This is a genomic window from Chryseobacterium balustinum (assembly GCF_900168205.1).
In the GTDB taxonomy this organism is placed as follows: Bacteria; Bacteroidota; Bacteroidia; order Flavobacteriales; family Weeksellaceae; genus Chryseobacterium; species Chryseobacterium balustinum.
On record NZ_FUZE01000021.1, the window covers coordinates 1 to 57,671 of the forward strand.

Below are 57,671 nucleotides of genomic sequence, written 5' to 3' on the forward strand. Positions count from 1 at the left end.
TTGATGCGAAAATCCATTTTTTGAAGATGGACTTTATTTCAGGGAATATTCTTTAGCCTAAAGTTATAATAAAACTTGGTTTCTGTAAAATTTTTCTTCTCGCTTATCTTGATCTGGATGAATAGATATTTTACCATTTTTCATTAATAGTTCTAAATCTATAACTAAATTTGTAACTCCCAGTAGTTCTCCTAAATCATCTAAGGTTAGATAAAAAATTGTGTTCCCATAGTATGTGTAAACTCTAGCAAAACAGGATATGACCAATTTGTCATTGGAATATTGTACATAATTGAAGTTTAGTATCTTTACAGTTAAATAAATATAATGACTTTAGATCAACATATAACATTGACTTGCGAAAATGGTTTATTAAATAGAACAGAATTCGTAAAAGTTCAAGATCAAATAGATGAAAAGAATTTCATGAACATGGAAGATTTCGATAAATTATTGCATATCGGTTTTCCAATTGGAAGAGAATTGAAAAAACTGAAAGGAACTGAAGATATTTCTGAAGTTCTACAACTTATTAAAGATAAAAAAGTATCTGCAAGAAATTTTGTTGCCATCATTAAAAGTAATGTTTTCAATGATGAAATTCTAAAAACGCATGCATTATATTGATTTTAATTGATCAACAGTAGTCATATATGCATTAAAAAATTTAAACATATAAACTCCCAGGATGTTGAATACCATACAGATAAACAAAATCAGAAGTAGAGGAAAATTTAAATAGCTATTATCATCATCAGAAGTAAAATACAATAAAATGAACAGCCCTGCCCACATCATGCTAATACATATACTGAATATGCCTAAACTCCAACGCTTACGCAGGGTAATTTTTTTTTAGGATAAATTCCTTCATTTGTAACACAATTTAATTAAAATATTTTTTCAAAATAAGTCCGTCTTTTAGTCAAAGGTATACAATAAGAGTTTTTAAAATACTTTGAATATTATCCCAAGCTACTTATGCTTTTACGAAGAGCTTAATAATTGTGCAAAGTCTCCGATGATAATTTCACATCTCCTCCGATCATTAAAATAATCCCTAAAAAACACCTAATTTATCAAAAAATTCCCACTGATTTTCATAGCATACTCTGTCTAATTTATTTCACATAACCTTTAAGGTAAAGTTAATCCTTGCCATCATCTTTCTCCTTTTCATTCACAAAATTTCTGTAGGTATATTTTTTTCCTTTATGCTGAGGCTTATTTTTCTCCCGAAGATAATCACCGTAATATTGAAAGCCTCCTGAAATGAAATACTCATTCAGCAATTTATCTCCGTTAGCTACAACATATAAATGACAAGATTTGAACTTCTCACTATTGTATCTTCCTGTATTGTTGGTTTCGAATAGGTAGAGCTTATTGCCTGAATTCCATGCCCTATATGAAAATTCCGGATCCGGGTAGTAAAAATCTGTCTTCCCTAATTTCCTTTCAATTAGTTTTTCAAATTCTTCAGCTTTTTTAGTTGTCTTTATTTCCAGCCTGAAGGTATTCACCTGATTGGTTGTCCTGTTCTGGTCAAAGACACATAATTGGTTGATAACATGGTGGTATCCTGATTATTAAGAGTTCCCGAAAAGGTAAATCCAGAGAATTGCGATAAGGCAGAATCCCTACTGTTGTAAACAATAACACCTGAAAGATCACTGTTTTTATCGAGTTCATATTTTTTCTCAATAGCCGATATTGCTATCGGAAATAATCGATCAAGGTCAAATCTATTGGTCTGACAAGACATCAGCAAAGGAAAAACGATTAAAATGATGCTACTTTTCATTGTATATATTTATGTGGTTTGGCAGTGGTTGTGAAAAGATTTATGGTGACTATTTGTATACTACCAGATGGTAGATTTCAATTTCATCTTTTTTATCATTTTCAATAGCATAAACATAGGCCTAATAGAAATTCAGTAAGATATTCAATATTCATTGTCCAATATTTATAACTCATATTGTAAATTTAATTATTTTGCGAATATAAAAGTACTGAACGACAGATCTTGACGTAAAAAACAACCCCGCAAATGCGAGGCTTGTTATAAACTTATATGAAGAAAACATTTTTAAATACTCAATTTACATGCCATATTTTCTAATAAAAACGGAAGGCGAAAAAACGGCCTCCCTATTAAAGCTATGCCACAAAAAAACTTGTGGATCGATATTACAAAAAGTTGAATTCTCTAATTATGATTCGAGTTATAATAAAAAGAGAGTTTCCTGATTGATGTGGAAACTCTCTTGGAATTTTAAGATATATAATAGTTTTGATGGTAATCGCTTATACTCAAATTCTATACCAAAATTTAGCATTTACTTTTAATTGCAAACATAACCCCAAGGCGTCACTGTATAACCACTGGCTCCAAGACTACAACAGACGTTAGGACTTTCGATCGGTCCGTACGTCATTCTTACATTGCAGGATCTATTATTTGTCCACTTCAGTGCGCCATCTATTTTTTTCATTTCTTCTCTTGATAACTGATTTGCTTTACTTTTGAATTTTTATAAATTTTCCATAATATTGATTATTAGTGCTTTACAAGGTGTAATTTAAACAAATGTTTTGAAATATTAAAAATGAAAAACATAAACTTTAATGAAAAAGTATAAATCCGCCTCAGCTTTTCTTCTTAGGACCCAACCACTTAAAGTCTTTCCAATGGTATAGTATATATCGAAACTTGTGAATCTAATTTTACTTGTAAGTAGACCTCCAAAATGTTACCTTGCTACCTTGTTACCAAAAAACACAGACATAAGACAATAATTAACTGAAAACATGATAAAATTTGCTTACACCATCCTATACGTCCAAGATGTGACTAGATCAATCGAATTTTACGAGAACGCATTTGGTTTTACAAGAAAATTTGTCACGCCAGCAAATGACTATGGTGAACTTTTGGTTGGCGAGACAACACTTTCCTTTGCTTCAAAAGAATTAGCCACATCAAACCTGAAAGAAGGTTTTATAGAAAGCAGCTTGACAGATAAACCATTTGGAATCGAAATTGGTTTCACCACAGACAATATAGAAGAAACAGTTTCGACAGCTGTAAATGCAGGAGCAACAATTGTTGAACATCCTACAACAAAACCGTGGGGACAAATTGTAGCCTATGTCCGTGACATTGACGGATTTCTCATTGAGATATGCACGCCAATGGGCTAACAGAATACTTCAGACGATAAGTTTCTTTACTCAACAATTTGATAAAATTTGAAAGTGAAGAATAGTAAATAATTTGTTAACTTTTTAGTTAAACGTCTTTCTAAACCCCAAAGGAGAAACATTTGTCTTAATCTTGAAAAGTTTGCTGAAAGACTGCGAATGTTCAAAGCCCAATTCATAAGCAATTTCCGAAACGGAAAGATCTGTCGTTGATGATTTTTGTTTGGCTTTTTCGATGACTGCATTCTGAATGTATTGTTGGGTGTTTAACCCTGTCAATGAACTTAACATATCACTCAGGTAGAGTTGTGATAACTTTAATTCCGTACTGATATATTTCACGGACGGCAAGCCGTTTTTCAGACTCTTTTCTTCTTCAAAATAGCTTTCTAAAAGTTTGTCCAAAGAAGTGATGATATCGTGATTGATTGCTTTCCTCGTCAAAAATTGCCTGTTGTAAAAACGATTGCTGTAATTTAATAACAATTCTATCTGTGATACCAGAACATCCTGACTGAAATGATCAATATTGTTATCCAATTCATTGGCTATGGTAGCAAATAAATTGGCTATGACTTCTTTTTCCTTTGCCGATAAAAATAAGGCTTCTGAAACATCGTAGGAGAAAAAACCATACTGATTGATTGTTTTTCCCAATGGATAATTTCGAATAAAGTCCGGATGGAAATACAAAGCAATTCCTTCATAACTTTCCAGGTCTTCCGGTGGAAAAACAATTTGTTTCGGCTTCAGAAATGCCAATCCGCCTTCTTCAAAATCGTAATAGCCCTGTCCGTATTTTATGTGACCTGTAAACGTAGGCTTAAAAGAAATTTTGTAGAAATCAAGACTTACTTTTTGTCCTTTCGGAAACATTTCAATCGAAATAGTATTGTAATCAACCAATGCGATCAATGGGTGTAATGGCGCAGGAAATCCCAATATCCGCACCAGTTACGATATACTTTTAATCTGATTGATGTTAGATTGTTGCTGCATTTCGTTTACGAATTTAATCAATTTTGTTTTGACGGACGAATCACAATAACACCAACTTCAACAGCGTCAGGTTGGCTTATTGCATAAAGGACGGCATTAGCATACGAGTTACCAACGAATTTATTCCTCATTTAAGAGAGAAGAAAAAATGGTGTTTTTATTACGACAACCTCTATGGGTGGATTCGTTGGTTTCCCTATCAGTTCTGTGTATCATGCCACCAAGTTTGGTCTGGAAGGCTGGTCGGAAAGTCTTTCACATAAATTATCATTATTTAATATTAAGGTGAAAACTATTGCACGGGGAGGAATCTTAACAGATTTTTCGGGCAGATCCCTCGATACCGGTTCGCATAAAGCTTATAAAGAACTTGAAACAAAAATGTTTGAGGGTATCGATGGAATGATGAAGAACACCTCTAGCGCTGAAAAATTGCAGAAGTTGTTTATGAAGCTTCCACAGATGGCAAAGACCAGGTAAGATATTTGGCCAGGTGAAGATGCAAAAGCGATCTATTCAAAGCAGCTCGAAATCGGGGCAGAAGAAATGAGAAAAGAAATAAGAACCCAAATATTAGGATAAAATAAAATGCAGAAATCAATCAAATTCAAAAATAGTAGCTGGGAAATTGCAGCACATCTCAATTTGCCGGAGAACTTTGATGCAAATCAAAAATACAGTACCATCATTTGTGTCCACCCCGGAAGCAGTGTCAAGGAACAAACTGCTGGTCAATATGCTGAGAAACTTACTGGAGAAGGATTTATCACCTTTGCATTCGATGCTTCTTTTCAGGGAGAAAGCGGTGTTGAACCAAGATTCCTGGAAGATCCCGCAACCAGAGTTGAAGACATAAAATGTGCAGTAGATTATCTTACAACATTAGATTTTGTAGATAATGAAAAGATCGGTATTTTAGGAATCTGTGCGGGCGGTGCATATTCAGCTAATGCCGCTTTGACAGAAAGACGAATCAAAGCCATCGCCACAGTTTCCGCATCTAATTTTTGCAGGGCTTACAGAGAAAGCCTAGATCCGATCCAGATTCTGGAAGCTGTGGGTAAGCAGCGTACAGCCGAAGCCAATGGCGCGGAACCTTTGATCGTCAACTGGACTCCAAACTCTTCAGAAGAAGCGAAGGAACAAGGAATGGATGAAATGGATCTTTTGGAATGTATCGATTATTACAGAACACCTCGTGGAAATCATCCGAGATCGTCTAATCAACTTCTTTTTACAAGTTTTGGGAATACGGTCAATTTCGATGCTTTCCATTTGGCAGATCAGCTGTTGACACAGCAACTATTGATCATTGTCGGAGATAAGGTCGGAGCCTTTGGTTCCTACAGAGATGGATTTGAACTTTATAATAAGGCAGCATCAAAAAATAAAAATATCTATGTTGTTAAAGGCGCCAGTCATTATGACCTATATGACCAGCCTAAAGCAACTTATGAAGCTTTATTACAATTAATTCCATTCTTTAAAAAGAATCTATGACCTATGTTTTAGGAAGACTGGATCGTTACGGTTGAGCCTTCCTTATATTTGTATAAATAAAAAGAATGAATACCATTGATTCAATATTGCAATTACACCGTCTGCTGTCATTGCCTGATCCGCTTCATCCGCTGGTCAGTATTATCGATCTTGAAGATATCCGGATTCAAAAAGACTCAATTTTAGAGAAATTCTCCGCTGATTTTTACAGCATATCCTTAAAAAAAGATGTCAAGGCTAAAATGAGATACGGACAAAAACCAGTATGATTTTGATAAAGGCGTCCTGAGCTTCACTGCACCTAAACAAGTTCAAATCCTTGACTTCTCCACTGGTTGAGAAACTAAAATAAGCTAAAGCGCTAGTATCAAAAAAAATCAAAATAGGTCACGATTTATATGACCTATTCCGTGACCCATCCTGAAAATTTGAAAATGGGTCACTAAAAATTCAGGAAAATCCGACCAATAGGCAGTCTAACGATTGTACATCTTGCAAAAAGTGGTAACAAAAAGTAAATTATTAAACAATTAAAGTTACCACACAATAAACAAAAGAGGGATGGCAAACCCATCCCTTCTAAACTATTCTTTACAGTGCTAATCCTAAGCAAATCTCCTCTCCTCTTCCGATCAACCTCCAAATATTACGAATTATTCAGCGAAAACACCAACTATTTTTGATTACATTCCCATTGATAGCATAGATACAAAGATCACCAACTCTTCCAAATAGGTCTGCGTTGCCATATTCCTCCTAAATACATATGAAGTTCGCTTCCGCAGATAGCGGTAGAGGTAACTTTTAAAATAATTTCTCATTTTCAATCAATGGATCGGGCAGCGTGTCACAATTTACTTTACCTGGTACAGGAAAAACTGCTGCTTTCATATTAAATATTTATTTATACTTCATGTTTAAGCAGGATTATTTCTCTCTTTTTCCAGTTCCCAAACTCTATGATTAGCTACAGCTTTAATAAATGCAGTAGTGGAATCTTTACTTTCAAAAGTAATAATTGCAGGATCATCATGCTTTTTATCATTTATATGACTTGCTTTATAGATTGCATCTGTTTCTTTTCCAAAATAGATTGCCTTACAATGTTTATAGGCTTCGTTGACAAACAATAATGTTCCTGGCTTGTTATCTTCATTCATTAAATTATCTGTAGACTGTTTTCCGCTGCAGAGGTAAATTGCATCAAAGCAAACACTTGCTGTACTCGTTAAAGAATGTTTAGGTTCAAAAATAGCACCGTCATCAGCTTTTACTGATGCTAAGCTTCCTGCAATAATCTGTACTACAGCTCCTTCTTTTTCCAGCTTAGATTGTAGCGCCTTTACGTCATCAGCTTTTACTCCGTTTTCCATAATAAAACCAATAACTCGGCTTTCAATTGTGTTTTTAACGGTATTAGCCATACTTAAGGCTTCTGAACTCTTTGTCATAGGTTCTTTTTCCTGGCTTTGCAATGTTGCAGGATCGACATCTGCAGGAATACTTCCATTGGGTTGTTTTAATTGAATTACTTTTACCCCTACTTTCTTTGCAACTTTTGAAGCCAAATCTTTATTAATGAAAGCAAGCTGCCCTACTACTCTTTCTCTAATAGCAGGAATTGTTACTTTAGAAAGTTCAAAAATTAGCGCATTCTCTATATGCTGTTTTTCAGGAGCAGACTGACTATTAAAGAACAATTTTGCCTGAGAATAATGATCTACAAAACTTTCACTTCTTGCACGGATTTTTTTACTGTCAACTCTTTCATTGTGAGAAGTAAAACCACCCTCTTTCATCATCGCCTGAAAAGGGCATCCGCCACCAATAGAATTGGGTTCATAGCTAACTTTTCCTTTTACAATTTGCTGACGCATATGTCCGTCGCGCTGATTATTATGAACTTCATTTAAAGAACGGTTAATAGGAATCTCATGGAAATTAGGTGACCCTAAACGCGATAACTGAGTGTCGGTATAAGAGAATAATCTTCCTTGTAACAAAGGATCATTGGTAAAATCAATACCGGGAACCAAATGTCCAGGGTGAAATGCAATTTGCTCTGTTTCAGCAAAAAAATTATCAGGATTTCTATTCAATGTTAAAGTGCCTACAATCTGAACAGGAACTTCCTCTTCCGGAATTAGCTTGGTTGGATCAAGCAGATCAAAATCAAATTTATATTCATCTTCTTCAGGTATGATCTGCACTCCGAAATCCCATTCAGGAAATGCGCCGTTTTCTATGGCTTCCCAAAGATCTCTTCTGTGAAAATCTGAGTCTTTACCCGAGATTTTTGTTGCTTCATCCCAAGCTACGGAATGTACACCAAGTTTTGGTTTAAAATGGAATTTTACAAAATGAACAGTCCCTTCACTATTAATGAATTTAAAAGTATGAACTCCAAATCCTTCCATCATTCTAAGACTTCTAGGAATGGCCCTATCACTCATTGCCCACATGATCATGTGCATACTTTCGGGCATTAAAGAAATAAAATCCCAAAAAGTATCATGCGCAGATGCAGCTTGTGGAATCGCATTATCCGGTTCAGGTTTTACCGCATGAATCAAATCAGGAAATTTCATAGCATCCTGAATGAAGAAGACAGGAATGTTATTACCTACAAGATCATAATTGCCTTCTTCTGTATAAAATTTAATCGCAAAACCTCGCACATCACGAGCAAGATCAGTACTTCCTGCGCTTCCGGCAACTGTAGAAAAACGTACGAAAACAGGCGTTTCTTTTCCTTCTTCTGTTAAAAATTTTGCTTTTGTATATTTTTGTAAACTTTTATTAAGTTTAAAAACACCGTGAGCTCCCGAACCTCTTGCATGAACAATACGTTCCGGTATTCTTTCATGATCAAAATGAGTGATTTTTTCACGAAGGATAAAATCTTCCAATAATGTTCCACCCCGTTCCCCGTCTTTTAAAGAATCCTGATTATTGTTAATTTTTAATCCTTGATTGGTTGTGAGTTTTTCATTTAAATTATCTGTTGTGTGGTCTTTTAGTTGATCTAATTTTTCACTTTTTTGGTTGTTCTTTTCCATAGTTATATTGTAATTATAGTGGTTAAATATGTGTAACAAGTATTATTTTAAACTTTTGTATTTTGATGATTTTAATTAAAAAAATATACCATTTATTTCAGTTTTAAGCATAATTTAAAAAATAACAAACCATGAAACACATGAGACTCTTTAAAGAAAAATATAGTGTTGTAATAAAGAAATATTAGAATATTTGTTAATTGCGGTTTCAGTGGCAAAATTTGATAATGACATTGAAATTAATACATTATTTGCAAAAGTTCCGTTTGAAATAAAATTGTTTTGGTCTAATTTTTTCTTAAACGAAAATAAAATTATTAGTATCTAAAAGTAGAGCTTAAGAATATAGCTTTTCATAAAATGACTTCGTGATGTTTTGGTTAAACCAAATATAACTTAATAATTTGCGATCTGTTATGACCTTGGTCATATTAACGTTTTAAATAAAAAATGCTTGTCAAATTCTTACTTACATTTTCTTGAATCTCTTGATTTATAGTTTACTCTTTTTTGATTTAGATAATGTTTGTAAAAGTACATTCTGTATAATTAAGCACAATGTCAAAGAAAAACTTCATTCTTCTAATTTATAGTATGTTATTTAAAATCAATGAGTCCATCTGTAAGACATTTCCATTGGATTTTAGAAAACCCCAACATTCCTCCTATTGCGATCACAATATTTCTGATGCAATTTAAAAATCCTGATTTTAGGTTAGGATATTCATTTCGTCCATAAATTCCTGCTTTTAAAATGTTTCCTTCTTTCGAAATCACAAATGTAGATGTCGCTGCATTAGAGTAAAAATGAGCAATCTTTCGGCTGTTTTCTTTTACAGGATCTTTTGACGGCCTACATTGGATCATTACTCTATCAGAAACATTCGTATCTATCATCACAATTTGAACCCAATCATAAGACCTGCCCTCTTTTCCACCCGGACCAGGAATATCAATTCTGATATAATCTCCAATTTTTGGCAAACGGTCTACTATTTTTCCTGAAGAGTTGCATAGTTTAAAATCCGCAGAACTTTCGTTACAGTAATTTCGCCAATGATTGATAGAAAAAAAACGTTGTTTCAAAGCATCATATCTAAGGTCTAATTCTTTGGAATTTCTCACTTCTATAGTGCTTTCAGTATCATGAAAACTTCCTTTAAAATGTGGAGGAATTCCGGGTATGTTTTTGGGTTTCATTGTAATTAGTTTAAAATGGATTAAGGAGTCTCGTCATGAGCCATATCTACAGGTTTAGATTCCGGTGATCCTTTTTCACGAAGCAGATCGATAAGAATAGCGATTTTCCATGTTCCGTTAATTCTTTATTTTCGGTATTAAATACAGTAAAAAACTGACCGATGAGACAAATAATCATTAGAAATAACAAAACAATTCCTTAACTATTTCTATAGAAAAAACTTACATTTTGCTTTTTATTCATCTCCATTTTCGTTAAAAACTATTGGTAAATTCCTCTTTGGAGAAGTGCTGTTCGCTTATTTTTAATTTCTAAACAAAAAATTCGCTGATGATTGGGAAATATTTATACAACCACCTCTATCTTTAAACTAGTAGAATTTAAAAACACAGTATTTTAATACTTTCTCATTAACATATAATAAACTTTTCAACTTTTCTTTCGAGATTTTCAAGTTCAAATGGTTTTGCAATATAATCGTCTGCCTGTGCTTTCTTAGCTAAAAAGTTGATATCACTGTTTGCACTGATATAAATGACAGGTATATCTTTAAACTTATCATGATTCCTTAATAATCTTAAGGCCTCTATTCCGCCAATATCAGGAATCCAGTTGTCCATTAAAATTAAATGAGGTCTGAATTTGCTAACCCGTTCGATGATATCGTGTGAGGTCTCAGAAACTTCTACGCAATATCCATTTTCGCCAAAAATGATGGTGAAAACATCTAAGATAGATTTATCATCATCAAAAATTAAGATTCTCTTGGTATCCATACGTTTTTTGTGATTGATTATTGATCAAATATAAGAGTGAAAAATAATAAGGTCTTATGACTACAGTAATAATGCTAAAAAATATCTATTACAAAATATTACTGCCAAAAGATCCTAAAAAGATTATTTTTTAGGATCTGATGAGATTGATATTGTTCACTATTTTTAATCAATTCAAAATAATGAACATCTACAATTAATTTTTTAGCTCGTTTAAATTATTAAACTTATTGTAGGATGATTTTAAATAATGAAGCTGATCGCTTACAACTCTTGAACTCTCAGGACAAAGATCTCCGCTATCTAAAGCATCCTGATATGCATCAATTGCTGCTTCTTCGCCAAAAACTACATTTTCTAAAGTTGATTCTGTTTTGTCTCCGGAAAAAGAATTTTTCACATCAATCCATCCTCTATGAATTGCTCCTGCAGCTGTTCCAGTATTATCAGGATTTCCGCCTCTTTCTGTAATTAAATTAATCAACTCTGATTTCATTACCTGTGATTGTGCAACCATCTGATCATAATCTCCTTTTAATGGAGAATAAGTATCCCAAACTTTATCTTCCACCTTTGCGAATCCCTGAATTCTATCATTGGTAATGTTTAGTAAATCATTCAATGTTGCTACTGTTCTTTCATTGTGCATAATAATATTTTTTTATGGTGAGCCTAGTTTCTTACAACCACCGTACCATTGATAACTTTTAAAACAACATTTCGTGTATGTGTGGTACATTTTGTTTCTGTAATAATTTTATCTACAATATGATCTATGTCTTTATATCTTATTATAATTAATTTTTCTGTATCTCTAAATTCCGAGGAACGTTTTTTGAATATTCAACTCGAAAACAATATCTCAAAAAATCTAGTAACCAATGAAAAAAATAATAACGGGATTAACAGTGGGAATTTCAGCAACAATTGCACTTATTTACCTCTCGGGTTATGGGTATATTTTTAAAGCTATCGGAATCAATTTGAAAAAAGGATCTTTTGCTCCATCCATTGATGATGAAAAAAAATTTCCTTCTCGGATTATACTAAACTCAAAGCCTCAAGTTTGGAAGAAAAGTATTAACTACAATAAACATCAGTTATCAAAACGACTTACCGATGAACTTAAGAAGACCCGCACATCTTCACTCCTTGTAATTAAAGATAATCAATTGGTTTATGAAAAGTATTGGAAAGAGCATAATTCCTCATCACTGATGAATTCTTTTTCGATGGCGAAAGGATTTTTAGCCATTTTAATAGGCTTTGCAATTGATGACGGTTATTTAGAATCAGAAGATCAATTAATTTCTACAGTCTTCCCTGAATATAAAAAAAGCCCTTACGGAAAGTATCTTACATTTCGACATCTCATGACCATGCAAGCCGGGTTTGATTGGGATGAAGAATACCGCCATGCTTTTGCAGAAAACTCCAAGCAATATTTTGTTGAAGATCTTGCAAAACAGGCTTTCAGTATTGAGATAAAAAATATGCCTGGACAAAAATACGAGTATCAAAGTGTTTCTGCACAGCTTTTAGGAATGGCTTTAACAAAAATAACGGGGAAACATTTATCAGATTATATTTCAGAAAAGATCTGGAAACCATTAGGAATGGAATTTCCTGCTAAATGGAGCACAGACGAGAAAGGAATGGAAAAGGCATTCTGTTGTGTACATGCCACAGCAAGAGATTTTGCAAAAATAGGACAATTGATCATGCAAAACGGAACGTGGAAAGGAAAGCAATTGCTCAATGCTGAATATTGCAAGAGGATGCTCAAACCAACTGAAGAAAATGACGCTTTCTGCTATACTATTTGGGCAGGAGAAGGTATTAATAAAGAAAAACAATGTTGGTTTTTTTATGGTTTTTTAGGCCAATTCATTATTATGGTTCCTGAAAAAAAGATGGTAATTGTAAAAACCGGATTATATAACAAGCTGGAGGTTGATCAAAAGAAAAGACCTCTACAAGTGAAAATTTTAATTGATGAACTGGTGTCAATGTAATAAATGTTTTAGAAAAACAGATAATAAAAACCTCCATCTTACTATCTGTCAGATGAACAACTTACACATTATTAGAAACGAATTAAAAATTATTTTGTCAACAAAGAGTTAATAATTAAAAAGACTCCAATAACTATAAGCCCCCAATAAACATACTTAAAAAAAGATTTATCCTTGATCTTATGGTTCAGGTATCTTCCTAAAAATATTGCCGGAAAAACAGCTGGTAATGAGATTAAAAAATATTTTAATACCTCCAAGGTAATTAGACCTTTTGTAAAATATCCTATCGCAGCTATAAAGCTTGCCGGTAAGAAATAAGCCTGAAGCGTTGCCCTAAAATGTTTAGCACTCCAGTTCCTCAAGTTACCATAGACCACAAGAGGCGGACCGTTTACTCCATAAGCACCACCAAGTATGCCTGATGTAAATCCACAGATAAATAACCATAACAGACTGTCTGTTTTCAGTGAAAGCTGTTTTTTGCTAAAGATAGCATACAATGAGTTCAATATAATAAGCAAGCCTAAACCTATTTTCACCCAAAATTCGTTACCATATAGTAAGATTAACAAACCTATCGGAATACCCAAAACAGCAAATAAAATAAGCCACTTTGCACTGTTAAAATGAATTTGCTGATGATCTTGTACAACCACAACCAAAGCCACCAAAATTGAAATTAAAACAGAAAGTGGTACCGCAATTTCTAGTGGAATAAAAAGTATAAATAAAGGAACTGCAACTAAAGATTCTCCAAAACCGAACGTTGAACGGACTAGTGTCGCAACAAAACTGACAACGAAAATGTATATATAAATAAATTCCATATTTATGTTAAATATACGTTTTTTTTAGGAGATAAAATTAGCTTAAGACTGAATAAATAGGACTTTTTCGATATAAATATTAGTGATTTTATTAATGAAAACAGAGTAAAACAATCTGTATTTTTATCTAATCTATAGATAGTAGTATATACAACTTTTCTGTTTTGATATTTTTTATTACTTTGTAAAATGAATATTGTATTTGCAAACAAAATTTCAAGTATAAGTTAAGCTAATTTTGATAAATATTGTTTTGACTATTAAATTCTTCTATTGTTTTGTAATCCAGCGTGCTATGTCGTCTTTTTTCGTTCTCGTTTCATAAGTTAAAATTAAGGTTTTATTCTTAACTTTAACTGGACGCTAAATTAGGATATCCAGATACCCTAATACTTTAAGCTCTATTTTTTTACAACATCATAAAAATCCGCAAAAAAAATAATTCTCTGCGGATTTTTATTAGAAAAATTTAAAGAATTTATTTCTTTATTACCTTCTCTGTTATTACGGCCTTCTCTGTTTTTACTTTCACATAATAAACACCCGATATAAGAGAACTCATATTAACCTGAGCGTTGTTATCTCTTAAGCTACCTCTTTGAACGGTCTGTCCTGTTGAAGAGTATATTTCAAAGCTCTGCAGTGTACTTTTGCTTTTAATGTTAAGAACATCAATTACAGGATTTGGATAGAATTTAAGGTCCGCTTCTGCTGCGGTTTCTTCTACCGATAAGCCTGTACAGGTTGCTGAAGTCGCTAGTTTGGTAAAGAAGAAATCTGTTTTATTGCTTCCTGCTGCATTGCTTATGGTTGCCACATTATCACTAGAAGAAGTAAAAAGCTGTTGGTTGATAAAACCACCAAGCATAATATTATTATCATTATCCACAGCGATAGCAGTAAAGTGATCTTCCTGTCCATAGCTTCCCTGTACTTCATAAGTACCGTTAACGATTCCTGTATCTTTATTAAATCTTACAACAAGCGGGTCAGTCCTGTCATTGGCCGGTCTTACCATTGGAAATGTTCCCCAAACTTCTTGAATACTTCCTTTAGCGAATAATACCTCACTTCCCTTCAATGCAATAGGCATTCTCGCATTGACTATAAATGCATCTGAACTGCCGTCTGAAAGAGAAACTGGATTTGTACACCAAATAACATTTCCTAAATTGTTTAATTTCATAGCAAAGCTAATTTGCCCTGTTAAAGGTGTAGTAAAAGAGTAATTGCCAAAACTTGAAAGATTAGGTGTATTATTACCTTTAAAAAATCTTCCTGAAATATAAATATCGTTAGTAACAATATCTTTTTTTAATCCAAAAATATAATCACCTGCCGAATTTGGAGTTCCATTATTAATTTCCTTTCTCCATATTTCTGTAAAGTTTGTAGAATTAAAAGAAAAAACAAATGCATTTTGACTGATTGGAACGTTATTGTACGACAATGTTCTACTACCTCCTCCTGGTAAATTTCTTGATCCGGCAATATAATAAAGGCTGCTGGATTCGTCATACATAAAATTCAAGTATCCTGCTAAAAATGTGGTAGACCCGGTGATAGGCAATAATGCAGGTGTACCAACGACATTTCCTGCAGTATCATATTTCACAAGATAATATTGATAATTATTAAAGCTGTTAAAAGAGCCCGGCACTGTAATGAGTCCTCCTAAATGGGTTCCACTCCAAAATCCTAAAATCAGATGTAAATTTCCCTGAGAGTCAATAACAGGGGGGCTCATATCCATATCCGCATTAAATGCAGTTACATCCCCCTGAAAATCACGTCTCCAAACTAAATTCCCATCAGAAGTATTATACTTTAAAAGATAACCTGTTCTTAATCCTGCCTGCGGCTGAAAAGGATCGTTGGTAATCGTTGGTGCTATATTATTATCCCCAAATCGAGGCGGTAAACTCCCGCTACCCGGAGTTGCATTATTAGGAATATTTATTGACATATAAATCCCCCCGGAATTATCCAACGTTAATTTTTGACTGAGTCCGGTGTTCGTACTCGAACCGATCGTTCTGGTCCATCGAACATTTCCCAGGCAGTCAGTAGAAAAAATTAAAAGATCTTTTCCACCATAATTAGTAACTGGTTGTCCGTTTAATAAGGGGGTATCGTCATAGATTGATGTCAAATAATAACTGTTGTTTTGATTATCAACAACAATATCCAAGATATGCTCATCATCGATCTGGTTAAAGCCAATATTGCTGCTTCCATTAATAGCACCTCCTGTCTTAGCCCATTGCCATTGATAATTTTGAGCTTGACAAAACATAGAAAGTCCTATCATTGCCAATAAGTAAATGTTCTTTTTCATAATAATTAATTTGGTTCACTAAATATAGATATTTAATAGTAGATTTTTATTCAATAATTATTCTTTTAAATATTTGTAATTCGTTTGTATAATTCTGACGTTCTTTAAACTTTCATTTATTATAAAAGACAGATAACCCCAGACTGGGGTTACCTGAAAATTAAAAATAAGAATTATTTTTTCAGCAATTTACCCTGTAAAGGATCTGCTGTAGTACTTATAGAAACAAGATACATGCCTTGTAACCATTGGCTGACATTCAACTTTGTCTCACCTTTTGAGCCTTTCAATTTTTCCTGATGGCGAAGGCGTCCTCCCTGATCATAAATGTAAAGATTTGTTGCTTCAACCTTTGCATTTCCTGTATCGTAAGAAATTCTTACTTCATCTTTTGCCGGGTTAGGAATCATTTTAAGTTCGCTTTCTGTTTGTACATAAGCCGGTGTTGACTTGCTGTAAACACCGTCATCAAAAACAATTTTAACTATCATCTTACATCCGTTAACATTTGCGGTAACCAGCATCTCATCAACTCCACCAGGGAAGCTTGAGTTTGGATAGAAAATAATAGGATTCATGTTATAACTTCCTCCACCCGGAATAGGCATACTTGAAGGAATATAATTACCATAGCCATTAGCACTTGAAAGTGTTACGGTCACTGCTTGAGATCCGAAGTTAAATATATCTCCATATATAAGATAAGAATTACCTTCTCTTTTAACCGCTTTAACAACAACCTCTAGCTTACATTCTCTTGGCGCACAGCCAGGATTATTAACAGACGGACTGATATACATATTTCCTGACTGAAGATCACACTGACCTTGTTGAAGCCAAAGATTGTGAGTTCCTGTGCTTTGTGGCCAATAAGGATCTACAAAACCAGGATTACCTCCCTGTTGCATGTTTCCAAAGTACTGCCATTCGTGATTGGTAAATATTCCGAAAGGACCTATTACATAAGCATCTCCAGGGCACATATCATAACATCCTGTAGGGAAAATCCACATGAGATCTTCAACACTGTGTGGTACACTAACTTGTACACTTGATTTACAGCCTGAAGGAGCTGTATAAATTACCTGGTACAATCCTCCTTTTGTCACTGTAATGCTAGATCCGTATGCACCATTGCTCCAGTTATAGCTTCCTGCACCAGGATTCTGTACGGTTAATTGAACTTCATAAGGTTGACAATTACTGATAGTAACATTAACCTGCGGCGGCGGTGGCGGACTGCTTACTGTTACCGTAAAGCTTGAAATACCAAAGCAAGATGGATCATTTGCTGACCACACTTTTAATGCGTAAAAATAAGTACCTACTGAAAGTGCTGTAGAAGTGTAAGTAATTGGTGTTGCAGAATTTCCTGTTTGCACAACTGTATTAGCCCCACCATTGAAACTTTGTGTCCATTCGTATTGAAGGTTGTTATCTGTTACTACACCCTGAAGGGTTACCGTATTATTTTCGCAGGCTTGTGAGCTTCCTGTAATACTCACCTGAGGCGCCTTTCTGATATTTACATTTACTGGAGTGCTCGCAGTGGAGTTATCTAAACATCCATTAGTAGCATCCGTGAGGACAACCCAATAGCTCCCCGACTGCGTAGGAGTAAAAGTATTCGCACCAGACGAAGTCGTTCCTGCAATCTGATCTCCGTTCATCCATTGATATTGTGATGCAGCAGCTGTGACTAATAGTAACGGTTGACTTGTGCTTGTTTCACAAACATCATTATTGAAGGCCTGAAGAAAGATATTTCCAAAAGTTGCAACTTTAACCTCTATAATGGTCGGCAAACTTACATATACGCAATTATTAGGTGTTGTAACTTCTAATTCAATATTGTAAAACCCTGGTTCATTCAAGGTAATCGTTGTGATAGGCGACGAAGTTACATATGCAGTCTGAGCAAATTTCCACTTATATTTATGGTTTGGTAGAAAATTAGCCGATGGAATTGTTAAGGTTATAACCTCTCCTTTACATATCGTAGTTTGAGACACACTATACTGTGTGTTTGGTAATGTTGGCATTATAATGCTTTCATTATAAACACAGTTTGGCATTGCCCCCGGTCCATCCAAGGTAATTGCAAAATTATAGCTTGTTCCCGGCTGTAATCCTGAATAGGTAACAACCTGGCCATTTTGCTGGCTTCCTCCATTCATTGTATAGCTATAAGCTATTTGTGAAGAAGTGATACCCGAAAGAAGTGAACTGTCCGTTAACGTAACATTATAAGTACCATTGCTATTACAAGATATAGTCGCATTAAAGTCTGGTTTATAATTTTTCGTGACATCCTTGTCAGCCTGTACTGTACAACCTCCAAAATTAAGCGTGAGTGCAACATTGTGGACACCTGCCTCAGTAACATTAAATACCGCTGAAGTAGAAGTGCTTCCAGGCTGCAATTGAAGCAAGGGACTTCCACTCCATTCAAAAACACTAGGGCTTCCGACAAATGTTGCTGTCGCTGTAATAGTATTGCAATCAGTCCAGATAGCCGTAATATTTAAATTTGGGCTAGGAGTAATCGTACATGGAGGAAAGGATCCGCAAGATTCACTTACATTAATATTCTGCGAACGTGATTCACATCCATCTGCAGTAACAATGACATAATAACTTCCTCCAGGTGAGGGTTGCGTTGTATTGTTAATAGTATATGTAGAAGCTGTTGCTCCAGAAATAGGACCATTGTGATACCACTGGTAACTTGCACCTATTGTTCCCGACGGAACTTGCGCTGTAAGCGTTTCTGAATAACTACTCGAAGGGCAGATTGCATAAAAATACCCAGGTGTAATTGTAATTTCAAGTTCAGGCTTGATATTGAAATTAGCTGCCGTTGTTGCCAAATAATTACAGCCGTTAGGCGCATTAAGCTCAAGTTGTAATGATTGCGAGATCACTGAACTGGTATTATTAACGAAATGGTTAGGAATAGTGATTGTTTGTGTTCCGCCTGAGGTTATAGTGTACGGTTCTGTACTTCCATTTGGAAATGTAAATAACAAATTTCCTGAATTTACATTTGAGGGAATATTAACTACAACACTTATGAGAGAGCTTCCCTCACATATATTTCCTCCAACAATGCTTATTACTGGCAAAATCTGAAGCTCAACAGGAATATCTTTTGTGAATAGCTGACCACACTTAACAACATTTAGTCGTAAGTAAGTTTGATATACACCACCGGAAATCTCATTAAAACTAGCAATAATTGCATTTGGATTGCTTGGATCAGGAAGTAAACTTCCAAAATTAGCGCTACCCAAAGTCCAATAGAAATCATCAGGAACAATACCGTTGAAATTAGCTGTAAATGTTGCACTGCTGCTTGGGCAAAATATATTTCCACCTGCGGGTGTCTGAATGGATATTGTATTTAAGTCAACTTTTTGTACAGCATAGCTGATCGGAGCAGACAAACATCCCAAACCTCCGTTGGTACGATTTTGTACACTTACCGTATAGTTGATTGAAGATGAATTAAATATCACAGTAACGGAACTTCCTGTATTGCTTCCCTGTATAACCCCATTTGTTACACTCCAAACTGGAATAAATCCTGCATTGGTTGGGCTTAAGGTATAAGTGTAAGGAACTCCTGGACACACCAACTGATCTCCAGTAATATTACCGGAAGGCGCCGGAGGCAATGGTAAAGCTTTGACTACAGTTCCTTCACCAACACATCCTCCAGGACTATGTGCAGTAATAATATAAGTTCCGGGATTCTGGAATGTATATTGGAAAGGATTACTAGTAGTTTGACTTGAAATCACACCTCCATTAAAAATAACGTCCCATACAACATTTCCGCTACCGCTACTATTAAAAGTAAGAGCGTTTCCTGTACATACTTCAGACTGTCCTCCTGTTACAGTTAATGGTTCTGTTACTACAATAGTTAACACCTCACTTTTTCCATCACACTGTAATAATGTATTTTTATAAATATTACTCAGCGTGTAGGTACCAGGTACATTAAACTTTAGATAGACCTCATTTCTCTGTGAGCTATAAGTAGTCTGTACCGGCGCAGGTCCGTTCACATCCCACTGCACCTGAGTGGTGGGCCATCTTGGCATTTCATACTTGTATTGCTTACTGGTGCAAACCGTTGTGGGCCCTGTAATGACTCCATTACGCACAACAACAGGGATTTTTAAGGTGGTCCAAACCGGACATCCGCAGTCAGATTGATACATTACATATCCAAATCCGTCAGCAGCATCTACTTGATCCCACTTTACAGTTATTTCATTACCATTTATGTTAACAATACTTCCGCCGACAACCTCCCAATGTCCATTACAACTGTTATTTGCCGTATACGTCTCTACACTTCCTTCACATACCACACTGGCACAAGAAATTTCTACAGGCGTGGCTTTTATAACTTCTACCTTCATACTATAGGTCGTACTACAATTACACTGATTTGTTACAGTGAGTCTAACCTCTTTAGTCCCGGGTGTCGTAAAAGTATGAGTAGGTTCAAACACACTTTTAGTGGGACTTCCATCGCCAAAATCCCATTCGTAGCTTACGATACCACTTCCGTTTCCTGCGGTTGATAAGTTATCAAAATACACCGGTGTATTTTGACATACCTGATGACCTCCGGCTCCCGCAATGACGAACTTGGCATCCGGACCGTCTATTTTCTCAATACAGATTGATTTAGTTTCTTGAGTATTGTTGGAATATAAAATCGTAATAATTACAGTTCCATTTCCTGCAGCACCCCAAGAAATATTTGCCTGATGAGGACTTGTATTAGTTGAGTTGACTACTCCTCCAGCAGCACTCCAGGTCACCGAGGAGATAGAAGCTGAGCTTGTATTTAATGTGTAATTCACCGTGGAATTTTCACAAACACGAACACAGGATCCCATTCCTATTGTTTCCCATGTTTCAATGTTATCCCGTTCCTTCGGATCGGAAGACTGCACATCGTTACAGCCTACCTGAAAGTCCCAGGTTACCGTTATACCACTATTTTGGGAGTATCCCAAAAAAGGAAAGATTAAAAGCAGCCACAGGAGCAACCACTTTACTCTCAACTTGTTCAGTTGATTGTCGTTGTTTTTCATATGTAAAATTTTGAGTTGATGATTCCGGTATATCCGGAAATAGTTTTATTTGGTGATGGGTTTGGCTTATTGCCAATTATTTATTTTGGAACGGCAAGAAAGTAATTTGGTTTTTAGGTTATTATAGTTTTTCCAAATCTAATAAATAATATTAATTTATTCAAACATTATTGTAGATAATTCACAACAATTTGTGTTAAATTATAAATTTAAACACAATCCAAATCTCTACATGGCTACCACATTAAAGCAGTGATTCTATCACTGCCCTATCAGAAACATTGGAGAAATCTAATAATAATTCATAAAAATGTGAAAAATTTAATAATTTCATTGCTGTCATTATATTTTTCTTATTTTAGTGATTTCTAATAAAAGTTAAATACAGCAATCAGTTTTAATTTTATTTACTTAAGCAGTATTGATTATACATTCATAATACAATCAAAATTCAAATGAAACGCAAAACTATTATCGTTGAAGAAATCAATACTGATACATTTTGCTAGTTGTGAGTTTTGAAGGCGACTAGACCCAAAAAGCATTTTAAGATTAAGTGCTCATAAGTTCTTTTGTACATAGATGAGAAAACCCGACTGAGAAGAAATCATTATTAAATGGGACGGTGAAATTTTCTCTGATGATAAAATTGAAAGTAAATTAAATATTACTTATTTAATATGGTATTTAGTAAAAATAAAAACTTAAAAGGAGACAGGATAGCTTAAAAGGAGACAGAATAAATTAGAACACAATATCACATTTTTTTCTGTTTACAAAACCATCCATTAAAGTCATTAAAATTTCTGTAAATAAAAGAACAATCTTCAACATTTCCATAGGTACTTTTAATGATTTTCTTAGTATTTTCACCTCAGACATCATGATCAAGAAAAAGTGAAATTTTCTTGTAAGCCGGTAATAAATATTGGCAACTACATACTTTCCTGTACTAAATAGGTAGCTTACATTAAAATTAAATATTTATTTCCAAAATCAGAATCATATTTTTTTGGGCAGGGTAAACCAAAAATTGCTTCCCTCACCCATTTTACTTTCAACTCCTATTTTTCCTGAATGTTTCTTTATTATTTCAGAACATATATAGAGCCCCAGACCTAGTCCTGAATAAGATTTACCCAAATGATCAGCACGATAATATCTTTCGAAAATAAATGGTATTGCAGATTCAGGAATTCCCAGTCCAAAATCTTTTACAGAAACCTTAATATCTTCTCCTTTATCTTCGACTGAAAGTAGAATATTTTTGGAGTTTTTCCCGTATTTCACCGCATTGTTTACGAAGTTGATTACAACTTGTTCAATCCTATTTAAATCTGCAAAAATTTCAAGTTTTTCATCACCGCTTAGGTGAATTTGATAACCATCTTCAAATCTGATGTGACTGCAGCTACTGCTCAACATATCATAAACATTAAAGGAAGTATATGAAAGGTCGAGATTATCTTGTCCCATTTTACTCATGTTGAGAAGTTCGTCAACCAGTATACACATTTTTTCAATACTGTTCTCAGACTGTTCTATCAACTTTTCATGCATGGAAGAATAGGGTCGATCTTTGATACGGTTAAGCAATTGGATAGATGCTCTAACAGCTGTAAGTGGGGTTTTCAGTTCATGGCTTGCTACACTCAAAAAATCATCTTTGCGTTGTTCAGCCAATTTCTTTTCAGTTATATCAGCAGTCATTCCAACCATTCTGTTTGCTATACCATTGTCATCATACCTCGGTCTTCCATGAGCTTGTATCCAGTGAATAGAACCATCTTTCCATTTTACAGGATATTCTGCTTTGTAAATTCCATTAGTATGGATGGCTTCTTGCACCAAAGCTTTAACAGATTCACGATATTCAGGAAGCATTGTTTCAAAAAGATCAGAATAATTAAATTCTTCGTGTGGAAGAAAACCGTAATTATATTTAAACTGAGCATTACTCGTCATAATTCCAGTTGATAATTCTACTTCTGTAGAACCTAACTTGCTGGCGTCCAACGCAATTTCAAGACGGTTATTTATTTCAGTGACTGATTTCCTTGCATTTACCTGATCTGTTACATCGCTTGCAACAATTAAAATAGATTTGTTCTTTCTTTTCTCATCAAAAATAGGTTGATAAACAAAATTCAAATATCTTTCTACCAATCCTCCATCATCAGTAATTAATGCTTTATCTTCTAAACCATGATAAGGTTCACCAGTCGCATATACTCTTTTAAGAATATCAATGAATGGCTGACCCACCAATTCGGGAAGCGCTTTTTCTAATGGAAGCCCTATTACTGTGTGATCTTTATTCCAGATTTTTAAAACCATATCATTAGCAATTTCTACCTCAAAATTTTCGCCTTTAAGGGAGGCCATTGCAACAGGTGATTTTTCAACCAAAGTTTTAAACCTTTCTTCACTTTTAATTAATGTATAATTAACCGTAAGCAGTTCATTTCTGGTTTGTTCAAGCTGATTATTTGAAGCAAATAACTCCTCGTGTTTTGAAACAAGATTATCATTAGTTGCCATATACTCTTCATTAAGCGCAGAAAGATCATTGATAAGTTTCTGTTCAGATCTAGATTTTTCTTCGACCAATTGCTCAGCTTCTTGTCTTTCGGTAACTTCAAAAGCAGTATGAAGAATGTATTCTGTCTTACCTTCTGCATCTATAACAGCTTTATATTCAAAATCAAAATAAGATTTTTTTAAGATCCCATCAACTTCAAGAACAGCCGGAAAATTTCTCGCAACAAATGTTTGCCCCGAATCCCATACCTTCTTAAGTATTTCCAAAAAAGGCTGGTCATGTAATTCAGGAAGTGCTAGATCAAATGTCTGACCAACGACAGACCTATCTTTTCCCCATAAATGAAGCATTGCCTGATTAACGCTTATGATCTTAATGTCATTACCTGTATATACCGCGGTAGCATTCGGTGAATAAAAAAGTATTGAAAGAAGCCTTTCAGGATTTATTTGAGACGGAGAATTCATATGATTAAACTTGGACAAATATAATTATAAAATCATTCGTTAAAACTTTAATAATTAGTTAAATTCGAATTGATAAACTAAATTTTAATGAAATTAAATGTACAATAATGATTGTTTAATATATACTTGAAGGAATGTTTTACAATATATTAGTTATAACATATTGTAAAAAAGAATTAAGGCAAACAATTAAATATAAATAAAATTTCGAAATTGACTCCTGCCTTCGTAAAATTAAAAACCTTTTCCGCATCATCAACATATACGTTCATCAATAGAAAAATAGGATCTGTAAAAAAAACATTTTCTTGATTTCTCGATGTAAGTGTTGGAATGATATTTGCTACATACGAAATCTAAATATAAGCTAATTCCTGGCTTATTTATTATAACTGAAAACTGATGATTACTAATAATAAAAAAATCATGGTATGCGATGACGACCAAGGCATATTGGATGTGATTCAAATGCTCTTGGAGACGGAAAACTTTACTGTATATACAGAAGTTCATAGCCCTAACCTTATCAGCAGTATAAAATTGCATTCACCCGATTTACTTTTGTTAGATTTGTGGATGCCATTTATGGCAGGAGATGAGCTGCTTAAAACAATTCGCCATAACGATGATATTAAAAACCTCCCTGTTATCGTCTTATCAGCAAGTGTTGATGGGTCAGATATAGCTGAAGATGCTGGAGCAAATGCTTTTATAGCTAAACCATTTGATATGAACGATCTCATTTCTAAAGTTAAAGGTTTGCTTATGAATTGATTTTACTCTTCTCTACTAATACATCAACGCGATAACATTTTAAATTCCACTGAGTATTATTGATGCTCTAGAGTTTACAATTGATCAGATTTAATATAGGATTTATAGTTATAATAGGTGAAAAAAGTTTCAATCAGTAATAATTAACTTAGGTAAATCAGAATTTATCCACCAAAATAAAAACTTTAAACTAAAAAATAAGTCATAAAATTTATTTTATCAATAAATAATTATGACTTATTCTAATTTATAGAGATAAAAAATACTCATTAAATCAGGTAGAGTTTTAAATAATCTCCCCAATCTGGCTTATTCCTGTCTTAACTGAGTTTTTGACTTCATCAAACTTACCCATTCCTATTTTTTTAACTAAAGATGCAGCAAATCCCTTCATTTGTTCAAAAGTTACGTGAGGAGGCATTGCTAAAGTATCAGGATCAGTATAGATATTTACCAATACCGGTCCCTTATGTTCAAATGTTTCACGGATAACGTCTTCTGCTTTTTCAGGATCTTTTAGTTCAATACCTTTGATATTCATTAACTCTGCGATTTTATCAAATGGCGGATTAATCATATCAGTCTGCCAATCGACATAGCCTGCGACTTCCATTTCAAGCTTCACCATGCCGAGAGAATGATTATTGAAAACAAAAATCTTGACAGGATACTGATATTGCATAATGACTGCTAACTCGCCTAAAAGCATAGACAATCCCCCGTCACCACTCATAGCTATGATTTGTCTGTCGGTTGTTGATGCAGCAGCACCTATTGCCATCGGCAAAGCATTGGCCATTGATCCGTGGTTAAATGATCCTGTTAAGTAACGATTTCCTTTAGCACGGATAAATCTGGCTGCCCATACTGCTGTCATTCCTGTATCAACTGTATAAACCGCATTTTCAGAAGAATAATGATCGATTAAGGTAGCAATATATTCAGGGTTAATCTTAGACTCAGCCCCTTTTTTTTCTGCGTAATCACTAAACTTTTTTTCATCATCATTATAGATTTTCTTCATTTTTCTAAGAAAAGAATCATCCGATTTAGACTCAACAAACGGTAATAATGCTGTCAATGTATCTTTAATATCTCCTGCATAACCGTAGTCAACGTGTGCACGTCTCCCTATCCTTTCAGGCTTTTCATCAATCTGAACAATAGTCTTATTTTCAGGTAAAAATTCCGAATAAGGAAAATCAGTTCCTAATAACACTAAAACTTCTGCTTCGTTACAGGCCTCATATCCTGATTTATTACCTAAAAGACCATTCATGCCAACTGCAAAGGGGCTGTTTTCTCTGTCAAAGAATATTTTCCCTCTGAAGGAATAGACGATAGGAGCATTTAATTTACCTGCCAATTCCTCAACCTCATTCAATGCACCTTTACAGCCATGCCCACAGAAAAATACGATTTTCTTTTCCGAATTCATCAATTGTATCAACTGTGACATTTCGGAATCTGAAGGTCTGAATATCGGTGTAGTATTAAAGCTTTTATATCCCGTTGAAACTTCTTCATATTCTGCGGATGCCACATCACCCGGTAAGCCTAAAACCGCAACACCTTTTTCATTAAGTGCAGTCTGTATGGTACGTTGAATCATAGTACCAAACTGCTTTGGTGTATTGGCCATAAAAACTTGCTTACTACAGTCTTTGAAGAGGAATTGAGGATTGGTCTCCTGAAAATATTCAGTTCCGAATTTCTCTGTTGCACAAGTGCTTGCAATAGCGATGACGGGATTGCCTGATCTGTTTGCATCATAAAGACCATTGACCAGGTGAACATGACCGGGCCCAGAACTGCCCATGCAGCAGCCAATACCATTAAGTTCTGCGTCCATCGAAGCTGCATATGCCGCGGTCTCTTCATGTCTTACATGAATCCATTCAATCGTACCATCTCTTCTGATAGCATCATTAACCGGATTTAGGCTGTCTCCTGTGATGGCAAACACTCTTTTAATACCGGCACTTTTTAACATTTCGACCAAATGGTCTGATACATTTTTAGCCATATAATTTTTTTTATAATTATTAAAACCCTTTATAAAGACAACTGCTTCTTATCCAAAGTTTGGCGTCAAAAGGAATACCAAATGAAAAAAGTAAGCTTAAAAATGGTTTTCACTTAGTTAAATTTTTATAACGTGATTTACATTTTCACGAAACAAGATGTTATAGAATATAACTACTGCAATGATCATTCGTGAGGTACTAAAATATAATTATTTAGCAATAGCAATCTATTTACATGCTTAGCTCTTTATGGCATATTGATTGCAAGTTTTAGAGAAAAGTAAGGCAATGAAAGCAATTTGGAACGGTGCCATTGGTTTTGGCTTAGTTAATATTCCTGTAAAGATTTATTCTGCGACAGAAACCAGCAAACTCGATCTCGATATGCTGGATAAATCTGACTTTTCTAATATTAAATTCAAAAGAGTTAACGAAAAAACAGGCAAGGAAGTAAAGTGGGCAAACATTGTAAAAGGTTATCTGATGGATGACAAATATGTTGTTCTTGAAGATGAAGATTACGAAGCCGCAAGCCCTGAGAAAACTAAAATTCTTTCTATTGAACATTTCGTAAAAGAAGCCGAAGTAGATTCTGTTTATTTTGAAACTCCATATTTTCTTGAGCCACAGAAAAATGGAGAAAATGCTTACAGACTTTTAATAAAAGCTTTGCAACAAACTAAAATGGTCGGTATCGGAACTTTTGTTCTTCGCGACAGTGAAGCCATCGGAATGATTCGTCCGTACAATGATGAGGTTTTAGTTTTAAATCGTTTAAGATTTGATCAGGAAATCAGAGATTATAAACAACTGAAAATTCCTGCTAAAAAAGCTCCCAAACCTGCCGAATTGAAGATGGCAAAAAATCTTATCGAGCAGCTTTCAGAACCTTTTGATCCTACATTTTACAAAAATACGTATTCCGCTGAACTGCTTAAAATTATTAAGAAAAAAGCCAAAGGCAAAACTGTAAAGCTTAAAAAATCAGAACATGCAAAACAAGGCAAAGTGATTGATTTGATGGCTCAGCTGAAAGCAAGTTTACAAAGTCCTAAATCTAAAAACGCTTCGTGATTATGGCACTTAAAGATTACAATGATAAAAGAAAGTTCGATGAAACTACCGAACCCAAAGGAAAAACAAAAAAAAGCGAAGACCAGCTTATTTTTGTGATTCAAAGACATGCTGCATCACGATTACATTACGATTTTAGGTTGGAAATGGAAGGTGTTCTGAAAAGCTGGGCAGTTCCGAAAGGCCCATCATTAAATCCCGAAGACAAACGTTTGGCGATGATGGTTGAAGATCACCCTTACGATTATAAAGATTTTGAAGGGAATATTCCTGAAGGAAATTACGGAGCCGGACAAGTCGAAATCTGGGACAGTGGAACTTATGAACCTTTAGATGAAACCAGTAAACTTTCTGATGAAAAAGAATTGTTGAAAGAATTGAAAGCCGGTTCTTTAAAATTTATTCTACACGGCAAAAAACTGAAAGGAGAATTTGCTTTAGTAAAAATGAAAAATGCAGAAAATAACGCTTGGCTTTTGATTAAACACAAAGATAAATTTGCGGAAGAAAAATATGATGCTGAAGAAAACATTGCCAAAAACTCTCAGGTTTCAAAATTTTTAGAGGAAAAAAAAAGCCTAAAAAGCAGCAAAAAGAAGTCATAACTTCTGAAACAAAGCCAAAGTTTCAACGGTTCAATTCTTTAGTTGATGAGAAAAAACTTGAGAAATTCATCAAACCCATGCTCGCAAAATCTTCTGATGAAGCGTTTGATCATGAAGACTGGATTTTTGAAATCAAATGGGATGGTTATCGTGGTGTAGCTGATTTAAGCAAAAAAAATCCATTATTCTATTCCCGGAACGGCATTTCTTTTCTGTCTAAATTTGACACCATTGCCGAAGATTTCAGTCAGCAAAAACACAAAATGATTCTTGATGGCGAAATTGTCGCTTACGATGAAAATGGAAAACCAAATTTCCAATTATTACAACAAATCGGTGACAATCCAAATCTGGCTTTAACGTATCAAGTTTTTGATCTGCTTTGGCTCAATGATCATTCTACCGAGGAACTGCCTTTAATTCAAAGAAAAGAGCTTTTAAAAGACGCTTTAATTGAAACAGACCTGATCAAATTCTGTGATCATGTTCCTGAAAAAGGAATTGCCTTTTTTAATCAGATGAAAAAAATGAAGCTGGAAGGAATGATTGCCAAGAAATCGGACAGTATTTATACCGAAAACAGCAGAAGCTCCGATTGGCTTAAAATAAAATTTACAAATACTGAAGAAGCGATAATCTGTGGTTTTACAGAACCAAAAGGTTCCAGACAAGGTTTTGGAGCTTTGATTTTGGGAAAATATATCAATGGAAAACTAATTTATTCTGGACATACCGGAACGGGATTTAATAATGAATTGCTGAATGATCTTCATCAAAGGCTGAAAAAATTAGTCATAAAAACTTTGCCATTTGAAACCATTCCTAAAACGAATATGCCGGTAACATGGACGAAACCTGAATTGGTTTGCGAAATAAAATATTCTGAAATCACAAAAGACGGAATGTTCCGTCATCCTGTTTTTGTGGCAATCCGGGAAGATAAAGATGCGAAAGAAATCAGTAATTCAGGTAAAAAACCTATTCAACAAACTACTAAATCTAAAAGTATGGCGACTAAAAAATCCATAGAAAAAACAGAAAGCGATCTTGAGAAAGACACTGAAATTACACTGAACCGTCATAAAATAAAGCTCACGAACCAAGATAAAATCTACTTTCCGAAAGATAAAATCAGCAAAGGCGATGTTGTGGAATATTATCAGTCAGTAGCAGAATATATTTTACCGCATCTGAAAAACCGTCCACTTTCTCTCAATCGTTTTCCAAGTGGCATTGATCATTCCGGATTTTACCAAAAAGACACTGGAGATTCTTTTCCTGATTGGATTAAAACAACAAAAGTTCATTCAGAATCTACCGATAAATACATCGATTACGCCGTTTGTAATGATAAAGCGACCTTAGCTTATCTGAATAATTTAGGTTGCATTGATTTCAATCCATGGAACTCTTCGCTTCCTGATCTGGAACATCCTGATTATTTGGTTTTGGATCTTGATCCTTCGAAGAAAAATAGTTTTGACGATGTCATTGAGACAGCGCAACAGGTGAAAGAAGTTTTAGATTTAATTAAAATAAAAGGGTATTGTAAAACTTCGGGAAGCACAGGAATTCACATTTACATTCCGATGGGCGGTGGTTACGATTATGATCAGGTAAAAGATTTTGCCCACATTCTGATGAAGCAGGTGAATGAAAAACTTCCAAAAATCACAACATTAGAAAGAAGTCTACAAAAAAGAGACGACAAAAAAATTTATCTCGATTATCTTCAAAACAGACAAGGACAAACTTTGGCGAGTGCTTACAGCTTGAGACCTAAAGAAGGAGCATCTGTTTCGATGCCGATTGAATGGAGCGAACTAAAAAAGGGTTTGAAACCTACCGATTTTACTATTGAAAACGCTCTGGAAAGAATAAAGAAAAAAGGAGATTTGTTTAAACCTGTTTTGGGAAAGGGAATCGATATGATGAAAGCGTTGGATTACCTATAACTCTATTTCTATATATACGATTATATATTAAAAATATTCATAAACATGATGAAACAACAATTATATAGGTAAATATGCAAAATCATCTATTTGATATAATATCTAAATTATATTTAATGTAAAACTGTTTTATATTTATCCTATGGAATTCTTAGATTTATATCCTTTTATTATTTACAAATTTCATTAATATTTAGGAAATGGTTATGTCCGTTAATATATAATTAAGCTATATTTTTTTTAAGTTTGTTTTGAGTGTTAAATTCCTTCATAGTTTTGTAATTCAAGTAAAACCATCACCTTTTTCTTGAATTTCTTCTTAAAATACGGATTTTTAAAGATAGCTGTACTTGTGCTTTTTTGTGACATTCTTTATATTTTTTTATGCTTTTTTCAAGTTGACTTTTATTTTTTAGATATTCTTCATAAAGATGACCAAGTTCAGAAACTTCATCAATATCAATGAGGCATTTAGAATCAGTATCTTTTTCTGATTCGATCAATAAGCAACGGTAATATTTAGCTCTTTCAATGAGACTATTATGAAATCTTGGCTCGATACCCTGCATATTTTATTTAAAATTTAATTTTGAAAGAACAGTAAAAGGACTATCACTTTGAAATAAGATTTTTATGCTTTTTGATTGAGCTTCGGCATTGACGGACTTTAAATAAATTTTATTCATCACAGAAGAAAGCAATATTTCATCAGGATCACCTAAAGGAAGTAATGGCAATGATATAAATTCGTTAATAGAAATTTGCGGAAAAATTCCGTTGTTATAATTACCTTCACCATTAGCATTGAATACTTTATAAATAACAGGATGCATCTGCCAAGTAATTTTTTTAGGTTTTCGCTTGTCTTCAATTACAAATCCGGCCATGTCTTTTCCTAATGTAACTTCACCCACCTGAATGACCTCTAGGTAAGGTTTAAGATTATTGATAACAATTTCAGACGCCGAAGCAGTACTTTTTGAGGTTAAAATATATACTTTTTGTAAACCAAGGGAATTGACCTGTAAAGCATTAAAATCAATCGCCTTGGGGTCATAAGCAATCTGCTGTGAAAAAGATCTTTTAACCTCGCCGCCGTTTTTATTTCCTTTATAGGTAATAAACTGAGAATTTGCAGAAATCCCCGCCGGAATCAACGCACAAAGTGCTGCAGCTGATGAAACAGAACCTCCGTAATTGTATCGAAGATCAAGAACCAAATCCTGTACTCCTGCACTTTTAAATTCTGCGAATTTCTGATTGAGAGCCTGGCTCATCCCATCCGGAAAATCATAGATATAAAGATACCCTGTTTTCTTTCCGTTTTTATCAAATATTTTAGACATCAAAGGTTGCTCAAAAGTATACCCATAATAGACTGTAATGTTTTTTTCATTAACAGCGGATCCGTTTTGCCAATTTCCTACAGTAAGCTCAATCACTGTTTTCTCGGCAATGGATGAGGTTAATTGTTCAGCATTAGAAGCGGTAATATTTTGCCCGTTGATTTTTTTGATGATCATTCCTCTTTCCAATCCGGCATTCTGAGCGGGAGAATTTTTTAAGACCAATTTTACTACCGTAACAATTTCACCATTTTCTAACTGTAAAACAGCATAATCAAAGCCGTACATATTTCTCACTGAACGAGGATAAGTAGATGCATCGCTTGTATTAACGATAAATGAAAAACGATCCTGAGGAAGCAGCAAACTTTTAAAAAATTCTTTTACAGGAAGATGATAATCGGGCTTTGCTGGCATATGATCTGCCCAATAGTAATATCGCCTCATACTGTCCTGAACCCAGACATTCACAGACTCGGTACTTCCTTCGGGAAAATTGGGCACCTCATCATCTGTGCGGTTACACGAAATGATCAAAAAAGATAGTGTAACTAAAGCCAGCAACTGAGTTTTAAAAAAGGTATTGCTCATAAAATTTAAAAATCATTTATAAATAATCAGCAACATCAATATCGCCTTTTACTACCAAAATCCCATTCTCCATTTTTTCCTGAAGAACGATCAAATTAGCACCAATATCCTGTTTTAAAGTTACTTTGATGATGCTTGAACCAGTGTAAGGATCATTAGTTCCAACTTTATACAATTCCAGATAAACAGGAGCCGTAGCGCTGAAAAATGTGTAAATTTTAACAGCTGTAAAATCTTTTTTTCCAATAGTATCAAATTCGGCAAGTACAGTTCCGTTTTCTCTCTTCAAAACACCTTTTACCCCTTCTAAAGATGCTCCCGAAAATTCACCAAGATTAGGGAAAATAAATTCGAAACCTACTCTACCCAAATTAACCTGAGGTTTTACAGCATAGGTCTGTAAATAAATTCCGGGTAGATTGAAGAAATACAAATCTTTGTAATCTAAAGCATTATCAAAATTGATATTGTATTTAGCGATCTGAGCTCCGGTTTGATTATTATAAATTCCAATTTCTTCGTTCTCTCCTTTGTCCACAACAAAACTGAGCTGAGTTTCTATTTTCTCAGTATAAGAAGTGTTTCCATTAACCAATATTGGCACTCCGTTGAGCCTCATCTGAATAACATCTGGTTTTGAGTATCCTTTAATATTTATCTGTGCTGCCCTCTGAATTTTATCATAAACTTCTAAAGAACTATTGTCTGTACAAGAAAAAAAGAGTGTAAATACAGCCAGTTCTAAAATATTTTTCATTTATTTAATTTTAAAAAAGTAAAACTGTTGATCATAAAAATTGCCTCAGCCCAAACATAAAAGCTGAGGACAATTGCTTAATTATAAAAAATTACAGAGGATATGTTTTAGTTTTCATGGTTATAAAGTTTTTATCAAAAGAAATTTATTTTTTTATAAATTTCAATCGCTCAGAGACCATTGCGTCTGATACCTCAACGATGTAATTACCTGCCGGAAATTCTGATACATTGATATTTTTAGAATATTTTGTTTTTAAAATCTGCTGACCACCCATATTATAAACACTTACTGTTGTGTTGTTTTCTTTTAAAGCCGCATCAAGTTTTATTTGTAATGAAGATGATACAGGATTTTCTATTATTTTACTTAATGCTTTTCCTGCTTTCACTTCTTTTGTACTTAAAACAGAAGCATAGATTGCCATCTCATCTATATTGATATTCTGAGAATTTGGTGCTCCTCCGGATGAAACTCTGTTTGACCAAAGCCCTATATAAATTTTCTTTCCTGCAAAAGCTGAGATGTTTACCAAAGATTCTGCAAACTGCGTAAGATCAGACGGAAGGTTATTTGAAGCACTAAATCTATATGCTGCACCAGTTCCACTTTGTGCATCAGCAGCTAACTGTTGAAAATCTGCAAGACCAGGAACGGGTTTCTGAGAGGTGCTTACAAAAATGTATAAATCTCTGCTTACACTTGCATGGCTAGACCTTTGTCTTCCGATATATCCTGCTAAAGTAATAGTTCCGCCAACATTCGTAAGGTCTATTTCCGGAGAAACTATCCAATCGTTTTCAGTTGCAAAACCTGTTGCATTTCCTGTAGGAACCAAATTGATAGAATGACGAAGAACACCTGCAGTTCCGTATGCTAATGAAGTTCCATTGTGATAAATATTTTGCCCTTGCATCCAACCGTTTCCATTTCCATTTGTATCATAGAAAGTCCATCCTTGTAAATCGTTTGGTGTTTCAAATGTATTCATCCAAACAGGAATTTGAGCAAATACCGCCTTCGATAAAAGTATTACAGATAATAAAATTATTTTTTTCATAATGCCAATTATTAATATTAAAAAAAGTAAAAGCAGGGAGTGTAAAAGCTACGTTCCCTGCTTTATAAGTATTAGTCTATTGTACCAAAATTATATTTTGTCCAGATACCGTCGTAGTTACCACAGTTTCTTGGAGACACATTCCAACCTCCGATGTTGAAAAATGGCTGGCTCATACCAAAAAGCTGAGCAGAAGCTCCTGTAAACAAGTTTCCAGAAGGAATTCCTACTGTACCAAGACCTGTAACAGAAGTTGTAAACCCATGAACTTTGATCGAGCTATAGATAGATGCAGAAGATAATTCTGAACCAGAACCTTCTACTCTTATCCCTGTAGGATATCCTGTAATAACAGCATCATTTAATGTCAATCTACCGTTTCTTCTTATATGAATTCCGTTTTCGTAAGCAGGACCTACATTTGGAACTGTAGAGAATACATTTGTACTTGGTCCTATGATGGTAAGGTTATTAATCACCGGGTGAGTAAGCAACGAAGTTGAAGTACCTGAAGCATTGTTATCTAACTCAATACCATTGGTGTCAGAAACTCCACCACTTGTTGTATGCGACGAGTTGGTATCTGCTAATGAAAGAGCACAAGTAATTGTACCTGTATATCCGTTATCAAAATCGAAATTATCATCTTCAGCAGCAAAAGAAATCAGGTTAGAAGCATTCACTGTTCCTCCGAAAAATTCAAAAGAATCATCCTGACCGAAAGAAACCTGAATATGATCTAAAGTAGTACCATTTCCAACACCAGCCAATGTCAAAGCATTAACTTCGTTACCAGAATTTGCACCTACAAAATCATACCCTGCAAACTCGATACGAACATACTTCATAATTCCTCCATCGTGAGCAGGATTTGATCCTCCAAAATAAAAATCGCTCCCCGTTAAACCTTCTACAGTAGTTGTTGTAGGAACGTTTGTAGGAGCATCTCCTAAGATTACTACTCCACCGAAATCTCCAGAAGTTGCTGTAGTATCTTCGTTTCCGTCTAATAAATTATAACTTGTAAAAATAATCGGTTGAGATTCTGTACCCGTTGCATTAATTTTACCAGATTTTGTAATGACCAAAATACCAGAACCTTCACCTATCGCATTAGGTTTAGCTTTAATAAACGTACCTGGCATAATAGTAAGCGTTGCTCCGTTTTTTACAGATACAATACCATTGATCTCTATCACTCCACTCCAAACAGTGCTAGAAGTGATGTCACCGCTAACGGCAGTTACAGGAAGAGCCGATGCAGTAAGATATTCAGCAGATGTAGCTTTCATGTTAAAAGAGTCTGAAGAATCTACTAAAGAATCATGTTGACAAGCAGTAAGAGAAAATGCTGCTACAGCGATTAAAGTTAATTTTTTCATTGTTAAAGTTTTTGTATCAAGCTTTTTGGTTACTATTTTCCGGCCTGATTTTTTTTTAAAAAAAATTTTAGAAATACCCGCCTCTGTATTTCAGCGATTTGGTTTTTATTACTCTGCGCTACAGGAGGAGCTATAACGATGAGTTCCCTTTTTTCTTTGCCAATGTTTGGGACAACAGATAGCATTGGTTTATTTTTCATGAATCTGAAACTGTGTTGCGCATTCATCAGTTATATTTTTGATTCATCACAGGATACCAAACCTGTACGTTTCACTACTGAGCTCTTTTCTTTATCTTTATAATTAAAAAGTATAGTTCACACTTACGCCGAATATTCTTCCACTGTAAGCACGAAATAAAATTTTATCAATGTTTTTATCATATTTATCGGTAGCACCAGGAAGAAGTTCCAGCATTTCTCTTTCCGTTTGTGAACTGCCACCTTTAGATACCGAATAAGAATTGAAATTATTATAAAACTCTTTCACTCTATTGAAAAGGTTTCTTGCATTAAATTTCACCTCTAAATTTCTGTTTCTTAAAAATTTGTACGAAAGCTGTGCATCTGCAACTGCATAAGGTCTTTGAATCTCTTCTCCGTTGTAACCATATCCTACAGTAATGTATTGCTCTCCTTTTGCATTATACAAAAGACTTATTCCCAATCTTTCACCATCATACATCAGTCCTAAATTATAAGCATAAGGAGTTTGCCCGTAAAGCGGTCTGTCTACCTCATAAGTATCATCAAGATCTGTGGTTTTAGTTCTGTCTTTAAAAGATATTACCTTGGTATCGTTATAGGTGAAGTTTCCGCTGATGAAGAGTTTTTCGAAAAAAGAATCTGCTGTGATAAATCCTAAATTTTTTCTTATCTCAGCTTCAAACCCTTTCAGCTCTGCATTTTTAGAATTTCCGTTGTAAAGATGTAAGTTTCCTTCATTTGAAATATACCCTTCTCTTTCGATGGGTCTGTCTATATTTTTGTAGTACAATCCGACTGAGAATATTTCACCTAAACCAGGAAACCATTCTAATTTAAAATCATAATTATTCACCACAGACGACACCATTTCTGTATTATGAATCAGTCCGTTCGCGATAGGATCAAAATAGGGCAATCCCGTTCTTTCGTTAAACTGAGGACGAATAACCATTCTATTGTAGGCAAGCCTCACATTGGTTTTACTGGTCGGGCTGTAAGTAAAATTGGCAGAAGGCATGAATTGCCAAGGTTTGTCCTCCACCGCTTCTTTGTAAACATTCTGTGGGTCATTGGGGTCTAATTGCTGTGAAATTAATTCATATTTAAAATATTCTGCCCTCAATCCCCAAACCAACCTAAATTTGCTTTTCCAGCGATTATCGAACATAATAAACCCGGCATGCTGCTCCACTTTACCTTTATATCTTTCGTCAGTGTAAAGCGGTCTTGTCTGCCATCCGATTCCACCTGGTACATAATGCGAACCATCCAACCATTCAGAAAGTGCACCCTGCAAAGCCATAAGATTGCTTCCTGTTACTTTTTCATCAACTCTTAACAGAAATTTTTGCTGAAAATTGGTATTGCTTTTAGATACCCCTGCATAACCGGCCTTTATATCATTTTTAAAATCTCCTAAATCTTTGCCCCATTTAAAAGAAGCACCATAATTATAATCTGTTTCTTTATTTTCTATATACCCTCTAGCAAAATCGCTTGAAGAGTTATTAGCTTCATGATAAGCTATAATTTCATTCCCGATGAAATTATAAAGCGTATTGTGCAATGTATAATCTTTTGTATCAGATGCTACACCCGTTCTTGCCGCAAACCAGTCTACCGCTACATTACCTATTTTATGACTTCCTTCTATTTTATTTTGTAAAAGAGTTTGATAAATCGGGTAATTGGCATTATTTGTATAAGGTCTGTCTAAAGTTTTTATCTGTTCGGGATCATTATTGGGAACAATTCCGTTATAGAAATAATTGTAAGCTAATTCTGCATTAGCCGGCAAACCACTTCCTGAAGTATATTCATTCCAGCCTGTAATTCTGGTCAAGGTATTGTCATAAATATGAGTATAAGAATTTCTGAATGAGAATCTATTTTTACCCAACTGCAATCCAAAATTCAACATTCCCGCAACCGTAGAATTATAATTATAAGAGGCTCCCTGGTTTTTAAAATTGTAAAATTCTACAGGATTTGAACCGGTTGTTTGCCAATCCGAAAGCAAGTAACTTGTGTCTAACCAGTTTCCTCTTCCTGTGTGATCGATCTCTAATTTATTTTGTTCGTTTCTTACAATTAAAGCTCCTGCAAATCCCCATTTGCTATTATTTTTAAGCTTATAATTTCTTCCCAACGCGATTTGAAAATTAGATCCCATATCTGCTTTTGTAGCATAATTGGTAAAATTATCATTCTTAAACTGTCTCGATTGTTCAAAGAACAAAGGGTTTTCCCAATTTGTAAATTTCAAACCCATAGGAAAGTCTCTCGTTCCGTCATCATATCCGAAGTAATCATATTTTCCACGTTTTCTGGTAAGAAATTCTTTAAAAGTTGTCTGGTCATTGTAGGAAGCCCCCATCGTCACCGTTGTAAAATTTTCATTGGGAATATCTTTAGTTTTAACTTCTACAAAGCCTCCTGCAAAGCTTGCATTCATATCCGGAGTGGCTGTTTTGCTCACGATCACACTTTCTACCATAGAATTGGGAATAATATCGAACGAAAAATTTTGGTTATAAGCTTCTGTACTTGGAAGGTTAATCCCATCCATCGCTGCTGTATTCCAGCGTTCTCCCATCGAGCGCACTACTACATATTTATTATCAATCGTAGTAATACCTGTTATCCTTTTCAGCGTTCCTCCCAAATCATTATCGGGGGTTTTGGAAATTTGTTCAGCCGAAATTCCGTCGCTCATCTGTGCTGCTTTTTTCTGTAAAGCCAGCAATCCTGCCTGTGTATCTGCTTTTCGAGTTCCTGTAATCACAACTTCTTTTATACTCGCGATCTTATCAGAAGCTGACCTCATAACAAATGAAACAGTGTTGGTTTCATTATTTACAATCGATAATTTTTCTACACGCAATACATTGTATTTCGGAACTTTCACGATTAAAGTATAAATGCCCGAAGGAATTTCTATCGAAAAATCACCATTACTATCGGTAACCGCATTCTTTCCAGCAATGCTTACGTCTGCACTGATCACAGGGTTACCAATTTCATCTACTATCTTCCCGGAAACTCTGCCGTCACCTAAAGCAGAGACATCAGACCCTTGATATTTTATTGAAATGAGATCTCCCCTAAGGCGATGCACAATAGGAAGACCACTTGTAATATCTTTCAAACATGCATTGACAGGAATATTGTCACATTTAATACTCTTTACTTTTAATTCTTTAATATCTGCTTTAGAATATACCAGTCTCATTCTGGTTTTTCCGGCAAATTCTTCCAAAACTTCTATCAGTGGTTTACCTCCCGGCGCAGAAAAAGATACTTTTTGAACTAATTCCTGGGCTTCTATTGTTACTGTAAGGAACAGAGCCGCAATTGTAAAACCACATTTCACACTTTTCATTTTACGTTTTCTTTTAATTAAAATTTTATCTGATTATTAGTTTTCAATGCTTACAAAAGGCTATTTTTTGAAAATATAGGTTTGCTTTTCTTTCTGAACCTCTAAGTCTAGGATAAATGCCAATGCCTCAATATTCTCATCGGTATTTCCGCCAGTGAAATCTGCCGTTATTTTCTTCTCTGCCAATTCTTTAGGGTAAATAATGCTGATGCTGTAGTTTTTCTGAAGAACTTCCGCCACATCCTTCAGCATCACATCATTAAAACTTAAGGATAATAATGAAGGTAATTTTTGGGTGGAAGTATTAGCTTTTGTAAAAGAAATGACTGCTGCTGTACGAGATACTCCAAAATTTGTCCATTTCTGATTAGGTTTCAGGAAAGTAACAGGCGCTCCTACATACGAAACGGCAACTTTTCCTTCATAAAGATCTACCGCTTTATCATTCCCCGACTGTGTAATTTTAAACACCGTTCCTAAAACTTTGGTACTAAAACCGTCTGCACGAACAATGAAAGGATGTTTTTTAGATTTTGCAACCGAAAAAATAGCGTCCCCTTTTAAAGCAACTACTCTGGTAACTGCCGGAAATGATTTTTCAACACTAAGTTCTGCACCCGGAAACAATGTAACCACCGAACCGTCTTTCAGATATACTTTTTGATTTCCTTTTTCTGCGACATAGACATCCGGCTTAAAGAAAGTATTATAAGAGAAAATGCCTCCTACTGAAAACAGAAGTATAATGACAGCTGCAATTTGGTAAAAATACTTTCTAAAGCTATTCGGATGATTTATATAGGTTGTTTGTGTTAAATAAGATTCCAAAGCTAAAAGTACTCTTGCTTTAGACTCCAGAATATGATTCGTATTCAGATCTTTCTCTACATTAATCTTCCACTGATTTAAAAGTTCTTTTTCTTTCTCCGAAATTCCTTCTTCTGAAACTTCTCTTTGCCAAAGCCTGAAAACAAATGCCTGAATATCTTTATAATTTAAATTTCTCATATAGATTTTACTATCAATTCGTAGTTACATCTATAAAACAGCAGAATTTTAAAACTTCCCCAAGACGGTTTTAACATTGAATTCACATTACACTCAATGAGTTAATCATTTTCCTATTATTTCAGTATTTATAATATTTAGTTCATATTATGAACACTATTTCTTGGAAATAATTAACATGAGATTCCTTAATGTTCACAAAAAGTTAATTTTCCTTTAGGTAATTTTGCAGCATCATTATGAACCCAACAGACAAAATATTATTACATAAAATAAAAACAGGTGACCGACCTGCTTTTATGATGCTCTATGAACGCTATTGGGACAGCTTGTACCGTTTTGTTTTTGCCCGTACAAAAGATAAAGAGGTTACCGAAGAGCTGTTGCAAAACCTTTGGATAAAAATTCTTGAAAACACAGAAAGCATCCAGACCAATCATGAGGAAAGTGCAAAAGGGTATCTTTTAAAATATCTTCACTATAGAATTCTCGATTATTTTAACAGTCATAAAAATTCCTTCTCAACATTATCTATTGATGACGCTGAAAACTCTATTGATCTTACAGATACAGACTACTTCGAAATTCTTGAAGAGCATGATATTTCAGTTCTCTTCAATATGATTGATGAGGTCGTTTCGCAACTTCCGGTCACCGAACAAAAGATTTATGACCTGAGAATCCGTAAAAATTTGTCGGTTGATGAGACCGCAGAGATTTTAGGTTTGAGCAGTAAAACAGTGAGTAACAAACTAAGCAAGGCTATTGGTAAAATTAGGGAAGAGTTAACTCCAGAATATAAATCATCTAAAAAACTTATTTCTTTGCTGGTACTTATGGAAATTTTGGTGAAGTAATTCAGTAGACTTTTTTTAATAGTGAGCATCTTGAAAATTTTAGGTGTTAATATTACTTAGTACTTTGTAAATTCCGTTAAAAGCTCTTTTTGTTACAACTTGTACACTCAAGTATATAGTTATCTAAAAAATCCAGTATTGATTTCGTTATTATTTTTTTAAATATATCCTTCCTAGTGATAATTAATTGTTAAAACATTAAATACCTTAACTACGAAATGTTATACCCACAAAAAACACTTCTCATCATTAACTTTTCCGGCATTTTGTGTACCATAATTTGATTACAATAAATGGACTTTCCATATCTTTGCCATATTTATGATAACTCAGGAAAATTTACCCGATAACAGTTTCAATCTTGATCTAATCCTTCAGGCATTGGCTTCTTCTCCGGCACCGACCTCCATCTACTCAGGGGAAAATATGGTCATTCGTTTTGCCAATGCGGGCATGCTACAGCTGTGGGGTAAAGATTCATCTGTAATAGGTAAACCCTTAATGGAAGCACTTCCGGAACTAGAAGGTCAACCTTTTTTAGAACTGTTGCAGGAGGTTTGGCGTTCAGGTAAAACTTATTCAGTATCTGAAGCTCCTGCTAAACTTATTATAGATGGAGAAGAAGTGCTCGACTATTTTGATTATGAATATAAAGCACTTACCGATCAATATCATAAAACATGGTGCATACTCAATACGGCTCTGAATGTAACATCACGCCGTGAATTTTTACAGCAAATAAGACAGAAAGAAGAAAGGGAACATGCGCTCAATGAGGAAATGGCTGCGACATTGGAAGAATTGACCTCCACCAACGAAGAGCTCAGTAATTCTATAAAGCAGCTCGCTCATAGCAGGGAGTATATCCGAACTATTATTGAGCAGGCTCCGGTTGGAATTGCTATGTTGAAAGGTCATGAGCATATTATTGAAATCGCTAATCCAGCCATTCTCAATATTTGGGGTCGCAAAGAATCTGAAGTCATTGGTTTTCCGCATGAAAAAGCCCGTCCTGAGTTACAGGGACAACCCGTAAACATCTGGCTGAAAGAAGTTTACAATAGTGGAAAGCCCAAGATCAATACTGAATTTACGGTTAAGTTGCTCGATGGTAATGGGCTAAGAGAGGCTATCGTCAATTCTATATACCAGCCTATACTTTCTGAAGATCGAACTGTTTCTGGAGTTCTTGTTATTCTTGAGGAAATCACTCAGCAGGTTTTAGAACGCCGGAAGAATGAAAATGATCAACAAATGCTCGCATTGGCCATCGATGCAGGAGAACTTGCTACTTTTTATTACCAGCCTGCAACCAACCTTTTTTCAGGAAATACCCTTCTTAAAAATTGGTTTGGACTGTCTTCTGAAGAAAATTTAGATCTGTCTCTTGCATTGGCAATCATCCTTCCAGAGGATCGAGATCGGGTAATTGATGCTATTACACATTCTTTAAGCAAAAACTCTGATGGTTATTATTTTATAGAGTATAGGATTCAAAACAATACCGATAAAAAGGTAAGACTGCTGCAAGCGAACGGACGCGTTTTTTATGATAAACAAGGCAATGCATTAAGTCTTAACGGTACTCTTAGGGATATCACTGAACAAAAAAAAGAGGAACAGCGAAAAGATGATTTTATGGGAATGGTCAGCCATGAACTTAAGACACCACTCACTTCACTAAAGGCATATCTTCAACTGTTACAACGAATGGAGGTAAATATAGAGAATTCTAAACAAAAGAATATGTTAGATAGATCTGTAAAGCAGGTGGATTATATGAATAGTCTGATTAATGGTTTTCTAAATGTTTCAAGACTTGATTCCGGGCAGATGCATATAGAAAAAGCAGAATTTGATTTCCAAATATTATTCGCTGAAATTGAACATGAGGTTCTTTCAACCAATCACACCCGTAATTTTATTTTTAAATCATCTGGCTCCCTGTCAATATTTGCAGACCGCGACAAAATATCTCAGGTACTCCATAACCTTATTGGAAATGCAATTAAGTACTCTCCTATTAATACCTCAATTATCGTAGAATATCTTACAACAGGTGACAACAGTTTAAAAATTAATGTTCACGATCAGGGAATCGGAATATCCACAGAAGATCAGCAGCGGATATTCGAACGCTATTACCGGGTGAAGGATATTAACAGCAGAAGTACATCGGGATTTGGTATCGGACTTTATCTTTGCAAAGAAATTATCGAACTTCATAACGGTACAATAAGCGTTCAGAGTTCTAAAAGCGAAAGTACCGTATTCTCATTTGTACTGCCTATCAATGGCGAAAAGCTTAACCATTAACAAGCAAAAGTCATAACACAGGTTTGTCAGAACACGTAAGTAATTGATACTATTATTTTTACTCAATATTTCAATCTTCAATTAGTTGTTTCAAATCCCTTATTCAAAATGACTTTCAGAAAATGTATTCAACTAGTATGGAGAAAAGAATTGTTGAAGGGTTAAATCGCTTCAAGCAATCCGAGAAATTTCTTGACAAAGAAACTTCGTTAGAGACTCTTTTAAATGACCCGGATGTTGAATTCAAATATCTACAGGAAGTGATTCTGAAACATGAATCAGTCAGCACCGATTAAGAATTGATTTTATCCTAAAAAATTATTTGACCACTCGAAATTTTTACATCTGGCTCAAATTTTGGTTAAGTTTAGAATCAACTTTAAATAAAATGAAATCAGACATGCAGCTCTGCTTTTCAAATTATTTAATTAAAATAGGAAGATTTGGAAACAATATACGACCACCTACACGCTATCAATGACAATCTCGACAATAACATTTATCTTCAGGCATTAAATTCTGCAAAATCAGGAATTATAATTACAGACAACAGACAACCTGATAACCCTATTATTTATTGCAATAAGGCTTTTGAGGACATTACAGGATATGCGCATAACGAAATTATCGGACACAATTGTCGCTTTCTTCAGGCAAAGGATCGCACACAGCCTGAAAGGGAACAAATAAAAGACGCTGTAAAAAATGGTAAAGAATGTTATTTGGAAATCAGGAATTACAGAAAAGATGGCAAATTATTTTGGAATGAGCTTATCATATCTCCCGTAAAGAATAATAAAGGGGATGTTACCCATTTCATCGGGGTTCAAAATGATATCAGTGACCGGAAAAAAGCAGAAAATGAATTAAGGGAAGAGAAGGCATCTGCTGAAAAAAAAATCCTAGAACGAACCAAGGAGCTTCACGATAATGAAGCATTTCTTTCAAGCATTATTCAAACCGTGAGAGAATCTCTTTTAGTGCTGAATTCCGATTACCGGGTTTTAAGTGCCAATACTCACTTTCTAAATTCATTTAAAGTAACACATGAAGATACGGTTGGGAAAATATTGTTCGAATTGGGAAATCATCAATGGGATATTGCAGCTTTAAAAGAATTGCTAATGAAAATTCTTCCTACCAATAATCCCGTTATCGATTTTGAAGTAGAACACGATTTCCCATATATCGGAAGAAAAATTATGCTTGTTAATGCATACCGAATAGAGTTTGAAGGGCAATATAAAGACAGAATATTGATCGCTATTGAAGATATTACAGAAAAAAAGGAAATTGATCGTAGAAAGGATGATTTTCTCTCTATTGCAAGTCATGAATTAAAAACACCTTTAACTACAATTAAGGGATTTGTACAGCTTCTTACTCGAATGGCTCCCGAAGAAGCCTCGGAAAAATTCTTGACAACTCTGGAAAAAGTCTCCCTTAATGTTAACAGACTTAACAACCTGATTTCTGAACTGCTGGATACTTCCAAAATACAGTCCGGAAATATAGAAATCCATAATGAAGCGTTTCAGATTGATACACTTATCCATGATACGGTAGAGAATCTTTCTCTTGCTACAGACTACACGATCAATATCACCAGCAATACGAAGGCTACCATTTTTGGTGACGAACTACAGATTTCCCAAGTAATCAATAATTTGATTTCGAATGCTATCAAATATTCGCCTGGTTCCGATAAAATTGATATCTACTGTAATAGGGTCGGAAATTTTGTAAAAGTTTCAGTAACAGATTATGGAATGGGCATCAGTCAACAGGATCATTCTAAGATATTTGAAAGATTTTTCAGGGCAAGAGATATTCAGAAAAAATTCCCCGGAATGGGAATAGGTCTTTACATATGTCGTGAGATCGTCGCCAAACACGATGGGACACTGTGGGTAGAAAGTGAAATTGGTGCAGGATCAACTTTTAACTTTACGTTACCAATTATTAAGAAGAAAAAAGAATAGAAATGCAAGGTAAAAAAATAATGATCTGTGATGATGACGACAGCATTCTGGAGGTTCTTCAAATGATGCTTGAGATTGACGGCCATACTGTTTTTTTAGAAAACAACAGTACCAATCTTATTAAACAAATAAGTAACATTAACCCTGATATTTTACTCATGGATCTGTGGATGCCGGTTCTTTCAGGAGATCAATTGCTTAAAACGATAAGAACAACTGATGAATTAAAAAACCTACCTGTTATTATTCTTTCTGCAAGCGTAGATGGTAAGGAAATAGCAAATAGTGCTGGTGCAGATATGTTCATCGCGAAGCCTTTTGATATGGACGATGTTTCCTCAGGAGTAGAAAAATTACTTTTAATTTAATGTTGAGACAATATTAATATATTCTCTTTTATTTATATGTAAGTTATTCATTAGTGTTCAATTCTAAGTTTCAGTCTAAAGTTTTTCTCAGTCGTTTTTTCTACTTTTGCTTGATCTAATTATTATGAAAAAGATTGTACATTTTACCGCATTGATTAACTATTATACAACAGAAAAAGGAGGATTGGTTACTCCTGTGTCGTCGGGTTTCCGTGCCTCTTTCAATTTTCCTTTTGAATTGAAAGTATATACGGGAGTTCAAGAATTTACCCATACAGAACTAATTTTTCCGGGCGATTCTGAAAAGGTTGATGTTACATTGATTAACGCAGATTCATTCTTGGAAAAATTATATACAGGAATGGATTTTTCAATTTTAGATAATTCCGGGATTATAGGTAACGGAATCATTACTATCCTTTTCTAAAAAGATGAATTCCAATCGGATACATACTGAATAGTGATGTTGGAACATATATTTAGAAATCAGTTCTTGTTAAAATAACTTCTAATCAAATTAAAACCCCGTAGTAAATACAGGGTTTTTAATTTATATTAAGACAAAAAATCTTGCTTCATAAATAATTATTATCTTTAAAAAAGATTAATTAAAATATCTTAAAAGAGACTATTAGGGTTCAAATTACCTGACGCTCCTTTGGCAAGAAACACTACCTTCCTATTTAAAGACTTGGCTTTTTCTAATGCCTTAAGAGCTTTCTGACGCTCTATTTCTTTATTAATACCTGGAGTACTTTCTGGGTTATTAGAATTTTTCATGATAAATAATTTTAGTGTATTTGTTCTATTAGTTCCTTGATAGAAATACAGTAGCACAAAACAGACCATTTGATAAAATTTGATTATTAATTCTACGGTTTAGGGATAATACTTCAATAATTAATCAAATTGATAATCTTGTTCAAGCTCTATTAAGCTTTACTTAAAGATGTTGAAATCAAAATAAAAATTCGGCCTAGATATCACTGATATTGCAATAAGCTTCCAGATTATGCCAATGTATTAACAATTCTATGCTTCTCAATTAATTTTAAGAATCGATTGCTTGCTACTTAGTATAATGAATATGAAAGAATTTTTATTAAAGGAGTTTATTGCCAATAAAAATACTAATTCAACTTTAGAGCTTTTAAAATTTTATGGAAAATCTCATTATTTTCATAGACTCCGGCAAAGTTTTCTGAACCAGAACCGTAAGAAAATACAGGAATCAGAGTGGCTGAATGATCATCTGTTGTAAAATCTCCCTCAATTGTATTGGTTTTCATATCTCCATGAGGAATGCTGAAACCACCCGTTTCGTGATCTGCAGTAATGACCACTAAAGTTCCGGGGTTTCGATCGGCAAACTGAATTGCTTTAGTAATCGCTCTATCGAAATCGATTCCTTCAGTAACAATCGTTCCAACATTATTACTATGACCTCCGCTGTCTATTTGAGCTCCTTCTACCATCATAAAGAATGGCTTTTTCTTGCTTTTTAAAAATTTTAAACTGTTGTCCACAGTTTCTGCCAGAAGATTTCCACGACCTTTTAAAACATGAGGAACCCCGTTTTCAGAAAGATAAAAGGCTAGATTATCAGCATTGCTCTTCCCTACTTCTTCGGCGTTATTTGCAATTTCAAAATTACTCAGACCTGAAACTTTAGATTTACCTCCGGCTGCAAAGAATGTAAGTTTCGATTGGGTTAAATCTTGTGCAATTTCTGTTTCCATGCCACGGTCTTTTTGATGAGCGTAAAATGCAGAAGGTGTTGCGCCAACAATTTCATCGGTGGTAATAATCCCTGTACTGAAGCCTTTTTTAGAAAGAATTTCTGTTATATTTGGAATTAATTTTCCGCCTGAATCTACTCCGATAAATCTGTTTTTTGTTTTTTTTCCTGTAGCAAAAGCAGTTGCTCCCGCTGCGGAATCGGTAGTGAAATTATCTGTTGCAGTAGTTTTTATTAAACCAATAGTTTTCAGCTGCGTTAAAGTTAATTGGCCTTTATTAGCTAAAACAGATGATGAAATTTGTGACAAACCGTTTCCATCACCGATTAATAAAATTACGTTTTTAACAGGAACATTTTTCTTCAAATATGAAAATTTAGGCTGATAAACTTCAGAGAAAACGGTATTTGTAAACGTTCTGGATTTTAAATTATTGATATATTCCACACATTCTTTAGGATGATCTGTGTTGATAAAGTCAACTCCGTTGTGTGCGAAAAATTCCCAAGAAGTCTTTCCATCAGGAATTGCCCAAAATCTGAAAGGTTTCCCAAACGATTTGGCTTTTTTGATAACTTCGATAACTTTCGGCAAATCATCTTCCATTAAACCACCCTTTCCGTTCCAGACAGAATATTGCTTGAAATTTAAGCTTAATAAAGCTACTTTTTTCCATTGCCCAGGCGTTAAATTATCTAACTTTTGATAATCAAACATTATAAATTCAGGATAGGAGCTGTATTCTTCAGGCTTGGGCTGATTTCCCGAAATCACAAATACCACTTTATTCTGGGTTACAATTTTTGGATATTTTTGAATAGATTTTACAATTACCGCTAAAGTAGTTTTTGCATCAGTTTTAATGTCTATTAAAATATGAAGAGATTCCTGATGAATCATATTCAACTCTAAAGCTTTGTTTAAAGGCTCTAAATAAAGACTTTCAAATGTTTTTCCTTTCTGAATATCTTTATCTTCATGAGAAACGTACAATTGATTATTAACTAAAAAAACATCAGCTTCGATAGAATTTGCACCAGAACCTAAAGCATACCAAAACGGAGCTTTTTGTTCGTAATCGTTATGAGAATGTACTTTCACAGTTTGTGCAAAAAATAGAGTAGAAATTCCCAATGTGCCTATGAAAATACCTTTTTTTATTATTGAAAACATTTTTTTAATTTAAAGTTGAATAAGTTTAAGCCACTTTAAGGTTTAAAACCTTGAAATGGTTCTGCGAGTATCATATTAATTAACTTTGATTCCACTTTTTTTCAAAGCTTCGACCAATTTGTGATAGATTGTATTGTTACGATAAACACCAGAAAAAAGCTCCTGACCTTTTCCCATTGCAAAAACAGGAACTAATGCAGCAGTATGTTGATTATCAATAAAGTTTATCTGAACTTTATTTCCTACTTCTTTTTCTTTTCCGGTTACAGCATCTTTTTCAGAAAATTTTCCGATACTCGCGCCCCCCGTTTCATGATCTGCAGTTACAACCAATAAGGTGTTTGGGTTTTTCTTAATATAATCGATGACAACACCAATTGTTTTATCAAAATCAAGAACTTCTTTGGTCATCATTTCGGCATCTTTTGCATGACCTCCCCAATCTATGAACGAACCTTCAATCATCAGGAAAAAAGGTTTATTTTCTTTAGAAAAATAATCTAAAGCAGTTTGAGTAGCTTCAGGTAAAAAATCTCCTCTTCCCTGAACTTTATTAGGTAATTCATCCTGAGCCAATAAGTATAAATTTTTCTTTCCTAAAACTGGTTTTGATAATGAAACCGTATCTATTCTATAATTTTTGTTTAATTCTGATAAAAGATTTTTTCCGTCTTTTCTTTTATTGAAAAACTTTAAACCTCCTCCTGCAGCAAAATCTACATTAGATTTTAAAAACTCTAAAGCAATATCTTCATGCAAATCTCGGTCTTTTACATGAGCATAATAAGAAGCTGGCGTTGCGTGAGTAATAGAAGTAAGGCTTACCAAACCCGTTTGATAATCGTTTTTCTGAAGTTGCTCAAAAATTGTAGGAATCGCAATAGAATCTTTATCTACGCCAATTGCTCTTTTATAGGTTTTTTTTCCGGTTGACAGAGCAGTTGCTCCAGCTGCAGAATCAGTAATTAAATCACTTGTTGACGACGTTTCTGAAAGCCCAACAACCTTAAATTTGGTAAAATTCGGTTCTGAATTTCCAAAATAAAAAGCCGAAGTCACCTGAGAAACTCCCATCCCATCTCCTATCATAAAAATGACATTAAGTGGTTTTTGTTTTTTTTGAGCAGACAACAATGCTGTAAAAAGAAGCACAAACAAAACTGTAAATCTCTTAAAATTAACGACTTTACAATAATAATTCATAATAGTTATATTTTTAATAAAATTCAAGAACACGAAATAAGGGCACAAAATTAGACATAATTTGATTTAAAAATCATAAATACAAAATCATAAACACAATGTTAACAAGGAAATAACTGGATTTAAGCTATTTAAAAAAGTTTGTTTACATAAAGTTTTTACAAATTTAATTTTCAGCAAAAATATTTACATTTTATTAATTTTAAAAAGTTATTACTTAATGTTAAATTAACAGATTTCAACGTTTCATCACCCTAATTTTGCACCAAAATAAAAAGGAATGAAACGTATTTATATGATGCCAACTGTTTTGATGAGTTGTGTCAGCTTAACATTTGCGCAAAAAAAAGAATCTGATACGCTCCAGGATGACAACAGATTGAAAGATATTGAAGAAGTCGTGATGATTGGTTACGGTTCTCAGAAAAAATCTGACGTAACCGGAGCGGTAGGATCTGTAAAAAGTGAAGATTTCAATAAAGGTTTAGTTGCAAACGTTGGTCAATTACTTCAGGGAAAAGTTGCCGGAGTAAATGTTTCTAATGTAAGTGGAGAACCGGGAGCCAATCAAAACATTATTATCAGAGGAGTTGGAAGTTTACGTTCAGGAACTACTCCATTATACGTTGTAGATGGTTTTGTAATCGATAACAGCAACACCGGAACTGCAAATAATCCAATGAATTTCATCAATCCACAAGATATTGAATCATTAGATATTTTGAAAGATGCATCAGCTGCCGCAATCTACGGTGCAAGAGGAGCTAATGGTGTTATCGTAATTACAACTAAAAAAGGGAAGAAAGGAAGAACACAGATGAATCTTTCTTCAAATCTTACGATTTCAAACCTTGCCAACAAAATGAATGTCTTCAGTGCAGACGAATTTAGGAGACAGGTAACTGCAGCCGGTGGAAAGCTTGACGACATGGGTGGAAATACCGATTGGCAAGACGAATTAACTAGAACAGGGATTTCTGAAAACGTAAATTTCTCAGCGTCTGGAGCAACAGAAAATTCTAATTACTATGCAGCTTTAGGATACGAAGATCAGGAAGGTATTCTTTACAACAGTAACCTAAAAAGATATTCGGGGCGTGTGAATGTTTCTCAGAAAGCTTTTGATGGAAGAGTAAATATTGACTTCAATTTAAACGGAATAAGAACCGAAAACAATAGACCCAACGCAACCAGTGTAGTGTCTGAAATGTTAACATGGAATCCTACATTCCCTGCATACACAAATGGTGCACCAACTACAGTATTTAACAATGGTGCTTTCAATCCTCTAATCCGTCGCGAGATTTATAAAGATTTCACAACGAACAACAGAATTTTAGCAAATGTTTCTCCCTCTGTAGAAATTATTAAAGGATTGACTTACAAATTAAATCTAGGGGTTGATTATTCTACAGCAGAAAGGATTATTCAAAATATTCCACATGCTGTACCTTTAGAAAACGGTAGTTTAAATCTTAGCAATTATTCAAATAACAATACTCTTGTAGAGAATACATTAACCTATAAATTTAAAATCAACAGTCATGATTTTAATGTTATGGCAGGACATTCGTATCAGAAATTACTGCTCACTTCAAGAGGGTCGTATTATCAGAATTTCCCAAATAACGGAATTGAGCCACAATATCAAATCCCTGCATTATTACCTGCCGATTTGCAGAAGGTAACATCCACAGTTGTTGCTAATAAAAATGAGTTACAATCTTGGTTTGGTAGAGTAAACTATGGTTATCAAGATAAATATCTTTTAACAGCAACTTTAAGAGCAGACGGATCTTCAAAATTTGGTTCGAATAACCGTTACGGAATTTTTCCTTCACTTGCTGCAGGATGGAATATCAGTAAAGAGAGTTTTCTTGAGAATGTAACCGCAATCAGCAACTTGAAACTAAGAGCCAGTTGGGGTAAAACCGGAAATCAGGAAATACCGAGTAAAATTACAAAGAGAAGCTATCAGGCAGATTCCAATGGAAGTGCACAGGCAACGTACCCATTAAATGACAGTGGAAATTATCCTGTCGGAATATATTTAGTAAGAGCCAACAACCCAGACCTTCAGTGGGAAGTTACTACACAAACCAATATTGGTTTAGATTTCGGAATTCTAAATAACAGATTAACGGGTACTATAGATTTTTTTAATAAAGTTTCTGATAATATTCTTTTAGAAATAAACCCTGTAGATCCTATTGAACCCGCTCCAAAAGTTTGGAAGAATATTCCAAATATGAAGATCAATAATACTGGTTTAGAATTGTCACTAAATTATAATAGTAATCCAAACAAAGCATTTACTTACAGCATTGGAGGAAATACTTCATTCATTAAAAATAAGGTGAAAGACTCTCCATATAAAGTAATTACTACAGGAGAAGCGCAAGGTCCTGGAACAACGAACGCTGTAATAAATGGTTACGTTAACGGAGAACCAATCGGAACGTTCTACGTAAGAGAATTTTTAGGTTTAAGTGAAAACGGTACTAATATTTTCAGAGATGTAAACGGAGACGGAATTATTACAGACAACGACAGAGTAGCATCTGGGAGTGCATTACCAGATTTCACTTACAATATTTCCCTGAAAGCTGCTTACAAAAATTTCGACTTAGGATTAAATTTCAACGGAGTTGTAGGAAATATGATCTATAATAATACTGCTTCTACATTATTTTCAAGAGGTAGATTAGGAATATCGCAAAATACAACAGATGCGGCAACACAATTCCCTAACGAAAGTTTAAACAATACCAATGTAATTTCTACAAGATACCTTGAAAAAGGTGATTTCTTTAGATTGAACAATGCTACTTTAGGATATAGTTTAGATCCTAAAATCTTAGGAATTGGCGAACACATCAGAAATATCAGATTCTCGGTAACAGCTCAAAACTTATTTGTCATCACAAAATATTCAGGTTTTGATCCTGAAATCAATACAGGCTTGTCTCAGGGTGGAATTCAGTCTTTCGGGATCGATTACGCTACTTATCCTAAAGCAAGAAGCTTTGTATTTGGTGTAAACGTAGCATTTTAATTAATTATTTAAAAAGAGAACAATGAAAAATAAATTTCTAATTTCTATTCTTAGTGTAAGCGCTTTAGCATTGGTAGGATGTACAGATCTTGAAGAATTGGTTATTGATGAATCACTTGAAGCACAAACCATAACTCCTATTGAGTCTTTTGTTGCTCCTGCTTATGGGCCACTTCCGGATGCATTTACCCATGTAAAAAACTATGGTCTTCAGCTCATCAGTTCAGATCAGGCTATTCTTCCTCCAAGAGGAAGTGGAAACGACTGGTATGATGGCGGAAAGTATATTGAGCTCCACCAACACACTACAACAACTACGAATGTTGTCGTACAACAGACTTGGGATGCCATGAGATTAATGCTTTCAAGAACGGTAACAGCATTAGAAAAACTTAGACCTCTTGCTGCAACAGATCCAAATGCAGCTAAAGCTGTTGCCGAAATGCGTGCTTTGAGAGCTTATTACAATATGTTGATGCTTGATTATTGGGGAATTGCATTCAAAAAAGACAACACAGGTGTAAATTCTGAAATCCTAAGAAGGCAGGAAGCTATTTCTTATATAGAAAGTGAATTTCTTGCTGTAGTAAATGATCTTGACAATACAAAAGGCCCGGGAAGAATGTCTCAGGCGGCAGTAAACGGATTTTTAGCACAACTTTATCTCAACGCTGCAGTTTACAGAAATCCTTACGGAGCACCCAATTTTGCAATTGGAGATATGGATAAGGTCATTCAATATACTGATAAAGTAATCAACAGCGGATTATTTAATTTATCTTCTGAATATTTTGCCATATTTGATGATAATAATCACTCAAACAAAGAATTGATTTTTGCGATTGATCAACGTCAGGATCTTGCAACCTCACACAACAGATTGGGCTATTGGTCGCTTTCAGGGAGTCAGTATCCTTTAGCAGCTTTCCCAAAAGCAAACGGAACAGACGGCCCTGCAATTACACCAGATTTTTATCAAACTTGGGTACAAGCTTACGGAAGTACAGATCCAGCACAAGCTGATGCGAGATTTTATAAAGAAAACTTTACTGTTCCTGCAGATAAACAGAATTTAACTGGAGTTACTCCAGCAAATGATGCTGATCATTATTTCCTCGTAAATGGTGCAACTTATGAGATCAACAGAGGAATTCAGAGAGGAATCCAGTGGGGATTGAGAAATGCGTCAAACGGACAGCCTTTCAAGATGGAAAACGGACAGTATAAAATCTACCCGATTATCGAACAGAGAAATGGTTTTGTAAACTATGTAAATCACACCTTAGAGATCGATCTTGAAAATCCAAACAACAAAGATTACACAGACGGATACAGAGTTTCAAAATACCAATTCAGCAGAACTTCAGATTCCGGAAGAAACAGAGGGAATGCAGATATTGTACTTTTACGTTTAGCAGATATTTATCTGATGAGAGCTGAAGCTCAATTGAGAAAAGGAAATGCCGGAGCAGCTTTACTTGACGTAAACTTAGTAAGAGCTTCAAGAACAGCAAGACCTTCTGTAACTCCACCAGCTTTAGCATCAATCAATTTAGATACATTGTACAGAGAAAGAGGTTTTGAGTTTTACTGGGAATATTCCAGAAGAACAGATATGATCAGGTTTGGTCATTATGAAGATCCATATACCTCAAAAACAAATGCTGATGTAAGAAAAAGATTGTTCCCGATACCACAATCGGCAATCGACGGAGCATCTGCAGAGCCTGGATATTTGGTTCAGAACGAAGGTTACTAATTTTTTATTCTATATACTTTCAAGAAAACTGCCGGCAAATTTTGTCGGCAGTTTTTGATTTTAGAAGTTTTATTTTCTAATTTTTCATCAAGCTAAATTATTTCGATGTGTAAGGCAATAAAATAACATGTCTTATTTTTTTTAAGCTAGACGCCTAAGATTTTAATTAAGACCTCTTATCTTTTAAACTTAAATTAACTATCTCTAAAACTTTTTAAGTTCAATCAAATTATTTCAAAAAAAACACCAACATTTCTGTAGGTGTTTTAAGAGTACGAAAAAAAATTAATTTATTTTATTGTTTTTGAATTTTATATAATCTTCCGCCATCGGTAACTGCGTAAAGCGCAGCATCAGTTCCCTGCGTAATATCTCTGAAACGCTGTGATAACCCTGTAAGTAAACGCTCTTCACCCACTACTTTGTTGTCTTTAATAACGAGTCTTACAATATGTTCGCCACTTAAAGCACCAATAAACAAACAGTTTTGCCATTCCGGAATACTATTCCCTCTATAGAATGTCATTCCGCTTGGCGAAATTACAGGATCCCAATAATAAATAGGTTGTTCCATACCACTTTGCTGCTGAATTCCGCCGCCGATTGGTGCACCGCCATATTCAATTCCGTAAGTAATTGTCGGCCAACCGTAATTTTTTGCGGGTTGAACTCTATTGATTTCATCTCCGCCACGAGGTCCGTGTTCACTCTGCCACAATTCGCCTGTTGTAGGATGTATTGCAATTCCTTGTGGATTTCTGTGACCGATACTGTATAATTCAGGTAGAGCCCCCGCTTGGCTGAAAGTAGGATTTCCGGGAGCTGGAGCTCCATCTTTTGTAATTCTCAAAATTTTCCCAATCGCTGCAGTAACAGATTGCGCCAAAGGTCTTGTGGATAAATCTGAACGCTCTCCTACACTTACCATTAAATTTCCTGTAGAATCAAATAAAATTCTTCCTCCATAATGTAGATTTCCGGCAGATGCAGAAGGGTTTGCTCTGTAAATAACCGTTGCGTTTTCAATTGTAGTTTCTGACGTTGAAAGTTTTCCTTTTGCCACAGAAGTTTGAGTTCCACCTGCAACATTTTCAGAAAAAACCCAATAAATCATCCTGTTTGTGGAAAACTGAGGATCAACACAAATACCTAGTAAACCACCTTGTCCGTTTGAATTTACAGCAGGAATTCCGGTAATAGGATTTCCAACTGATCCTGTATTCGTCACAATTCTCATCGTTCCGCCTTTTTGAGTGATTAATAATCTTCCATCGGGTAAACTTGTAATTCCCCAAGGTGCGCTCAATGCAGATGTTAAAACAGCACTTGTAAAAGGAGTTTGTGTTTTTACGCCATTTACTCGGGTTTGTCCGGCAAAAGCGGGTGGATAATTGGTATTGGCTTGTCCGGTTTCAACAGGTGGATAAATGGCTTCATTTCCAGGCTCTTCAGTAATTGTTTCATCGATATTGTCTGAGCAATTGGTTAAAAACATAGCAGAAGCCATCAAAAGGTAATGTGCTTTAAATTTCATATTGTTAAGATTTGGTGTTTGAATTTTGAAAATAACAATTTTCAATTTGCAAAACATCAAAGCTTACGCCAATAATCGATTATTTTTTTAATAATTCACTTTTAGCATCATTAATTAGAAGTAAAATCAGAAAATATTCAATGTGAAATAAAGAAAACCTTCCAGCAATCTGAAAGGTTTAATAATTTATGTAGAAACAAAATTTTATTTAATTTAAAATCTCATTCATCTGCGTTAAAATAATCGGTTTTCCGTCGGTAATTAAAATGGTATGTTCATGTTGAGCCATATAACCGCCTTTATTTCCCACCATTGTCCAACCGTCTTTCAATTCAACAGCCATCGTAGAATCTGTAGAAATAAATGTTTCAATCGCTACAACAGAATTCTTCTTAAATCTTCTCGTGTCAAAGCGGTTTCTATAATTCATCAATTCATCCGGTTCTTCGTGAAGACTCCTTCCAACACCGTGACCGCCTAAGTTTTTGATGACTTTAAAGCCTTTTTTCTTTGCTTCAGTTTCCATTAAAAAGCCTATGTCTGCGATTCTTACTCCACCTTTTATATTGTTGATTGCTTTTTCTAAAATTGCTTTGGAAGCATCAACCAATTTCTGATGTTGATTGATATCTTTTCCAATAACAAATGAACCTCCGTTATCTGCCCAATAACCATTTAGCTCGGCCGAAACATCAATATTAATTAGGTCGCCCTCTTTCAAAACTCTTTCCGAAGTAGGAATTCCATGACAAAATTCGTTGTCAACGCTAATGCACGTGCAACCCGGAAATCCGTAGGTAAGATAAGGTGCCGATTTGGCTCCAAAATCTGAAAGAATTTTGGCTCCATACTCATCAAGATCTTTCGTTGTCATTCCTGCTTCAGCATAATTCATCATTTCTTTCAAAGTATAAGCAACGGCTTTGCTTATTTTTTGCATCCCGATTAATTCTACTTCGTTTGTTATTGACATATGTAAATTTTAATACAAAATTAAATATAAATATTGACTAACGAAAAAAGCATTCCGAGATTGAATAAATCGCATTCACTAAAATGAAAAATATTCAATAACAAAAAAACAATTTGGTAGCAAGTAACGTTTATCGCTTTCAAAAACTTCTAAAACTAAAAAAAATATTCACAGAAAGTTTATGAAAAGCTCCTCGTCACTTCATCCATCTATCAAAAAATTAATGGTAACAAAGAGACTATTTTTCTTAATAAATTTTTGTCATAAATATTAGGCTAAAAGTGGTATTACGACTCCCGAAAGTACGAATGAGGTAATGCTCATTTATACTTTAAATCTGAATTTCATTTTTTTAACGTTTTTTTGTAAATTAGAATTGTCATAATAACGATTCTAAAGATTTTAACAATGAAGGTGAGTTTATAATTTTTTAAATTATCCAAAATTTCATTTTTAGGATACCTTATAATTCAGAACTTAAAACAGACTTTATA

At 34.5% G+C, this 57,671-nt stretch carries 41 protein-coding genes; 17 read left to right on the top strand and 24 right to left on the bottom strand.

The window, feature by feature from the left end; genetic code table 11:
• Positions 1–327 precede the first annotated feature (327 nt).
• Positions 328–627 carry a hypothetical protein gene (locus B5X64_RS17885; protein ID WP_079466540.1) on the top strand — a complete coding sequence of 100 codons (300 nt, stop codon included), beginning with the start codon at positions 328–330 and terminating at the stop codon, positions 625–627.
• 521 nt (positions 628–1,148) lie between these two features.
• On the opposite strand, the gene B5X64_RS17890 is transcribed toward B5X64_RS17885, so the two are convergent.
• Positions 1,149–1,523: a hypothetical protein gene (locus B5X64_RS17890; protein WP_079466541.1), complete on the bottom strand. Its 375-nt coding sequence runs from the start codon at positions 1,521–1,523 to the stop codon at positions 1,149–1,151.
• Positions 1,520–1,804: a hypothetical protein gene (locus tag B5X64_RS17895; RefSeq protein WP_079466542.1), complete on the bottom strand. Its 285-nt coding sequence runs from the start codon at positions 1,802–1,804 to the stop codon at positions 1,520–1,522. Before B5X64_RS17895 ends, B5X64_RS17890 begins: the two co-directional genes overlap by 4 nt.
• Before the next feature lie 1,010 nt (positions 1,805–2,814).
• Here B5X64_RS17895 and B5X64_RS17900 point away from each other — a divergent pair.
• Positions 2,815–3,207 (top strand): VOC family protein, encoded by a 393-nt coding sequence (locus tag B5X64_RS17900; protein ID WP_079466543.1) that lies wholly within the window; start codon positions 2,815–2,817, stop codon positions 3,205–3,207.
• Positions 3,208–3,291: 84 nt separating this feature from the next.
• Here B5X64_RS17900 and B5X64_RS17905 read toward each other — a convergent pair whose 3' ends face one another.
• Entirely contained in the window at positions 3,292–4,158 is an 867-nt protein-coding gene (locus B5X64_RS17905) for a helix-turn-helix domain-containing protein (protein WP_338064592.1), read from the bottom strand.
• A gap of 222 nt (positions 4,159–4,380) precedes the next feature.
• Here B5X64_RS17905 and B5X64_RS17910 point away from each other — a divergent pair, with 222 nt between their 5' ends.
• The 3 genes from B5X64_RS17910 to B5X64_RS17920 all read left to right on the top strand — a co-directional run bounded on the left by B5X64_RS17910 (position 4,381) and on the right by B5X64_RS17920 (position 5,975).
• On the top strand, positions 4,381–4,686 hold the full coding sequence (locus B5X64_RS17910) for an SDR family NAD(P)-dependent oxidoreductase (RefSeq protein WP_249414797.1): 306 nt from the start codon (positions 4,381–4,383) through the stop codon (positions 4,684–4,686).
• A gap of 108 nt (positions 4,687–4,794) precedes the next feature.
• Positions 4,795–5,706, top strand: coding sequence for an alpha/beta hydrolase (locus B5X64_RS17915; protein WP_079466544.1), 912 nt, complete (start codon positions 4,795–4,797; stop codon positions 5,704–5,706).
• A gap of 65 nt (positions 5,707–5,771) precedes the next feature.
• Positions 5,772–5,975: a hypothetical protein gene (locus B5X64_RS17920; protein ID WP_079466545.1), complete on the top strand. Its 204-nt coding sequence runs from the start codon at positions 5,772–5,774 to the stop codon at positions 5,973–5,975.
• Positions 5,976–6,623: 648 nt separating this feature from the next.
• Here the strand turns inward: B5X64_RS17920 and B5X64_RS17925 are convergent.
• The 4 genes from B5X64_RS17925 to B5X64_RS17940 all read right to left on the bottom strand — a co-directional run bounded on the left by B5X64_RS17925 (position 6,624) and on the right by B5X64_RS17940 (position 11,391).
• Entirely contained in the window at positions 6,624–8,765 is a 2,142-nt protein-coding gene (locus tag B5X64_RS17925; RefSeq protein ID WP_079466546.1) for a catalase, read from the bottom strand.
• Between the two features lie 597 nt (positions 8,766–9,362).
• A complete protein-coding gene (locus B5X64_RS17930) occupies positions 9,363–9,965 on the bottom strand; it encodes a hypothetical protein (protein ID WP_079466547.1) in 603 nt (200 codons plus the stop codon).
• A 411-nt stretch (positions 9,966–10,376) separates the two neighbouring features.
• Positions 10,377–10,742 carry a response regulator gene (locus B5X64_RS17935; RefSeq protein ID WP_079466548.1) on the bottom strand — a complete coding sequence of 122 codons (366 nt, stop codon included), beginning with the start codon at positions 10,740–10,742 and terminating at the stop codon, positions 10,377–10,379.
• A 196-nt stretch (positions 10,743–10,938) separates the two neighbouring features.
• A complete protein-coding gene (locus B5X64_RS17940) occupies positions 10,939–11,391 on the bottom strand; it encodes a ferritin-like domain-containing protein (protein WP_079466549.1) in 453 nt (150 codons plus the stop codon).
• A gap of 232 nt (positions 11,392–11,623) precedes the next feature.
• On the opposite strand from B5X64_RS17940, the gene B5X64_RS17945 reads away from it, so the two are divergent.
• Positions 11,624–12,757, top strand: a complete 1,134-nt coding sequence (locus B5X64_RS17945; protein ID WP_079466550.1) for a serine hydrolase domain-containing protein — start codon at positions 11,624–11,626, stop codon at positions 12,755–12,757.
• Positions 12,758–12,846: 89 nt separating this feature from the next.
• Here the strand turns inward: B5X64_RS17945 and B5X64_RS17950 are convergent, their stop codons facing one another.
• From B5X64_RS17950 to B5X64_RS17965, 4 genes are all read right to left on the bottom strand, one after another.
• Complete coding sequence (locus B5X64_RS17950; protein ID WP_079466551.1) at positions 12,847–13,587, bottom strand: sulfite exporter TauE/SafE family protein; 741 nt, start codon at positions 13,585–13,587, stop codon at positions 12,847–12,849.
• A 478-nt stretch (positions 13,588–14,065) separates the two neighbouring features.
• Positions 14,066–15,925 (bottom strand): T9SS type A sorting domain-containing protein, encoded by a 1,860-nt coding sequence (locus B5X64_RS17955; protein ID WP_079466552.1) that lies wholly within the window; start codon positions 15,923–15,925, stop codon positions 14,066–14,068.
• A 173-nt stretch (positions 15,926–16,098) separates the two neighbouring features.
• Positions 16,099–21,042 (bottom strand): PKD domain-containing protein, encoded by a 4,944-nt coding sequence (locus B5X64_RS17960; protein WP_079466553.1) that lies wholly within the window; start codon positions 21,040–21,042, stop codon positions 16,099–16,101.
• A 1,002-nt stretch (positions 21,043–22,044) separates the two neighbouring features.
• On the bottom strand, positions 22,045–24,051 hold the full coding sequence (locus B5X64_RS17965) for an ATP-binding protein (RefSeq protein WP_079466554.1): 2,007 nt from the start codon (positions 24,049–24,051) through the stop codon (positions 22,045–22,047).
• Positions 24,052–24,453: 402 nt separating this feature from the next.
• On the opposite strand from B5X64_RS17965, the gene B5X64_RS17970 reads away from it, so the two are divergent.
• Positions 24,454–24,825 carry a response regulator gene (locus B5X64_RS17970; RefSeq protein ID WP_079466555.1) on the top strand — a complete coding sequence of 124 codons (372 nt, stop codon included), beginning with the start codon at positions 24,454–24,456 and terminating at the stop codon, positions 24,823–24,825.
• A gap of 286 nt (positions 24,826–25,111) precedes the next feature.
• Here the strand turns inward: B5X64_RS17970 and B5X64_RS17975 are convergent, their stop codons facing one another.
• Positions 25,112–26,851 (bottom strand): thiamine pyrophosphate-dependent enzyme, encoded by a 1,740-nt coding sequence (locus tag B5X64_RS17975; RefSeq protein ID WP_079466556.1) that lies wholly within the window; start codon positions 26,849–26,851, stop codon positions 25,112–25,114.
• Between the two features lie 289 nt (positions 26,852–27,140).
• Here B5X64_RS17975 and ku point away from each other — a divergent pair, with 289 nt between their 5' ends.
• The 3 genes from ku (at position 27,141) to ligD (ending at position 30,486) form a co-directional block, all read left to right on the top strand.
• A complete protein-coding gene (gene ku / locus B5X64_RS17980) occupies positions 27,141–27,926 on the top strand; it encodes a non-homologous end joining protein Ku (protein WP_079466557.1) in 786 nt (261 codons plus the stop codon).
• Positions 27,927–27,928: 2 nt separating this feature from the next.
• Entirely contained in the window at positions 27,929–28,531 is a 603-nt protein-coding gene (locus B5X64_RS17985; RefSeq protein ID WP_079466558.1) for a DNA polymerase ligase N-terminal domain-containing protein, read from the top strand.
• Positions 28,532–28,608: 77 nt separating this feature from the next.
• Positions 28,609–30,486, top strand: a complete 1,878-nt coding sequence (ligD, locus tag B5X64_RS17990) for a DNA ligase D (protein WP_079466559.1) — start codon at positions 28,609–28,611, stop codon at positions 30,484–30,486.
• 296 nt (positions 30,487–30,782) lie between these two features.
• Here ligD and B5X64_RS17995 read toward each other — a convergent pair whose 3' ends face one another.
• The 7 genes from B5X64_RS17995 to B5X64_RS18030 form a co-directional block, all read right to left on the bottom strand.
• Complete coding sequence (locus tag B5X64_RS17995) at positions 30,783–30,989, bottom strand: hypothetical protein (protein WP_123920821.1); 207 nt, start codon at positions 30,987–30,989, stop codon at positions 30,783–30,785.
• A 69-nt stretch (positions 30,990–31,058) separates the two neighbouring features.
• Complete coding sequence (locus B5X64_RS18000) at positions 31,059–32,423, bottom strand: S41 family peptidase (RefSeq protein ID WP_079466561.1); 1,365 nt, start codon at positions 32,421–32,423, stop codon at positions 31,059–31,061.
• Positions 32,424–32,439: 16 nt separating this feature from the next.
• The gene (locus tag B5X64_RS18005; RefSeq protein WP_079466562.1) at positions 32,440–33,180 is read right to left on the bottom strand and encodes a hypothetical protein; all 741 of its coding nucleotides are present in this window, start codon (positions 33,178–33,180) and stop codon (positions 32,440–32,442) included.
• A 145-nt stretch (positions 33,181–33,325) separates the two neighbouring features.
• Positions 33,326–34,240 (bottom strand): T9SS-dependent choice-of-anchor J family protein, encoded by a 915-nt coding sequence (locus tag B5X64_RS18010; RefSeq protein WP_079466563.1) that lies wholly within the window; start codon positions 34,238–34,240, stop codon positions 33,326–33,328.
• 71 nt (positions 34,241–34,311) lie between these two features.
• Positions 34,312–35,622, bottom strand: a complete 1,311-nt coding sequence (locus B5X64_RS18015; protein WP_079466564.1) for a hypothetical protein — start codon at positions 35,620–35,622, stop codon at positions 34,312–34,314.
• Between the two features lie 303 nt (positions 35,623–35,925).
• Positions 35,926–39,210, bottom strand: coding sequence for a TonB-dependent receptor domain-containing protein (locus B5X64_RS18025; RefSeq protein WP_079466566.1), 3,285 nt, complete (start codon positions 39,208–39,210; stop codon positions 35,926–35,928).
• A gap of 60 nt (positions 39,211–39,270) precedes the next feature.
• A complete protein-coding gene (locus B5X64_RS18030; RefSeq protein ID WP_079466567.1) occupies positions 39,271–40,218 on the bottom strand; it encodes a FecR family protein in 948 nt (315 codons plus the stop codon).
• Between the two features lie 239 nt (positions 40,219–40,457).
• Here B5X64_RS18030 and B5X64_RS18035 point away from each other — a divergent pair, with 239 nt between their 5' ends.
• From B5X64_RS18035 to B5X64_RS18055, 5 genes are all read left to right on the top strand, one after another.
• A complete protein-coding gene (locus B5X64_RS18035; protein ID WP_079466568.1) occupies positions 40,458–41,075 on the top strand; it encodes an RNA polymerase sigma factor in 618 nt (205 codons plus the stop codon).
• 321 nt (positions 41,076–41,396) lie between these two features.
• Positions 41,397–43,391 (top strand): PAS domain-containing sensor histidine kinase, encoded by a 1,995-nt coding sequence (locus B5X64_RS18040; protein WP_079466569.1) that lies wholly within the window; start codon positions 41,397–41,399, stop codon positions 43,389–43,391.
• 443 nt (positions 43,392–43,834) lie between these two features.
• Positions 43,835–45,373, top strand: a complete 1,539-nt coding sequence (locus B5X64_RS18045; RefSeq protein ID WP_228418985.1) for a PAS domain-containing sensor histidine kinase — start codon at positions 43,835–43,837, stop codon at positions 45,371–45,373.
• A 20-nt stretch (positions 45,374–45,393) separates the two neighbouring features.
• Positions 45,394–45,741: a response regulator gene (locus tag B5X64_RS18050; RefSeq protein ID WP_164463415.1), complete on the top strand. Its 348-nt coding sequence runs from the start codon at positions 45,394–45,396 to the stop codon at positions 45,739–45,741.
• Between the two features lie 124 nt (positions 45,742–45,865).
• On the top strand, positions 45,866–46,168 hold the full coding sequence (locus B5X64_RS18055; RefSeq protein WP_079466571.1) for a hypothetical protein: 303 nt from the start codon (positions 45,866–45,868) through the stop codon (positions 46,166–46,168).
• A gap of 191 nt (positions 46,169–46,359) precedes the next feature.
• Here the strand turns inward: B5X64_RS18055 and B5X64_RS22870 are convergent, their stop codons facing one another.
• The 3 genes from B5X64_RS22870 to B5X64_RS18070 all read right to left on the bottom strand — a co-directional run bounded on the left by B5X64_RS22870 (position 46,360) and on the right by B5X64_RS18070 (position 49,856).
• Complete coding sequence (locus tag B5X64_RS22870; RefSeq protein WP_164463416.1) at positions 46,360–46,521, bottom strand: hypothetical protein; 162 nt, start codon at positions 46,519–46,521, stop codon at positions 46,360–46,362.
• Between the two features lie 350 nt (positions 46,522–46,871).
• Positions 46,872–48,653, bottom strand: coding sequence for an alkaline phosphatase (locus B5X64_RS18065; RefSeq protein ID WP_079466573.1), 1,782 nt, complete (start codon positions 48,651–48,653; stop codon positions 46,872–46,874).
• Positions 48,654–48,728: 75 nt separating this feature from the next.
• The gene (locus B5X64_RS18070) at positions 48,729–49,856 is read right to left on the bottom strand and encodes an alkaline phosphatase (RefSeq protein ID WP_079466574.1); all 1,128 of its coding nucleotides are present in this window, start codon (positions 49,854–49,856) and stop codon (positions 48,729–48,731) included.
• A 280-nt stretch (positions 49,857–50,136) separates the two neighbouring features.
• Between B5X64_RS18070 and B5X64_RS18075 the strand changes: the two genes are divergently transcribed.
• Together B5X64_RS18075 and B5X64_RS18080 are read left to right on the top strand one after the other, a co-directional pair.
• Positions 50,137–52,911, top strand: coding sequence for a SusC/RagA family TonB-linked outer membrane protein (locus tag B5X64_RS18075; RefSeq protein WP_079466575.1), 2,775 nt, complete (start codon positions 50,137–50,139; stop codon positions 52,909–52,911).
• Positions 52,912–52,933: 22 nt separating this feature from the next.
• Complete coding sequence (locus B5X64_RS18080; protein WP_079466576.1) at positions 52,934–54,670, top strand: RagB/SusD family nutrient uptake outer membrane protein; 1,737 nt, start codon at positions 52,934–52,936, stop codon at positions 54,668–54,670.
• 295 nt (positions 54,671–54,965) lie between these two features.
• On the opposite strand, the gene B5X64_RS18085 is transcribed toward B5X64_RS18080, so the two are convergent.
• Positions 54,966–56,204, bottom strand: coding sequence for a PQQ-dependent sugar dehydrogenase (locus B5X64_RS18085; protein ID WP_079466602.1), 1,239 nt, complete (start codon positions 56,202–56,204; stop codon positions 54,966–54,968).
• A 208-nt stretch (positions 56,205–56,412) separates the two neighbouring features.
• Positions 56,413–57,177 carry a type I methionyl aminopeptidase gene (gene map, locus B5X64_RS18090; protein WP_079466577.1) on the bottom strand — a complete coding sequence of 255 codons (765 nt, stop codon included), beginning with the start codon at positions 57,175–57,177 and terminating at the stop codon, positions 56,413–56,415.
• Positions 57,178–57,671 lie beyond the last annotated feature (494 nt).

Coding starts and splice junctions, on each gene's coding strand:
- B5X64_RS17885 (WP_079466540.1), top strand. CDS start 328: ATGACTTTAGATCAACATATAACATTGACTTGCGAAAATGGTTTATTA.
- B5X64_RS17895 (WP_079466542.1), bottom strand. CDS start 1,804: ATGAAAAGTAGCATCATTTTAATCGTTTTTCCTTTGCTGATGTCTTGT.
- B5X64_RS17900 (WP_079466543.1), top strand. CDS start 2,815: ATGATAAAATTTGCTTACACCATCCTATACGTCCAAGATGTGACTAGA.
- B5X64_RS17910 (WP_249414797.1), top strand. CDS start 4,381: ATGGGTGGATTCGTTGGTTTCCCTATCAGTTCTGTGTATCATGCCACC.
- B5X64_RS17915 (WP_079466544.1), top strand. CDS start 4,795: ATGCAGAAATCAATCAAATTCAAAAATAGTAGCTGGGAAATTGCAGCA.
- B5X64_RS17920 (WP_079466545.1), top strand. CDS start 5,772: ATGAATACCATTGATTCAATATTGCAATTACACCGTCTGCTGTCATTG.
- B5X64_RS17925 (WP_079466546.1), bottom strand. CDS start 8,765: ATGGAAAAGAACAACCAAAAAAGTGAAAAATTAGATCAACTAAAAGAC.
- B5X64_RS17930 (WP_079466547.1), bottom strand. CDS start 9,965: ATGAAACCCAAAAACATACCCGGAATTCCTCCACATTTTAAAGGAAGT.
- B5X64_RS17935 (WP_079466548.1), bottom strand. CDS start 10,742: ATGGATACCAAGAGAATCTTAATTTTTGATGATGATAAATCTATCTTA.
- B5X64_RS17940 (WP_079466549.1), bottom strand. CDS start 11,391: ATGCACAATGAAAGAACAGTAGCAACATTGAATGATTTACTAAACATT.
- B5X64_RS17945 (WP_079466550.1), top strand. CDS start 11,624: ATGAAAAAAATAATAACGGGATTAACAGTGGGAATTTCAGCAACAATT.
- B5X64_RS17950 (WP_079466551.1), bottom strand. CDS start 13,587: ATGGAATTTATTTATATATACATTTTCGTTGTCAGTTTTGTTGCGACA.
- B5X64_RS17955 (WP_079466552.1), bottom strand. CDS start 15,925: ATGAAAAAGAACATTTACTTATTGGCAATGATAGGACTTTCTATGTTT.
- B5X64_RS17960 (WP_079466553.1), bottom strand. CDS start 21,042: ATGAAAAACAACGACAATCAACTGAACAAGTTGAGAGTAAAGTGGTTG.
- B5X64_RS17965 (WP_079466554.1), bottom strand. CDS start 24,051: ATGAATTCTCCGTCTCAAATAAATCCTGAAAGGCTTCTTTCAATACTT.
- B5X64_RS17970 (WP_079466555.1), top strand. CDS start 24,454: ATGATTACTAATAATAAAAAAATCATGGTATGCGATGACGACCAAGGC.
- B5X64_RS17975 (WP_079466556.1), bottom strand. CDS start 26,851: ATGGCTAAAAATGTATCAGACCATTTGGTCGAAATGTTAAAAAGTGCC.
- ku (WP_079466557.1), top strand. CDS start 27,141: ATGAAAGCAATTTGGAACGGTGCCATTGGTTTTGGCTTAGTTAATATT.
- B5X64_RS17985 (WP_079466558.1), top strand. CDS start 27,929: ATGGCACTTAAAGATTACAATGATAAAAGAAAGTTCGATGAAACTACC.
- ligD (WP_079466559.1), top strand. CDS start 28,609: ATGCTCGCAAAATCTTCTGATGAAGCGTTTGATCATGAAGACTGGATT.
- B5X64_RS18000 (WP_079466561.1), bottom strand. CDS start 32,423: ATGAGCAATACCTTTTTTAAAACTCAGTTGCTGGCTTTAGTTACACTA.
- B5X64_RS18005 (WP_079466562.1), bottom strand. CDS start 33,180: ATGAAAAATATTTTAGAACTGGCTGTATTTACACTCTTTTTTTCTTGT.
- B5X64_RS18010 (WP_079466563.1), bottom strand. CDS start 34,240: ATGAAAAAAATAATTTTATTATCTGTAATACTTTTATCGAAGGCGGTA.
- B5X64_RS18015 (WP_079466564.1), bottom strand. CDS start 35,622: ATGAAAAAATTAACTTTAATCGCTGTAGCAGCATTTTCTCTTACTGCT.
- B5X64_RS18025 (WP_079466566.1), bottom strand. CDS start 39,210: ATGAAAAGTGTGAAATGTGGTTTTACAATTGCGGCTCTGTTCCTTACA.
- B5X64_RS18030 (WP_079466567.1), bottom strand. CDS start 40,218: ATGAGAAATTTAAATTATAAAGATATTCAGGCATTTGTTTTCAGGCTT.
- B5X64_RS18035 (WP_079466568.1), top strand. CDS start 40,458: ATGAACCCAACAGACAAAATATTATTACATAAAATAAAAACAGGTGAC.
- B5X64_RS18040 (WP_079466569.1), top strand. CDS start 41,397: ATGATAACTCAGGAAAATTTACCCGATAACAGTTTCAATCTTGATCTA.
- B5X64_RS18050 (WP_164463415.1), top strand. CDS start 45,394: ATGATCTGTGATGATGACGACAGCATTCTGGAGGTTCTTCAAATGATG.
- B5X64_RS18055 (WP_079466571.1), top strand. CDS start 45,866: ATGAAAAAGATTGTACATTTTACCGCATTGATTAACTATTATACAACA.
- B5X64_RS22870 (WP_164463416.1), bottom strand. CDS start 46,521: ATGAAAAATTCTAATAACCCAGAAAGTACTCCAGGTATTAATAAAGAA.
- B5X64_RS18065 (WP_079466573.1), bottom strand. CDS start 48,653: ATGTTTTCAATAATAAAAAAAGGTATTTTCATAGGCACATTGGGAATT.
- B5X64_RS18070 (WP_079466574.1), bottom strand. CDS start 49,856: ATGAATTATTATTGTAAAGTCGTTAATTTTAAGAGATTTACAGTTTTG.
- B5X64_RS18075 (WP_079466575.1), top strand. CDS start 50,137: ATGAAACGTATTTATATGATGCCAACTGTTTTGATGAGTTGTGTCAGC.
- B5X64_RS18080 (WP_079466576.1), top strand. CDS start 52,934: ATGAAAAATAAATTTCTAATTTCTATTCTTAGTGTAAGCGCTTTAGCA.
- B5X64_RS18085 (WP_079466602.1), bottom strand. CDS start 56,204: ATGAAATTTAAAGCACATTACCTTTTGATGGCTTCTGCTATGTTTTTA.
- map (WP_079466577.1), bottom strand. CDS start 57,177: ATGTCAATAACAAACGAAGTAGAATTAATCGGGATGCAAAAAATAAGC.